The following is a 57,671-nucleotide window of genomic DNA, read 5'->3' as shown; positions in this document are numbered from 1 at the left end:
TGGGCCAGCGGCTTGCGGGCGTTCGAGAACGCGTCATTGTCATTGAGGATGACTGACTCGCCTACTGCCTCGACCACTGCCTTCTTGTAGATGAAGGCGGTGCGGATGAAGTCCTCATCCTCAAGGGCGGGCAACTGCTCCGGTGAACGGACGAAGTCCCACACACCGGGAGCGGCCTCGTTCAGTGCGGCGGTCAACGTGGCCAGGGCTTCGTCGCGGTCCTTGCCGAACTTCGCTGAGTTCTCGATTTCTTCGAGGGAGACGACGTCGGCGCCAAGCCCGTTGATGGCTGCAACGATCTTCGCTTCCTGGCGTTCAAGGTTCTCAGCATTCGCCGCACCGCGAGCATCGCAGCCTCCACGCACCGTGACCGGATTACCTGCCCGGTCCTCGTAGTAGGTGCACCCGGTGAGCTGGTCACCGGTGGTGGTGAAGTAGTTGAGTACGTTGAATGATGCGACCTTGACGTTGCCGCCAACGCTCGCGGGCGACTCGGGACGGGACCCAACAAACGCGACGGGCTGCACTTCGGCCGAGTTGGCAGCCGTGAGCGCGGTCAGCGGCTGGAACTTCCAGGAGCTGTTGCGGAAGTCTAAGATCACGGGCGAGGTGAAGGTCGCAGACGAGTTGACCCGGACCGGCTGCTCCGGCGTGAGGTAGGGCAGCGGTTGGTCCATCGCCGTGCCGCGGAGGAAGTTGGTGGTAGCGCCGTCGTCGAGCTTCACGGCCCGTGCGGCGTTGTCTGCTGTGACAGCCGTGTTCTCGGGGGTGCCCGGGGGGGCGACCTCCGTAGGCTGGACCAGGGGAGTGTCCCCGGCAGCGAGCGTGATCTCGCCATACTGGTTCAGCATGTAGTTGTCGGAAACGGTGAAGGCGCCGGGCGGTTGGACGAGCATGCCCTCCAGAGCTTCACGTGCGGCGTCCGTGGCGGGGTAGGCGACGGACGCCGGCTTGACTGCTTCGGCAGCTTCCGTGAGCTTGGACATGCCACCGGCCGGCACGGTGATCTGCGACAGAGTGAAGTACTCGCCCGCGGTGCCCGTTACCTCGACGGAATCACCGACGGCAACGTCGCCGACGGTGTCGGGTGAGTAGATAAAGATTCCATCCGAGGCGGAATGGTCCGCTCCCAGATCTCCGCCTGTTCCGGCGGTCTGGATGTAGTAGCCCTCAAAACCACCGCTGGGGTACGCGGCGGTGACCACACCTCGCGTAGTGACAATTTGGCCGAGGTAGGGAGTAGCTGTGGAGGTGCCCTGAATCTGGTCGATGGGGATGACCTCGCCGGGCACCGGCAGTTCCGGTTCGGGTTCTGGTTCGGGTTCGCTTCCGGCAGTCCCACCAGCGGCGTTGGTGGGTGTAACGGCGTCCAGAGCAGTGAAATCCGCACGGTTGTTGTCGGTATCGATGCCATCAGCGCGGTTCATCGAGAGCGTCGTGGCACCGGCCGGGCCTTCCTCAGCAAGCGACTCATAGGTGTTGGAGGTGCCGTAACCGAGCAGGTCAACAACACCGGCGGCGCCGACCACGGAACCGACTGGCAGCGGGTTCACGGCCGTAGCCTGATTGGCCAGGATGATAGTGCCGCCCGCCCCAGCGGGATTCAATGCGCCGCTGGCCTGGTCAGGTGCCGGAAGAGCAGCGCCGTTCCCGGCGTTACTGCCGCCTTGTACAAGGAAGTGGGCGTTCGCAGGGATGGTGCCCTTCAGCGGTACGACGCCGGACGGTGCAGCTGCCCCCGTCGCCGACCGGTACTGCAGCGACCAGCCGTCGAGGCTCACAGGAGCGTCAGTGGTGTTGAGCAGCTCAACGAACTTGTGGGTGAATGGTGCGTTGGCACTGCCCCCGTTGACGAATGCCTCATTGATAACGACGCCGGCGCCTGCCTGGGCTTCGACGGATTCTTCTGCGCTGGCTGGCGAGAACGCCAACGGCGAGGCTAGCAAGCCCACCGAAAGCGCTGAACACAGCGCGCCCCTCCACGAATTATTCATTCGTACTGTTTCTCCTTGACTTTGGCCGGATTACGGCCGCGAGTGATGCCCGCGTTCGGCATGGTGCTTCGGCGGAACTGGCCACGAAAGTGACAATAGGATCTGCCGGTGACATTCCGGTCGCGGCAAGCCAACCACGCTGTAGTGAACAGGCGGTTACCCTGCGGGGAACAGATCAGCCGGGTAGAGACCATCTACGGCATTTCCCATCGTCGGCCCGGTGGTGACGGACTTCAGCGCCGCTCCCGCTCACCTGATAGTGATGTGGGACACAGCGGACGCTTTGCACATTCAAACACGAGTGCTTGCTGGTGGAAACTATCTGCGGGAGTCGCGGAGTGTCTCCGGCGCCGGTGCGCCCCCGGCGTTGCCAACCAGGCACACGACCGTCCGTCCGCCGTCGTCGTTCCATTCCGACTCAACCGGATAAAAGTACTGAAGCTCCAGAGATGAGGCGTCGTAGTCGACGCCCACGAATGAGAGGAACTCGGTGCGGCAGAACTCCTGTGCCTGCGCGTCGGCTTCGCCGACACCGGGGTAGTCGCCCTCCGGCAGTTCCTTGGTGGCGAAGACCTCGAACGCGTGCGGTTCCGTGCACGGGAGCAGTTGGATGGCGGGGTTTGCTGCAGTGCCGGAGTCGGTCATGCATTCGCCCGCGTGCAGGTCATTGGCAGCGACGTCCGACGTTGTGACCTGTGCGGCTTCCGTGCGTTCCGCTGACGCCGGGCCGGTAGGTGGCGCGCCGTCGTCGTTCCCTATGGCACAACCGGTGAGAGCTGCCGCCATGATGACCAGGGCAGCGGGCGGGAGCAGGTGCTTCGCGGCGGCGATCGTCATGGAGAAGCTCCTCATCGTTGCGGGCGTCAGGATCGGCACTTTCCGGAGCCTACCGGATCCTATTGCGGAGGTCCGGGCACGCGGGCGCCCGGGGCGCCGGCACAGCGATCGGTGCCGATGGCGGGCACGCGAGCAGGCAGGTGGGGGAGCGGTTAAAGCAGTTGCACCCCGCCTGTGACAACGGGGTGCAACTGGTGAGCCGGCCAGCTCAATGCGGAAGGTAAGGGATTCGAACCCTTGAGACGGGGTTACCGCCCACTGGTTTTCAAGACCAGCTCCTTCGGCCGCTCGGACAACCTTCCTCAGGGGAATAGTGTTTCATGCAGAGCAGGCAGCACAAAACTACCGCCAATTGCGCGGAGCTAAGTCAACATGGCAGGTCAGGAAGGAACCGATGAAAGCCGTAGTACTGCGTAGGTTCGGTGAACCGCAAGTCCTGGAGGTGGCCGAGGTTGAACCACCCCGTCCCCAGGCAGAAGAGGTACTGATCGATGTTGTCTCGGCCGGGCTGAACCGGGCGGACGTGCAGCAGCGGAAGGGCGTGTACCCGCCTCCTCCGGGAGCTTCCGAGTACCCCGGTCTTGAGGTGTCGGGAAGGATTGCCGACGCCGGTGGGTCACATTTCCAGCGGGGTGACGCCGTCGTCGCGCTCCTTGCCGGCGGCGGCTACGCCGAACAGGTAACCGTGCCTGCCGGGCAGGTACTGCCAGCGCCCGATGGCGTGGATCTGGTGGCCGCCGCGGGCCTGCCCGAAGTAGCGGCAACGGTGTACTCGAACCTGGTACTGACGGCTGGGATGGCCGGCGGTGAGACGCTGCTCATCCATGGTGCGTCGGGCGGAATCGGCACCATGGCCATCCAGCTTGCGCGTGCGCTGGGGGTCCGCACCATTGTCACTGCTGGAACGTCCCAGAAGCTCGACTACGCCCGTAGCCTCGGTGCCGAAGTGTGCATCAACTATCGGGAGCAGGACTTCGTCGCTGAGGTGGATGCGGTGACGGGTGGACGGGGTGCGGACGTGATTCTCGACGTCGTCGGCGCCAAGTACCTCAGCCGCAACGTGGAGGCGCTTGCGACAGGCGGCCGCCTCGTTGTCATCGGTGTGCAGGGTGGTGCCAAGGCAGAACTCAACCTCGGTGTTCTCATGGCGAAGCGCGCGTCAGTCACCGGCACAACATTGCGCTCGCGGCCTGTCGAGGAGAAGTCAGGGATTATGGCCGGGGTTTACAAGCACATCTGGCCGCTGATCACAGAGGGAACCATCTCGATACCTGTCGACCGGACGTTCCCACTCTCCGACGTCGTGCAGGCGCACGAGTACTTTGATTCCGGTCAGCACACCGGCAAGATCCTCTTGACGCTGCAGTCCGTTTCAAAACAATAAGTCTGCTTGGTAGATTCCTGACGGTGTGACAAGCTAGCATCCACCGAAATTCCAAGGAGGAATCATGGCCAAGCACAGGGCAGACGGCGAGCCGGACAGGGCGGCGCAGGGCAAGGACGACGAGTCAGGGCTTGAGCGCGCTGCCGAGGGCTGGGCGGAGAACCTCGCAGACCAGGTGAACGACGGCGTCAAGAGCAATCCTCAGGACACCGCTGACGAGGGAGCCGATCCGCGGACAGATACGCACTCCAGCCTCAGCGAAGGTTCCAACTCCCGCGACGGTAGGGACGAACCCTCGCACTGATACCGCGAGCCGTTCACCTCATCGTTCCCGCCGCTCAGCGAAGTTTCTTCAGCGCGGGCAGAAAGTTGTGACGCAGCACTCGCTCCCCTGCTACGTTCAGTGAGTTAAGCCACTCACATACAAGGGAGCACCATGAGTGAGAACAACCCCGGGCGCGAGCAGGCGGGGGCACGCCGCGTCGAACGAGATGAGGACACTGATGTCCTCCAGCACGATCCGAACCTGCCGCCGACCGCGGTGCATGTGGATACCGAAGAACGCGGCTGGACACCGCTGAAAATTGCGATCTGGGTAGGCATCGCGCTACTCGGTGGCGTCAGCTGGACCATGCTCGCGATCGTCCGCGGCGAGACGGTCAACGCAATGTGGTTCGTGTTCGCGGCTGTCTGCACCTACCTGATCGCGTACCGGTTCTACTCGAAGTTCATCGAGCGGAAACTGCTGCAACCCAATGACCGCCGGGCCACCCCCGCTGAGTACAAGGCTGACGGCAAGGATTACGCCGCTACAGACCGCCGGGTTCTCTACGGCCACCACTTCGCCGCGATCGCCGGCGCGGGCCCGCTCGTAGGCCCGGTCCTTGCTGCGCAGATGGGCTACCTGCCAGGAACAATCTGGATCATCATCGGCGTCATCCTCGCCGGCGCCGTCCAGGACTACCTCGTGATGTTCTTCTCCATGCGACGGGGCGGGCGCTCGCTCGGTCAGATGGCGCGCGAGGAGCTCGGCGTGATCGGCGGTACTGCAGCCCTGATCGCGACCCTCACCATCATGATCATCATCGTGGCGATCCTCGCACTCGTCGTGGTCAACGCCCTCGGTGAAAGCCCGTGGGGCGTCTTCTCCGTATCGATGACCATCCCGATTGCACTCTTCATGGGCGTGTACCTGCGCTACATCCGTCCCGGTAAGGTCACGGAAGTCTCGCTCATCGGTTTCGCGCTGCTCATGCTTGCCATCATCGCGGGCGGCTGGATTGCTGAGACCGACTGGGGCGTAGCGATCTTCACCCTCGATCGCGTCACCATCGCCTGGGGCATCATCATCTACGGGTTCATTGCGGCTGTTCTGCCGGTGTGGCTGCTCCTTGCACCCCGCGACTACCTCTCGACGTTCATGAAAATCGGCACCATCGTCATGCTGGCGGTCGCCATCGTCATTGTGAGGCCGGAAATCGACGTCCCCGCCTTCAGTGAATTCGCGAGCCGTGCCGACGGCCCCGTGGTCCCGGGCACGCTGTTCCCGTTCCTGTTTGTGACGATTGCCTGTGGAGCGCTTTCCGGCTTCCATGCGCTGATCTCCTCCGGCACCACTCCGAAGATGATCGAGAAGGAACGCCAGACCCGTTTCATCGGTTACGGCGGCATGCTCATGGAATCCTTCGTGGCGATCATGGCCCTTGTGGCGGCGCTGTCGATCGACCGGGGCATTTATTTCGCGATGAACTCGTCCGCAGCGGCAACCGGGGGCACCATCGAAGGCGCCGTGGCGTTCGTGAACGGGTTGGGTCTAACGGGAGTGAATCTCACCCCCGAAGCCTTGAGCACCCTGGCCACGAACGTGGGCGAGGAGTCGATCGTCTCGCGTACCGGCGGTGCGCCGACGCTCGCCGTCGGCATTGCCCAGATCATGCAGGGACTTGTCGGCGGTGCAGGCATGATGGCGTTCTGGTACCACTTCGCCATCATGTTCGAGGCTTTGTTCATCCTGACAGCGGTCGACGCCGGTACCCGCGTTGCGCGGTTCATGCTGCAGGACAGCATCGGCAACTTCGTGCCGAAGTTCAAGGACACCTCCTGGCGGGTGGGTGCCTGGGTTTGTACGGCCATCATGGTGGCAGGCTGGGGCGCGATCCTGATCATGGGCGTCACCGACCCGCTTGGCGGAATCAACACTTTGTTCCCGCTCTTCGGCATCGCGAACCAGCTGCTCGCGGCGATCGCGCTCGCGGTCTGCATGGCGATCTGTGCGAAGAAGGGCGCGTTCAAGTACCTGTGGATCCCCGCCCTGCCGCTGGCCTTCGCGTCAGTGGTCACCATCACGGCGTCGTTCCTCAAGATCTTCTCTCCGGTTCCGGCCGTGGGCTACTGGGCTAACCACTTTGCCTTCCGGAACGCGCTGGCCGCCGGCGAGGAGAGCTTCGGCAATGCACCGACGGTCGCCGCCATGGAAGCTGTCGTCCGCAACACCTTCATCCAGGGAACGCTGTCTATCGTCTTCGTGGTGCTGTCGATCATCGTCATTGCGACGGCGATCATCGCCACCGTCAAGGCCTACCGAACCGGCGGCGGACCGAGCGCTGAGGACCCCGCCGTGCCGTCCCGCACCTACGCTCCGGCGGGCCTGATCGCTACTCCGGCCGAGAAGGAGCTCGAAGCGCAGTGGGCCGCTCTTCCGCATGACCGGAAACCGGCACGGGCAGGTCACTGATGAGCGTCAAGGAGCTGATCTGGCTTTTCAAAGGTGTGATGGGCGAGAACGCGTACCAGCAGTACCTCGACCACCATGCCGCGACCCACAGCAACGAGCCTCCCATGACGGAGCGGCAGTTCTGGCGCGACAAGACTGATCGCCAGGACGCCAATCCGGAGGGCCGCTGCTGCTAGGGCGGAAATCTGCGCATCTGAGGCGGGTCCAACTGTGTTGGGCCCGCCTCGGCTGTGCGACCCTTCCCTAGCGCCGGGCAAGCCCCCGTGGTTTGCTAGAGGGATGACCGAGAACCTTCCAGAGCATCTGCGCGAAGACGTCGGAGCACCCAGCCCCGGTGCTGAATCCGAGGACCAGCATCTGCGCCAGGATGTGAATCTACCCCAGGAAGAGAACGACGGCGGCCCCGAATTCTCCGAAGGACACTTCACCTCCGGGCAGCTCAACGCCGGGCAACAGGTCCCGGGCATGAGCCCGGCCGGCGAGTACAAGAGGGGCCGTGAGGAAGAGCTTGCCCACCAGGACGAGGCTGACTGACGCTCCTCAAGGCACGTGAGAGCATAAACCTATGACCGAACAGCAGCCTGAGCACATCAGTGTCACTCCTGAACAAGCGGCCAAGCACAACCAGGAAAGCCCGGTTCTCCTCGGCAAACTTGATGCCGGACGCGGGCTCCCCGAACAAAACGACGGCCGCGGATCCCGCGGTGAAAGCAGCCAGCCTACAAAGCTGCACGAGCTGGTGGACGAGCCCGCCAAGGTCATGCGCATCGGCACCATGCTCAAGCAGTTGCTTGAGGAAGTCCGCAGCGCCCCGCTGGACGACGCCGGGCGCAGCCGCCTCGCCGAGATCCACGAGCGGTCGGTGCGTGAACTTGAGGACGGGCTCGCGCCCGAGCTGGTCGAGGAACTGCACCGGATCAACCTGCCCTTCACCGACGACTCCGTCCCCACCGATGCTGAACTTCGTGTCGCACAGGCCCAGCTGGTGGGCTGGCTCGAAGGCCTCTTCCACGGTATTCAGACAGCCCTGGCCGCCCAGCAGATGGTCAACCAGCAACTCGCGGCGCAGCTCCAGCTCCGGCAGTTGCCGCCCGGCACGGTCATAGCGCCCGGCGTCGTCGTGGGTGAAGACGGTGAGCCGCGGCGTGCGCCCGGCCCGAGGCCGGCGAACCCGCCGCAGAAGCCCGACACCCATGGCCCGGGCCAGTATCTGTAAGCGCCGGTAGGCGCAGGTGGCACTTTTTGCGGCGGCCCGCCAGGGCCGCAGGGATGATGCTGAGCTCGGCACGGGAGTGTGGCGCCGTGCCCACGACCGCTTCCGGCGCGGACTCGACCGCTATCACCAGATCCTGGAAGGCGTGGAGGACGACGACGTCTACAACGACCTCGCCGGTCTCGCCAACGAACTGGCAGAGTTGCTGCCGCGTGTCCGCCAGTGCTGTGTAGTGGCGCACTCCCGGCATCCCAGCGAGGGTCTGGACATACCCGGTGCGCTCCTTCAGGTGCACCGGGCACTGTCCCGCGCGGGCAACGCGCTCGCAACCACAGCCGAGGCCGCAGCTATGGCCCGTCTTGACGGGGAGCGCTGGGGGATTGCATCGGCCGGGCTCGAGAACGTCCGGCGACGGGCGGACGTCGTTGCCGAGGATGTGGCGGAAGCTGAACGTTTGCTGTCAGGAACCAGTTCGTAGGAATACCTGCCGGCAGGCGTGAGTTAGCACAGTTCGAAGAAGCAATCAGTCATCGAAAGGAACCCATGAGCACCTCACCGAACCTGACTTTCAACGACGGCCGCACCATTCCCCAACTGGGCTATGGCGTCTGGCAGGTCGACGACGCAACGGCGGAGGACGTCGTCGGGCGCGCCTTCAAGGCGGGCTACCGCCACATCGATACCGCAAAGATCTACGGCAACGAAGCAGGTGTGGGCAGGGCGATTGAAGCATCCGGACTGAACCCGGATGAGCTGTTTATCACCACTAAACTGTGGAATGCAGACCAGGGCTACGAGAGCACCCTCGAGGCCTTCGAGGGTTCCATGCAGCGGCTCGGCCTGGAAACGCTGGATCTCTACCTGATCCACTGGCTCCAGCCCAAGCAGGGCAAGTACGTGGACACCTGGAAGGCGCTCGTCGAGCTGCAGAAGCGCGGACGGGTGCGCTCCATCGGCGTATCCAACTTCACCGTCGAAGCGCTGCAGGAAATCATCGACGAGACCGGGGTCGTGCCCGCAATCAACCAGGTGGAGACCCACCCTTACCTGAATCAGGCCGAACTGCGCGCCTTCGAAGCGGAAAAGGGGATCCTGCATGAGTCCTGGTCACCGCTTGGATCAGGGAAGGGCCTGCTCGAAGACCCGGTGCTCGCCGACATCGCCGAGAAGCGGGGAGCTACCCCCGCTCAGGTTGTGCTCGCGTGGCACCTCGCGCTGGGTCTGGTTGTCATTCCCAAGTCGGTGACCGAGTCCCGCATCATCGAGAACTGGGGTGCACTGGATGTTTCGCTGACTGAGGAAGACATCGAAGCGATCAACGGACTCGACAAGGGCGAGGCAGGCCGCATCGGTGCCAACCCGGCGACGGCGGACTTCGCCTGATCGGCACGTCCCGCGCCAGTCGCGGCTGATTCATTCCGGAAGTGCAGGCATTGCGCGCGTTGCCGTCAACGCATGCAGTGCCTGCACTTTTGTGTGAAGAATGGTCCTCATGCACACAGAAACAGTGGACCTCCTGATTGGCACCTATCCCGCCGACGGCACTGAGCCCGGCTCTGGGGAAGGCATCTGGCGGGTTGCCCTCGACCGGCGGAGTGGGAGCCTGACCGGCGAACGTCTGCTGGCGACGACGACGGCGCCCTCCTTCCTCGCGCTGCATCCCTCCCGCCCTGTGCTGTATGCGGTGCGGGAAGCGGAACAGGGGAGCGTCAGCGCCTTCGCCGTCGAGGATGACAGCCTGAATCTTCTGGGTGCAGTTGCGACGGGCGGGTCCTTCCCGTGTCACCTCCGGGTCACGGAAGGACGGTTGTGGGTCGCCAACTACGGCGACGGCGCCGTCACCCGGCTGGACCTGAACGAGCAGGGTGAGCCGGTTGAAGACCCGGCGGTATACCGGAACACCGGATCCGGACCCAACCCGGAGCGGCAGGACGGCCCGCACGCGCACTACATTCACGACGCCGGCCACGGGCAGCTGTGGGTGAGTGACCTGGGCACCGACGAAGTGCGCAGGTTCACTGCGTCCGGTCCCAACGGGGTCGTGGTGCAGCTCGCGGCGGGCACAGGGCCACGCCACATGACAACGCTGCCGGGAGGCGCCGTCGTCGTCGTTGGTGAACTGGACTCACGACTGCACGTGCTTCGTACCGACGGGAGCGATTTGCCCCTCAGTCCAGTTCCGGCCCTCGCCGCCTCCGTGCCGGCCGGGCAGCCAAGCCAGCCCTCTCATGTGGACGTCGGAGCGTCCACCGGGACACGGAACCTGTTGTACGCCGCAACCCGCGGCCCCGACGTCCTCGCGGTTTTCACCGTCTCGGGGGAGCAAACGCTGACGCATCTCTCGGATTCACCGGTGGGAGGGTCATGGCCCCGGCACTTCGCGGTCGTGCCTGCCGAGGATGACGCGGCCGACTTCGTGGTTGTGGCGAACCAGGGCTCGTCCACCCTCGACGTGCTGTGCGTCCAGGCTTCCGGCCAGGTCGACCAGGTGCATTCGCTGAACCTTCCCGCCCCTGCCTGCGTCATCCCGGCACGCTGAGCACGGCGTCTGACAGGATGGAGCGCACACCCGCCCACGGCTGGAGGACCGATGGTTGAGAACGATCTGGACGGCGCTTTCACACGCATCAGGGACGTCATGCGCTCCGACGCCGAGTCCGACGAAGCGAACTGGTTGGATTTCAACCGTCGGCTCGACGCGCATTTTCCTACTTTGTATCGGCTCTTCGAGTCCTTGTACGGGGACCGAAACGATTGGCAGGAGCAGCTCACACAGCTCGTGCTCCTCGCCGCGCGTTCATGGGTCGCGCGGCCTCCCGAGCTGAAAGAAGTCGACGACGACCAGGAGCATGACATCGCCTGGTACCTCTCCAACAAGGCGCTGGGAGGCGTCTGCTACGTCGACAGGTACGCGGAGAATCTCGAGGGGTTACGAAGCCGCATCCCCTACTTCAAGGAACTCGGGCTCACCTATCTGCACCTGATGCCGTTGTTCCTTGCCCCGGAGCCGAATTCAGACGGCGGCTACGCAGTCTCGAGCTATCGAGAGGTCCATCCCGGGCTGGGAACAATGGTTCAGCTTCGCGAACTGGCCGCAGAGCTGCGCAGCGCAGGCATCAAACTGGTCGGCGACTTCATCTTCAACCACACGTCCAATGAACACCTTTGGGCACGCAAGGCGGCGGAGGGAGACTCCCGTTTCAGCGGCTACTACTGGATCTTCCCTGACCGCACCATGCCGGATGCCTTCGAGTCCCACGCCCGGGAAATCTTCCCCGACGACCACCCGGGATCGTTCGTCCAGCTCGACGACGGACGCTGGGTGTGGGCTACCTTTCACAGCTTCCAGTGGGACCTGAACTACTCGAACCCCGAGGTCTTCCGTGCAATGGCGGAGGAAATGCTCTTCCTCGCCAACCAGGGCATCAGTGTCCTCCGCATGGACGCGGTGGCCTTCATCTGGAAGCAGGTGGGTACGTCCTGCGAGAACCTCCCTCAAGCGCATCTGCTCCTGCAGGCCTTCAACGCGGTGTGCAGACTCGCCGCGCCCTCGCTCCTCTTCAAGTCCGAGGCGATCGTCCATCCGGATCAGGTCGCCGAATACATTGATCCGGGGGAGTGTCAGTTCTCCTACAACCCCCTACAGATGGCGTTGATCTGGGAAGCCATGGCCACGCGTGACGTTTCGCTCCTTTCGCAGGCGCTGGAACGCAGGCATAACCTCCCGGAGGGAACATCCTGGATCAACTACGTGCGGAGCCACGATGACATCGGGTGGACGTTCGCCGACGAAGACGCTGCCGAGCTGGGCATCAACGGGTTCGAGCACCGCCGCTTCCTCAACTCCTTCTATGTCAATCGCTTTCCGGGCAGCTTCGCTCACGGGGTTCCGTTCCAAGACAACCCGAGGACCGGCGACTGCCGGATCTCGGGAACGACGGCGTCACTGCTCGGGTTGGAAACGGAACCGGAGGCAGCGGTGCAGCGTATCCTCCTGGCCCACTCGATCATCCTGAGCACGGGCGGTGTTCCGCTGATTTATCTGGGCGACGAGGTTGCGCAGGGGAACGATTACGGCTATGCCGCTGAGCCGGGTCATGAAGCCGACAGCAGATGGGTGCACCGCCCGCACTATCCCGCGGACAGCTATGCGAAGCGTAGGGATCCTTCCACGCCGCAGGGCGCCGTTTACTCCGGTTTGACCGAACTCATCTCCATCCGGGCAGCGACCCCCGAGTTTGAAGGAACCTGTCTGGTGGATTTCCGGACCGGGAACCGGCACGTCCTCGGATATCAGCGTCCCGGCGAAGGCACAGCGGTGCTGGTGCTCGCCAACTTCGGTGACAGTCCGCAGGCCGTGGCGCCGGCTGTCTTATCGGGGTTCAACCGGACGGCGGCCAATCTGCTGACGCACGAGCAGGAGAACATGGACGCCGGTATCGAGCTTGCTCCGCGCAGCTTCGTCTGGCTGCGGGTCGCTTACGCGAACAGATAAGGCCTGTCGGAGCGAGCACTTCGACAGTATGCTTACTATTCTGACGTGCAGCCGACAGCGAGGTGACCATGCGAGCAATGGTGTACCGCGGCCCCTATAAGGTCCGTGTAGAAGAAAAAGACATCCCTGCGATCGAACATCCGAACGATGCGATCATCCGGGTAACCAGAGCCGCGATCTGCGGATCGGACCTGCATTTGTACCACGGGATGATGCCGGACACCCGGGTAGGAACCACCTTTGGCCACGAGTTCATCGGTGTGGTCGAAAAGGTAGGTGGTTCGGTGCAGACGCTGAGCCCGGGCGACCGCGTGATGGTGCCCTTCAACGTCTACTGCGGGTCGTGCTACTTCTGCGCCCGCGGCCTCTACTCGAACTGCCACAACGTCAACCCGAATGCCACCGCGGTGGGAGGCATCTACGGCTACTCCCACACGTGCGGCGGGTACGACGGCGGCCAGGCCGAGTATGTGCGCGTCCCCTTTGCGGACGTCGGACCGTCGTTGATTCCTGACTGGCTGGAGGATGAGGACGCCCTCCTCATGACCGATGCCCTCGCCACGGGCTATTTCGGCGCTCAGCTGGGTGACATCGTGGAGGGGGACACAGTCGTCGTCTTCGGGGCAGGTCCGGTGGGACTGTATGCGGCAAAGTCCGCATGGCTGATGGGGGCGGGCAGAGTCATTGTGATTGACCAGCTTGAGTACCGGCTGGAAAAGGCCCGCACCTTCGCGCACGCTGAGACCTACAACTACAACGAATACGACGACATCGTGGTCGAGATGAAGAAGGCGACCGATTATCTGGGGGCCGACGTCGTGATCGACGCGGTGGGCGCCGAAGCCGACGGCAACTTCCTCCAGCAGGTGACCGGGACCAAGCTCAAGCTTCAGGGCGGATCACCCATCGCCCTGAACTGGGCCATCGATTCGGTCCGCAAGGGTGGCACCGTTTCTGTGGTCGGCGCGTACGGACCTATCTTCAGTGCCGTGAAATTCGGCGACGCCGTCAACAAGGGGCTGACCCTGCGAATGAATCAGTGCCCGGTCAAGCGCCAGTGGCCGCGCCTCCTGGAACACATTCGCAACGGCTACCTGAAGCCTAACGACATCGTTACTCACCGCATACCACTGGAGCACATCGCCGAGGGATATCACATCTTCTCGGCCAAGCTGGACAACTGCATCAAGCCCCTGATCGTTCCGAACGCAAGCTAGGAGAGCGCCGTGCACTCAACGCCATACGTTGCCAACAAGCCAAGGAACACCGAAACCCGTGACGAGCTCCGCGCCCGCATCCCGGGTTGGGGCGCAGACCTGGATCCGGCGGACCGCCCGTCCTATCCGCGGGAGAAGCTGGCCCCCTTCCATACGGGCGCGCACTGGGATTTCCCTGAGCAGCAGCCCGGGGCCGAGAACCGCGAGCATTCCATCGAACACGACATCGTTCCGCCCGTGTTCGGAACCTCCGTTCCGCTCAAGGGCGTTTCCGGTGCAATTCGCCGTCATGCGTATGCGTCCTATAGTGAGGGCCGTGCGGCTCACTGGCTGTTGCTCATCCTCGGCGACAGGGTGGACGCCTGGGAAAGCCACCTGCGTTCATTTGCGTCCGCGCGACCCGATAACCCTGTGACGGAAACCGGCGTTCTGGCTGAGAAGAGCGCGCACGGCGTCGCGTCACGTTTCGGTGTGAAGCGCTCCGATATCAACCATCAGTGGCTGGACCCGTTGATCGTGGGAGGTCCATGGGTAGCCGCCGGTGGGGTAGCGTTCGCGATCACAAGGAAGCTGGTGCGGCGCGGCCGCTAGCGGCCCTACGAGTGCGCGGATCCGGGCTCGTTCAGCTTCCGGTTCATTTCCGCCCCGGCAGCGTCCGGTGTGACATTGCCGCTCATCCCCATCGCCCGGGACTTGAGGGAGCCACCAAGCACGTTACCTTCGCCCTCCATCAATCCTTTGAACCCCTGCTCTGCCACCAGTGCCGGGTCATCCTTCTTCGAAGTTCCCAACCGCGTGTCCATGAGATCTGCACGTTCGAAGAACTCGGTGTCGGTGGGGCCGGGAAGCAGAGTGGTCACGGTGACGCCTGTATCCTTCAGCTCGTTACGCAGTGCCTGGCCGAACGACTGAACGAACGCCTTGGATGCGCCGTAGACAGCCTGGAACGGCGACGGCATACGTGCAACCACGGATGAGGTAAACAGAATCCTGCCATGGTTGCGGGCCACCATGTCCGTAGCCACCCGCTTGGCGAGCGCGACCGTCGACACAACGTTGAGGTCGATCAGGCGCAGCTCATCCTCCAGCCGGTTCTCCAGAAACGGTCCGCCGGCGCCGATGCCGGCATTCAGCGCCGCAGCCTCCAGCGGCCGCTTCAGGGCGGTCAGACTGGAGTAAAGGCGGTCGACGCCCTCGCGCTCTGACAGATCGATGCGCTCGGCGTACACCTGCCCGCCAAGGTCTTGCAAGGAGTTCGCCGCGGTGGTGATTTCCGCGTCCTCGGCGACCAGCAGGGCATCGAAGCCGTTGGAAAGGAACTGTTTCGCCAGTTCGTAGCCGATACCGCTCGAAGCGCCGGTGATGAGTGCAAGCGGGCGATCTGTTTCCATGACCGAATCCTCCCAGGAAAGGTAAGCGTGCTGCCTATTCTCGTACGGGGAGGAGCGGAGCGAAAGGGCGGAGACGGGAAACAAGCCCGGCACAGGGCACAAAAAGAGCCTCCTGCCAGAATCGAACTGGCGACCTTCTCATTACAAGTGAGAGTGTAATTCCTTATAGGAACAGGTATTGGCCGCCGTTGGGTGACGAAAAAGTGACACCTAAGTCCAGCCGGTAGCAGTTAATGCATGATTCAACCGCCGTGCACTGTCGTGAAGATCCTCCTCGAATAGGCCAGCATAAGTATCTAGCGTCAGGGTCGCGGAAGCGTGACCGGCGATCCGTTGGACAACCTTCACATTCGCCCCCGAGCTTATAGCGAGACTTACCGCGGTATGTCGCAGATCGTGGAAAGTTGGCCGGGGAAAGTTAGGGTCCGTTGCCCGAGCCCGCTCGATCGCACGACTGTAGTGCCGACGCGTCCAAGTACTATTTCGAAGGACCGACCCCCGAGCGCCGCTGAATAGTCGCTCATGAGGAGCCAGTTGCTCCAGAAGAGTGCCTAGGCGAGCGGCGACTATTGCGGGAATCGGGACAGTGCGAGTCTCTCCGCCTTTCGTAGGCCCCAGAATTAGCTGCCCGCCCACCTCCGAGAACGCCTTAGTGACGCTCAAAGACGGGTTCTTTCCTAGCTGGACGTCATCTCCAGTAAGCGCCGTGATCTCGCCCCACCGAAGCCCGCATACCCCAGCCAACATGATGAACAGTGAATGTTCTCCTGCAGCTACCGCAAGTGCAACAAGCTGGGGCATCGATAGGTAGACGTGGTCCCGTGCTTTCGACTTGGCCGGGATGTAGTCGGTCCTTCCGAGTGGGTCCTTCGTGGGGTTGGAAGCCAGGAGGCGCCGTTTGACAGCGAATCCCATTAGCCGGCCGAATAACAGGCCCACCTCACGCCTGGTGGTAACGCCCGCAGGTTTGCCGTCCCGTCCTGTGAGGCGGCGGATCCATTCCGCCGTATGGTCATAGTTCACGTTAGTGAGCGAGGTCATTCCCCAGCGCGGCTGAACGTAGTTCTCATAGAAGCGGCGATAGTTGTCGACCGTTTTGGCGCTCGCAGGCTTCCGTCCGTCTGCTCCGACCGTCCGTATTCGTTCTATCCATTCTCCATAGAGATGGTCTACGGACGTTTTGCTGGCTTGCTTTGGGTCTATGTAGGTGCCACCACGGAGCGACTGAAGTACCGTCTGCAGATGTTGCTCCGCTTCTCGTCGCGTGGAGAAGCGCTTCCGCCGGCGCGCCCCGTCTGCCGCCGTCCAGTCTGCCTGCCAACGTTTGACACCGCTCGCGAGCTTATTGATCGCCAAAATGCCTCCTCGCCACTTCAAGCTCATCAAGAACTTCCGCGCTCAGAGTGTGATACTCCGGTGCTATTCGCGCTCGTCTTCCCTTGCCGAGCAGAATTCCTTTCGAACGAGCACGTTGGAGCCGAGCAGACCATGTATGTGCACTCTCGCCCGTCCATTCAGCCAGTCGCTGGATCGGTTCTGTCGACGATCCTCGGTTGAGGGAAACGTAAGCCATGGATAGGTGAACGTAGTCTCGGCTCGACTTGGCTCGCGCTGGCAGCGGGTCCAAGCGCTGCCGAACTTTGAGAGCGAGGAGTTCCTCGTGCCGTCCGCGCATCAGTGCTGCTGCGTGTGCTAACGGCACGGACCTCAGTACTGCGGTTGTTACACCGCTGACGGCGTCGTCCGGGTCGTATCCGGCATCCTCCTCACCGGAGAAGTGCCAGTACTCTTCGTCATCGAAATGAATGTCTATCTGCTCGGGTGCGCGGAACTCACCTTCCGGGCCGCCTACAGACCAGCCGATTCCGACGTGCATTCCGCGGACATGATAGTGGCACCACTGCGTAGTGACTGTTTCCCCACCAGAACTAGGACTCGTGGATTCTTCAGGTCCCCATAAATAGATGGCTTCCGAGGGAAGAAGATCTGGCATCGGTTCCGGCAAGTTTGCTCCCGAGATGAAGTTCGTGAGGCTTCAACTTAGCAGACTTTGGTTGCCAAGCTGAATGCGGTACTCTGCCATAGATGGCTTTCCTAGTCATCTATGGTTTCGGCAAGAAAGGATCGTCTATGGTCTCTGCTGTAGTACCCGCCCCATCCGTGTCTCCGGAGAATCGTTCCGTGAGGGAGCCGCAGTTTCTGTCTCGTCGAGAGGCGGCGCAGTACCTCAACGTCTCCGAAAAGTGGCTTGCCCAGTCGGGTAAGGCAGTGGGGCCTCGTTTCTATAAATTCGGGAGTAGGTGCAGATATCGCACCGAAGAACTGGACGATTGGGTGCGTCAACAAAGGGTGGTCCTCCCTAGGGTTGCCTGAAGCGCACGATCAGCTGTCGATAGTTGCAGTGCAGCCTGATTTGGATGACACCTCCTGAGGGCGGAACCGGCTCTTGATGCAGCGGCTGCTTCTCCGGGGCCCATCAATCCGGTCTCGCCCTCTTGGGAATGGCGAGCAGCAGCGTGGTACCTGAACCGACATCGTCGGGCTCATGCTTCCCGAACAGCGACTACAACGTTCGAAGTCGAGAGCTACCTCGCCATGATCGAAGCGGCGGGTTTGAAGCCGAAGGTGGTTCGTACGTTGGTTGCAACAACTCATACGGCTAACCGTCGAGGTATCACGACGGTCAACCGGGGAACGATTGCCCAGATGGTCGGCATTGACGTCAAGACGGTAACGGAACACTGGAAACTCGCTCGTGCAGTCGGGCTAATGTCCAGTCGGCGGCGGTTCAACCGGTCCAGCGTCCATGCCCTCTTGTCCTCGCAAGACGAGTCGCCCCACCTTGTTGATCGAGCGACCCCACTCACGCCGCACCTGTGGACAGAGAGGGAGCTGGAATGGTGGAGCGAAGCGACGCCAGAGACGGTCGGCGCGATGCTTCGGTGCACGGAAGAAAACCGGTTCTAGAAATCTCCCTATAAGAAGAGAGCGAAGTGATTCTTCTACCGATCAACTCTCCGTCCTTCGCATAGACCTAGGTGACCGCCAGTCACCTTCTGTCAATCACAGTTCCACCCTCCCCGTGCCCGGGCGCAAGCACCGGGCACAACGAACACGCTTGAGGAATTTAAGTGCATTCTGATGACTCTGCGCCTGCGGCGCTTCCTGCTGAGCAAGAGCTCCATAATGAGTCCTCTGCCCGCGACAAGCGCCGAAGCCATGACGGTCGCCCTAGAACATGTTCAGCGGACGATTGTGAAGAGAACGTTCATGCAGTGACCCTATGCAGGCGCCATTACGATAGGCGCCGGAATGGAGGGGACGGGCGCCTGCCTGTGAAGCAGACTCTTCATGAGCGCTTCTTGTCCAAAGTCACGGTTGTCGCTAGCGGTTGCTGGATTTGGCGCGGGGGTCGCCAGCAGGAGCGAAGGTGGAATAGTTACCCCAACTTTTCACACCCTGAGGGCACATATGCCCACCGTTACTCATGGCTCGCGTACCGTGGACCGATTCCTTCCGGCATGCACGTGGATCACGTCTGTAACGTCACGCTCTGCGTGAATCCGCAGCACCTGCAGTTGTGCACTCATGCCCAGAACATGTTGCTGCAGCGCATCCGCTTGGGTGATGGTGATATCCGTATCTGGGAGTATGCACTAAGTCTTGGCTTACGAGTGCAGTTATCTGATCCCGACCCTTGGGGAGAGCTACTTGCGAACGTAGCACTACCTAAGGGCGCAATAGTCGAGCACGGAATGCAAGTATCAGTAGCGGACGATCCTCCCAAAACTGAGACTTCCCAACCCGTTCAAGCAGGGAGGCGCTAAGACTGGCGGGGAGTGATGTAGATGGCGGAGGGGTAGTACCCCCCCCCCCCCCCTCGGGCGCTTCGGCACCGATAGAGGTTGAGACGCTCGCTACAGATGGGAATAGGATGCGCAGATGGCAGACTCTCTCAGCCGCGAGCAGCGAAGCGCTCATATGTCGAAGATCCGGTCCAAAGACACTAAGCCCGAGGTCCGCGTACGCAAGATGTTGCATGCTGCTGGGTTCAGATACCGCTTGCATGACGCGCGCCTGCCTGGGAAACCTGACTTAGTTTTCCCGTCGAGAAGGAAGGTCATCTTCGTTCACGGGTGTTTCTGGCATGGTCATGCATGTCCTGTTGGCTCTCGACTCCCAAAAACCAATACAGAATTCTGGTCTGAGAAACGGCGTCGTAATCAGGACCGGGACGCGCGCCAACTGAATGAACTCAGCCGGCTGGGTTGGGAGGTTCTGGTGCTATGGGAGTGCCGCATAGCTGAAACCGGCCTGTTGGATTATGTGTCGGAGTTCCTCGGTGAAGCGGCCGTTGACTCGACTATGGGCTCGTCTCGGCACGGAGGTCATGAAAGATAGGCTCGGGAAACAACTCATTGAAGTGTTTCGCGCTGATCTTGAACAGCGGCCCTCTCTCAGAGTGCTCTGACGAGATTAGATGGTCCATAGTGATTGCGCCCGAGGAGAGCAGCGGGGCTACCTGCTGGAGGATCGGACGCGTTGTCTGGGTCACGGACAGGAACCTAATTTCTTCCCTGCCCGCGCTCTTACGAGACTGCGCTTTCACCCAAAAGGTATCGGCATGCTTGCTTGCTAAGGCATCGATTAACGAGCCCAAGCGCCAGGTAGCTGGCCGAGTGAACCCTTTCTTGTCGGATGTTTCGTGAAGGTACCCGCCTATGTCGTCTACTACGAATTGAAGTCCTTGTGAGTTACGGATGCGCGCGCTCACCGTGCAGTTGAGGTTGAGCCTCCCGTTCCTCTCATACCCGAATGTTTCAAGTATTTGTCTTGAACTTTTCAGCTGACTTATGTCCCAATCGGCTACTTTGGCGAATAGCGTAAGGTTTCGCGAGATTTTTCCCCGTGTGGATTTTATCTCGACACCCTTATAGTCGGGGGTTCTGCTGGAGTTGGCTTCGATACCGAGCTCTGTTTCCAGAAGGTGCCCGACCGCCGTGTCACCCTCTCGATGTACGGGGATGAAGTCCCTAGAGGCGATCTCACGCATCATACCCAGCAACTCCTCGAACACGCTCTCACGTTCGTTGAGGAGCGGTTTGAGAACGTCAGCATACGAAGGCGAACGTTCGACGGCATCCGCTAGCCGGACCTGGCTGGAGTTGAGCACCCACAACCAGTCATCGCGCCAAAGGATCACAAGTATGTCGTCGGGCGAGCAACGACCTTTTAGATCGTAGAACCAAATACGGGGATCGCCGTCCTTGGTGACGGGTCGGTACATAGATGCTTTGGTTTCAACGACTCTGCCCTCGACCGTGACGATCTTGGTCCGTCTGAAGATTCGGTGATCCAGTCCTTGAGGTTGCGCGTCGAAGTCATGAACGTCTTGCCTGCTGAGGAAAGCGCGAAACTCGGCCGTTGCGTCGATGATTGACTTCTTCAGCGCTGTACCGGTGGGCTGTAGTAATTCGAAGTCGAAACCGTACCGAGTCAGGAAGGACAGGTTCTCCAGCTCAAAATCGTTCAGCGCCCTCACTCGGCGGTTCCCCCACTAATTCCGTGATCCGTTTCCCTACCGCTAAGGATAGCCAAGGCGAAACAGCGTTGCCCACTTGAGAATATTGGGGCACTTCGACTCGCCTGCGATGAGCGCCTGTGGTTTCCTTGCCGAGGAATTCGAATGCAGAGGGGAATCCTTGAAAACGCGCCATTTCCCGAACGGTGAAAATACGGGGTTCCGAGGGGTGAACGTAATCGTCCGGCAACGTCACAACGGTCCGTGCGGGTTTCTGCCATCCCAAAACGCGCTGAGAGTGCTTCTTCGTGGCCAAACGCATCACTAGATTGATCAGGTCTTCGTTAGTAGCTGCTAACAAGACGCCATCTGGGGACCTCGCGGGCAGCTCTGCGTCGATCAATTGAGTCTTCACGTAGAGGATGGCGTCGGACTCTGGCATTGCGGCTGCTCGGCTAATTACCCTTTGGTCCAGGCCCGACTGGGCCAGATATTGATACAGGCGGAACCGCTCAGTAGTACGAACGGTGTGCCGACGAGGCACATGGTTGTGTTCATCTTTGCCCGGGCGAAGTCGCAGGTTCCATTCCCTGCTACGCATTTCCCGAACGTACGCCGCGTTCCTTTTGGAGTTGGGCTTGGGGGAGTGGGGAGACAGGTCCGAGATCGCGCTCTCCACGGTCAGGACGTCGTCGCTAGTTACCGTAGGGACGGGAGCGAGGTCGGGCAACGGGTGCGTTATGCGGTCAAGGAAGTCTGACTTCCACAACTCGGACGTGGAGGTGAGACCACGCTGACCCGCGACGTCGGACCTAATGCCAATGATCATCAACCGGGGGCGATGCTGAGGCGCGCCGTAGTGCATAGCGTTAACGTGCACGCCCTGAACCACATACCCGGGGTCAATTTCCGCTAACGCGATTTGCAACTGGGTGAACGATGACGACTCTTCTGAAGTGAACTTTTGGTGCATGCCCACGACGTTCTCTATGACCACAGCCTTGGGCTTGGTCCGCGCCACAAACTCAAGGTACTCCCATGGAAGCTTGTTCCGGATGTCGTCAGGGTTGCGCCTTCCCGCCAGAGAGAACCCTTGGCATGGAGGTCCTCCTACAACCAAATCAATACCTTCGGTAGCCAGTTCGTGCATCGTCGCTTCTTCATCGAGAAGTGACCTCAGCTCACGCACCAGTACGCGCTGCTTGACCTGAGAACGGACGTCGGAGGAGACATATCGATTCCATGCGACGACGTCTGAGGCGTCCCCGACAAAATTATGGAAGAACGTCCTAGCAGCCATGTCAGACTTCTCCACGGCAACAACGAGCTCACCCCCTGCTCGTTCGATCCCGAGCGAGAGCCCGCCACAGCCGGCGAAAAGGTCTACGTATTTCATCACTAGGCTATTCTGCCGTAAGCCTCCCCCAATTTCCAGGACCCGGCTCAACTGCGGGTCAGCTCAACGGCGCTACGCCGAAGGAAGCGAGCGGTTCCTCACCCTTGAGGTTGCTCAAGTATGACGTTCAACTGCATCTCAATAGGCGAAGGTCCTGACCCTTCCCAGTTTCCGATGTTGCCGGCAATGTGCCTACTGATTGAACGACAGCATCCCAAGTCCCAGTTTTCCCGGCGACGTTGGGACGCGAATCCGTGCCCCCAACTCCTAGAGGAAGAACCCCGTTGATCCACCTGATCTGGCTTCTGTTGGCCTCATCCCTCACGAGGGTCCGTGCGTTGATCTCGAAGGTACGGCGTCGGAAGGGTTCGTCATCTCGTCATTCCGCCACCCACGACTGCGAGCGCCCTTGGTCTACATGCTGAAGCCCACGGCAGCTCATAGTAGGAGCTGTAGCCTGAGTGAATGCAGCCAGACTTCGAGAAGATGACTGCCAAGGAACTACTGCACTTCCATGGGCAAATATTGGTTGAGTTGAAGAGAAGGCAGCTGGTGCGAACAAGAAACGCACCACTTGGCGACATCGCGGAGCACCTTGCACATGCTGCGCTCGGTGGAACCATCGTCCCTAATTCAACGAGAAGCTATGACATCATCACGGCAGAAGGCAGTCGGGTGCAGGTCAAAGCGCGCGCGATCAGCGGCGTCGGTACGCAGGTCCTATCGGCACTGAGATCGTTCGACTTCGACTTTCTCGCAGTGCTGGTGTTCAAAGCCGATAGCTACGAGCTGCACGCGGCTCGCTTAGTGCCGAGGGAGGAAGTTGAAGGCAAGGGGCGGTTCAGCAGTCACGTCAACGGATGGCTAATCCCGGTCGCTTTAGCGATGACACTTGGTACTGACTTCACTTCTGAGATCGAGTACGAATATTCAAAACTCCGCTGATCTCCAAGGGGGAACGGACGGACTGATCTAGGGGATCGCGGGAAGATGAGAGCGGAAAGGTTCAGTCAGCTGAAGATGCTATCTGCCCTCGCGATTCGCCGAGAGCTTCCTGTCTTTCGGCCGTATTCATCCGTTGTTCAATTCTCACTCCGGCGGCTGCTTCTGGCGAGCGGCATCATTCCAACTGACCTTGCCCTCGCGCGCGTATAGCAACGACGGACCAATCGTGACCTACTAAGCCGACTCGCCGTCATCTGAATGAACCCAGCTAGTCTCTGTGGTGAGGACAGTGATGCCGTGCTCCATTAGCGGCATCATGTCAGGGACTGCATCGAGGAGAGCGGCTCTTGTTTCAGGGTCAGGGACGCCATCCGTCACACGTTCCCGCACGTCAGCCTCAGAAGCCGGTTCAATCTCTAGTTTCGAGATGGCCCATTCGGTTTTCATTCGCCGCTTTTTATGACTCAACGTGTTCGCGCGCTTCTCTTCGAGCTCGAAGCGTTGCTGCTCAACTCGATTCTCCAACCACAGCTCACGCTCCTCCCGGCGCGCCATAGTGAAGAGAACGGACAATAGTTTCTGATTGCGCTTCCTCGCGACGAACGCCGTCGCAGCTCCTGCACCAGCCGCAAATGCCGGTGCCATTTCGATGAGGTCTATCCACCAGGGGCTTCCATAATGGGAGCGTCGCACCTGAATTACGGAGGAATTTTCGGCCGTCCCCAGCAGCAGGTTGCCGGACGATTCTCGTGGAGGCCCTTCGAATCGGTTGGCGTGAAGCCGCGCCCCCACCAGAGACGCGAGACGCGCGATCGCTGCCACGGAGGAAGTGATGTCCGCAAAGAACTGAGGATCTACGTGTTCAGGGAGGGCGACCTGAATGCGAACTAGGCCCACTTCTAGGGGCTCGCCCACTACACCTGCGTGGAGATAGATACTCAGCTGATCCCCAGCGGGGTTGACCGTATCTACACTCATCTTGATGCCCTCAAGAACTGCGCTAGTCAGGTCCGCATGCATGAGAAACGCATCGCTTAAGTCCGCATTGGTGAGGTCCGCTGCAGTGAGCGTTGCCTCGGAGAAGCGAGCGCCGGTCAGAGTCGCTTCCCGAAGTTTCGCGGTGTGAAGGTTTGCATGAGACAAATCCGCGCGAGCCAAGTTGGCGAAACTGAGATCAGTAGAGGTCATTTTTGCCCATGTGAATATCGCGTCGGTGAAGTTACCTTTGTAGAAGTTGGCTTCGGTTAGGACAGCGTGGTCAAAGTTCGCTCCGGTGAAGTTGGCTCGCGTGAGGTCGGCTTGGGCGAGATTTGCCTCGGCCAAGACCGCCCGGGCAGCATCGGCGCTGGTGAAGTCCACGCCGCTGAGGTTCGCTCCGCTTAGGTCCACATCCGTGAGGTCCGCTCCGGCAAGGTCGGCGTCCCGAAGGTTCGCGTCGGTGAGGTCCGCTCCGCTTAGGTCTGCTCCTCGAAGGTCCGGTCGTCGAGACGACATCGACCGTCGATATTTATTCCAATTGTGATTGGAGGAGAGGAGAGCTTCCAGCGCCATGTGGTCCACAACAACGACATTAGTCAATAAATCTGATTATGCAGCTGTTACTCACCAATACCTCTCTCCAAGCCGTGAAGATGGATCGTCCAAGGACCATTGCTTGCCGGGAGCGCAGCAAACCCAAGGTCTTCGTCAACGGTTTACGCGCACTGGCGTCAGATGGAGCGCTCCGCGCAACGGTGATGGCGCCACAAACGAAACAGTCAGCCTGCCTTATGTTTTTCAAGGCATGTCTTACCCGACGCGGCAGTTACGATACAAGCCCTCTCGGAGCTTCATGATGCTTTGCTACCCTGACAGATACTCGATTACGGCCATGATGGCGGCATTTCTCATCTGCCTGGATCGCACCCTGCCAACGTAGAAGAGCGCTTGAAAGTCGGCTTCGGAGGCACCGAGTACGTCACCAATCGTGGTCAAGTTGAGCTCACGTAGCTTCGACTTCTGGAAATAGGTGAGATCCAGATTATTTACGCCGGCAGCAAGACGGGCATCCAGCGCCACGTTGCTATCTGACTGCAGGGATTCGATCCCCAACTGTTCTATTGGCTTGTATGACGGATGATTCGCACCGAATTCTTGCATGCGCTTGATGCTCAGACTTGATCTGACGGCAGATCCATACTGGACGGGTTCCGCGTCCTGGGCGAAGTTGCAGCCTAGATTAACAATGTATCTGGTGCCGACTTCGCTGCGAGTCGCACGGATCCCGGAGACACCCTCAAGGAGAATTCCGCTGTAACAAAGGAGACGAAGCGCTTCCCGCACGGCCTGCGGAGCATCCCGGTGAATCCATATAGCCGACGATGTTTCGGATGTTCCCTGATTTCGTGCGTAGAGGACGGGCAGAACGTCGCGTTCTATGAAGTTCCGGCCCCAATCGATGAGATCCCTATGCCCCGGATACCGTTCCGCCAGATTGGAGTGTTCGGCCCAGATCTCCTCCCGATAGTAGTTCCTGATGGTTTCCTGGACTCGAGCTCGATTGATAGGCGTGCTGGCAGCGAAAGTCTTGAGAAGAATTCGCGGATTTCCTGTGGCCGCAAATGCAAGAACGTCGAACGCCTCCCCGTATTGCTCGATGGAGCGCCTTAGGGTCACGTCCTGTTTCAGAACTATCTCCCGCATGGACGAGGCATATTTTGAGTCTGTGAGAGAGCGTTCGACGTCCAGAGCGGTCGCATCGTGGGTCGGCTGAAAAGACTCACCGTAGGAGGTGACCCCCGGGTACACCGCCGCCTTTACTGCCAATCTTGGACTTCGAAGGTCGCGCATGAGAGTGAAAAACTGTCGTTGTTGGTCCGGGATGAATACGTGCGCTGCCTCGTCAACCAAAAGGGCAATGCGCCTCAGTCCCAGCTCCTCGCAGAGGTCGTCGATGGCGTCCCTGAGTACGTCGGGGTCAGGGATTAGGCGTCCAGATGGAACGGGTTCTCCGTTCTTCCAGAACTCTTCATACTCGGTTTGGACCACATCGTCGATGGCGAGGCCAGCGGGGAACCTTGAAGGGGGAGCCATCAAGGCTGCAAGGGCACTCTCAGGGGGAAGTGATAGGCCGTACGTGACCAGGGCCCGCCTGATGGCTGACGAGATTTTGGAAATCATCCAGGGAATGAAGCCGTCTTCTGTCTGACGAATCAGACCCGCGCGCGCAAAGGTGACGTAGACAGGAAGGATTCTATCTACGTCGAAATCTCTCTTCAGTTCTGCTTCGGCCACTCGCAGAAGGAAGGATTTCCCAACTCCTCGACTTCCTCGCAGAAGTACAGGTGATCTTGACTTCAAGCGATCGACAACTGCTCGATCACCGGACGTCTCTACAAAGTAGCCGAGGACTTCGTCGAGTTGGAGGTCCTCGGTTCGGTAGAAGAGGTCCCCGCTACTGTTAGTCATTAGCCAATCCTAGAGATACGCGTATGGGATTAAGATGTCCGAATCGATTGATGAGCACTTCGCTCAATGCCGAGTCGGTATGGGCGTTGAGGTCCGCACCGTAGCGGATATAGAGCAGGAACAGAACAGCTGTTCCGCACGATGATGCGTGGGTGCACCAGCCGCTGACTGCCTCGCTGCTGTAGTCCAATGCCTCGGGCAATGAATCGGACACTTTCGCTTTGCCATGAATGAATTGGGAGCAGTATCTGTAAGTGCGCGCAGCATCTCCAGCATATTTGCGTGCATCATCTCTGCACTGAGGGGCGAATTCGTCAACAAACTGCTTCGACAGCAGACCAGTCTCTTCATCTAGCGCCCTAGACCACGAAAAGTCGCTCTTGTCGGATTTCCATCGCCTTCGCTCGAATTCATGAACGGAGAAATGGACCGCTGCGAAGCTCAACTCGAGAAAAAGACGAAGGCTGGCAAAGGCTTGGCGGTATAGACCTAAAGCTGCACAAAATTCGGCAAGCGCCAGCTCGCGTCGCGCTGCACGAAGTTGATCGACCTCGGGACCCGTGATCAGATCCACCCACAGTCTGAGGTCATCGTCGACTTGGTGCACCGCGCCCAAGGCAGCCCGATGATCAGCAACAGCCGACTCAGAACACCGAGACGCCGCCGCTTGGAGGTCTTGCAGATACTGACGCATGTCGACTGACGCAGCCGAGTCCAGGGGCTCGTTCATCGAAGTCTCCCTCTGCTCGAATGGCGGGCGGTCCCTCACAGGCTAGCAAGAGAGAAACCGCGCTTCGATCGCCCATTGCGGCAAAGGCCCCGATCCTGCTGGATTCTGTCGTGCGGCGGGATGATGAGTACTTAGATTATGTCGTCAGCGGGGCAAGGGCGTCCCGCGTCCAACTGGACAACGCGCGAGGCGCGCCTCAGGAGGGACACAAGCTGGCGATCACCACACTCGACCGCTTGAGACGCTCCACCGGGAACATGCTGGCGTTGGTCGATCAACTCAAAAGCAAGAGCATACGTCTCCGCTTTCTGAGTCTAGGCGGGGGTTACATGGACACCAGCAAGCCTTGGGCGGCATGGCGTTTGCTGTCATTGCCGTGCCGGCGCGGATGGAGCTTGAGATAAGGCGCGAGTGGATCACTGACAGTCTGAGCAAGCGACACGCAGCAGGAAAGTTCAACGATCGACGAATGAAGAACGCCGCCCGTCTGATTCAGTCGGGCGAGCCAGCGGCTCAGATGGCCCCTGATTTAGGGATGTCTCGGGCAGCGCGCTTCATCGACGCGTGACTGCCCTTCAAGCAACGGCGTTTGGATCCGTGCGCAAGCTCCTTGCCGCACTGCTCAGGCACCAGCCCTAACGGCACCCGTGGGCTTCTATGCGTCAGGGGAGTATGCCGTCCTCACCTATCCCAGCACCTATTTCGGTAGGCGCTTCATTATGGGGCTGGAACACCAACTTCCCCGCTGAACCTCCAGAATCGAAGGCTATTTGAATGCGTCTGCCAATTCGTCCTCAACCTTTTGATTCGCAAGCCGATAAGCGGCGATATCGAGGGGCATCGGTGACTCAAGCGCATCAAGCCCGAGCACGACTGCGGAGTAAGCGATGTGGAAGTAGTCGCAGGCGGCGCTCTCGAATTCTCCCTGTTCAGCGAAGTGCTGAGCCATCCGGTAATCGTCGAAGCTTCCATAGGCTTTTCGAAGGAAGTCCTGGAGCGAAATCTCGACCACCTCTCCATCCCAACTCATGAATCCCAGAAGAATCTCGGTTATCTCAGACTCATTCGAAACTACGACTTCCATCTGTGGAAGGAAGGAAGGGTCGCCCTCAACTAACGCTTTGTGCATGACTGTGAGTAGATCATCAGGGGCGTATATGCGCGTGCTTATAGTAGATTCCATACTTACGCCCGAGAGGAAATCGAGAAGGGCAGACTTCCACGCTGCACACCAATGGAGGTGAAGTTCTATATTCTGTATGAACCGATTCCACGCGAGGTGATTTTTTCGCGATACCGTTTGATAAAAGGTTGTTCCTTGACCTGAATCAACTGCAGCTATCGCTGCAAGGACGGCCTCAGGCGGTCTAAGAGTGGAGACCTTAAGTGTGCCGGAGTTGTGCCAATCCGCGACTCGCCACTCCCCACCTAGGAAGTAGTGGGAGAACTTATCAGGATACGAGATCGCAATCGAGTCATAATGCAAGTCGTTCTGGACAGCTACGCTTACCGCCATCTCGGCTGGATACCGGCAATCTTCATCGTAAGCATCTTGAACTGAACGATGCATCGATTCCACATCTACATAGTTCATCTCGGGTAAGGCAAAGTACAAGCCGAAGGGGTAGATAATCTCAGTGTCATCTCCCGCGTAATCTACGTCCATTAGGACGTAGTCGTGGATACCCATCTTGCTGAGATTCTGCTGCATGCCTTTCAAACCTGTTTGCCGGCCATCTTCGTCGCTGAATAGGAAGATCGTGTGCTCAGGACATACTTCCACTCCCGATTGTGGAGGAAGAGCAGTCACGAGCTTCGCCTGCACCGGTTTCCCTTGGTGGTCCACATTCAACTCGTAGCCCGATAACTGGAAACGCCCGGAATGAAATAGTTCAGAGAATGGAAGCAACAACTCGTGCCATTCCGTTGAGACGGCGATACATCTCAGTTGGTCCAGACGAACGCCCTCATTCTTGCCCAGCAGGCCGGCATACTTGAACAGCTCGTGAACGCACTGCCTTGCAGCTGCGTTGCTTCGCTTAAGCTCGATCACAACTAGCAAGCCGTGCCGGTCTTGAGCCAGTATGTCGATGAACCCTTTAGATCCTACGTTGTTGGGTAGATGGTACTCAGTCTCGAGGAGTTTGAGTCCAGGCTCGATGATATCGAGATCAGCGGCCAAGAAGTCGCGGATCACGGCTTCGTTGTAGGTCATCGGTAGCTCCTTCGCTATGTAGCTTTCGTGCCCTAGATCGACAGCGATAAATCGCCTGGGGCGCCGATCAACATCAGCGGCTTCTCAAAGATGAGCTTCCGAAAGGATGCTGTTCATCACTGATGAGACCTGAAACAACCTCAACACCGATGGAGTCCGCATACGCATCGTTCAGTCAGTGCGAGTCACGGATTGTCCGGTGCAACTTCAATCCCCACGAGAACACTGTAGTCACACGCAGCCAGGTTCGCGCTAACAGCGGTGACCAAGTGACGCTTGAAAGGAAATCTTTGTGATGTGAGGTGACCTAGCGCTGTGTCGTTGTCAATTCCAAGGTGACGAAAAAGTGACGATAAGGCAAAGATCAGCAAGGAATACCCGAGCATGCAGAGGAGATTGTATTTGTCAAGCGCTTTCAGCCCGAACAACGCAGAGATGGCCCTACTTCCCTGAATCTGAAGGGTGTAGGGGCTTCCTATGGAGAGCCTCCTGCCAGAGTCGAACTGGCGACCTTCTCATTACGAGTGAGACGCTCTACCGACTGAGCTAAGGAGGCTAGTTGTTGGGCGCCAGGCTGAAACCTGGCCCGTTCAACAAGGAATAACTGTATAAGAGCGTAAGCTCACCGGTCAAAATCAGCAGCGGGCGCCGTCGTCGGGAACCGTGCCGTCGATGAGGAAGTCGTCAACGAGCGACTCGATGCACTCCCCGGAGCGGCCGTAGGCGGTGTGCCCCTGGCCTTCCCAGGTCACGTGGACGGCGGATTCCAACTGATCGGCGAGGGCTAGTGACCACTCGTAGGGGGTGGCCGGATCCCCGGTGGTTCCGATGACCACCATCGGCGGCGCGCCCGGCGCGCTGGCCGGCGCAGGTTCATTGACGGGCTCGTATTCCCAGTTCTCGCAGGCCAGAGCGCCATAGCTCAGGTACTCACCGAACACCTCCGACGACGCCTCCAGCGCCTCGGCCTCCGCTGCCATGGTCTCTGGGTCGGCAGACATTGGATAGTCCAGGCAGGTCACCGCGGTGAACGCATCGGAGGCATTGGTCAGGTATTCCCCGGTCGGCTGCCGTTCAGCGCTCAGGTCGGCGAACCGGAGGAACTCCGTGGGATCGCCCTGGAGTGCACGGTCGATCGCTCCCGTGAGCGCAGGCCAGCTTCCGCTGTCGTACAGGGGAAGGACGAAGCCCTGGAAGAACGTTCCGATGGTCACCAGCCGGCCGTCCGACGCAGTCATCGGACTGGCCTCAACCGACTCGAAGAGGTCATCGACGACGGAAACGCCCTCCTCGACATCACCGGGGAGCGGGCAGTCGCTCTGCGACTGGCAGTCTGCGATGTAATTACGAAGAGCCTCATCGAACGCCGCGACCTGACCGGCCGTGATCTCGGCAGAGCTCAGCGAAGGGTCCACAGCGCCGTCGAGCACCAAGCGCCCAACCTTCTCCGGGAACAGGCCGGCGTAGGCAGCGCCGAGCTGGGTGCCGTAGGAGAACCCGAGGTAGTTCAGCTTCTCGTCGCCGACGAGGGCGCGCAGAATGTCCATGTCCTTCGCGGCGCTCACGGTGTCAATGTAGCCAAGCAGCTCGCCCGACCGTTCGGCACACAGCTCGGCGTACTCGGCGGAATCTTCCTCGATGAGCGCGATCGCTTCCTCATCGGTCGCGTCCGGGGGAATCGTTTCTGTCCGGGCTTCCTCGCGTTCCTCATCCGTAAGGCATTCCACTGCCGACGATCGGTTGATGCCGCGCGGGTCGAATCCAATCACGTCGTAAGACTGGCGCAGCCGATCGCTGAGGAGGAACTCCGCGGAATCACGGACTGTGTTGTAGCCGGAGACGCCGGGACCGCCCGGGTTCATCAGGAGCGAGCCCTGAGGCTCGCCCGAGGCGTCAAGACGGATAGCCGCAATGTCGATCGACTGCCGACCCGGGTCGCTGTAATCCAGCGGCACCTTGACGGTGGCGCAGGCAAACTCACCCTCGCACTCCTCCCAGGTGATCTCCTGGGTGTAGAACTCCTGCAGGTTCTCCGGAACCTCGCCGATCACCTCTGGCGGCGCCGTCACCGCGCCGGTGTCCGGACCCGCCGTGCAGCCGGAGAGAACCAGACCGACGACGACGGCGGCCGCACCTGCCAGCGAACGCAGCGGTGAGCGGCGCACGGGTTTGGAGTGGTTCACGCGGAAAGTTCCTTCTCTGGCAGCAGGCTGACGGCCATCGCTTCGATGGCCAGCAGGGGGGCGATATTGGTTCCAACGATCCGGGTGCGCACTTTGTTGATGGCTTCAATACGGGCGAGCGTCTGCTCCGGTGTCCCGTGTTCCGCGTAGCGTTCAAGTTCGGGCCGCAGCGGCTCGTTCACAAGGTGTCCGCCGGCGCCGAGCTGAAGCATCAGGACGTCACGGTAGAACGAGGTGAGGTCGGTGAGGGCGCGATCGAAGTAGTCATTCTTGGAACGCTTGGCACGTCGGTTCTGGTCATCCTCCAACCGCTTGACCTGGGCACGGATGGCGGGAGGAAGAGTGCCCGATTCGGGTGCTCCGAGCGAGGTCAGCAGAGCGGCCTTTTCCTCAGCATCGCGCTGCTCAAAGGAGCTCTGCGCTTCAGCCTCAGCCAGCTTCACCAGGTCGGCGGCGGCGCGCATCGCGCCGGCAATGTTGCGCAGGTTGAGAGGCAACCGAACGATCTGGTTGCGCCGTTCCCGGGCATCGGAATCGGTAGCGAGCCGTTTTGCCACCCCAATGTGGCTTTGCGCGGCCCGGGCAGCTGCTTCGGCGATGATCGGGTCGATTCCATCGCGCTGCACCAGCAGGTCGGTGACGGCATCGACCGGCGGCACCCGCAGGCTGACGGAGCGGCAGCGGGAACGGATGGTCACAAGGACATCGCCGGGGCTGGGCGCACAGAGCAGCCAGATGGTGCGTGGCGGGGGCTCCTCAATGGCCTTCAGCAAGACGTTGGTACTGCGTTCCTGCATGCGGTCCGCGTCCTCCACGATGATGACGCGCCACCGGCCGGTGGACGGTTTATCCTGGGCCTTCTTCACCAGCTCACGAGCCTCGTCGATGCTGATGGTGACTTTCTCCGTGGTCACGTTGGTGACGTCCGCGTGCGAGCCGGCCAACGCCGTCGTGCATCCTTTGCACTCACCGCAGCCGCGTTCGGCCAGTAATGGGCGGTCACATAGCAGGGCAGCGGCGAACGCCCGTGCGGCATTTGATCGGCCGGAACCGGGAGGACCGGTGAACAGCCAGGCGTGGCTGGGCTGCTCGGCTGCTGCGGCGCGGCGGAGCTGTTCAACTGCAGCTGCCTGACCGGTCAGGAATGTCCAGACGCTCATGCGAGCCGTTCCCGTACGGACTGTGCGATGACTTCCGCGATCGAATCAACCGGGTCGGATGCATTCAGCACCAGGTACTGTCCAGGGTTGGCTGAGGCCTGCTGGCGGAACGCGGTCCGGATCTGCTCATGGAAGGAGTCCGGCTCGGATTCCATCCGGTCCTCCTCGGCTGCACTGGAGGTTCGGCGCCCGCGTCCTTCGACGTGGTCAACGTCCAGCAGCACCGTGAGGTCCGGGCGCAGTCCCTCGACAGCCCACATGTTGATATCCAGCACGCTGTCCGCACCCAGGCCCCGGCCCACGCCCTGATAAGCGACCGAGGAGTCGATGTACCGGTCACACACCACCACCTCGCCGCGCTGCAGGGCCGGCAGGATGACCTGATGCACATGGGCGGCGCGGGCAGCGGCGAAAATCAGGGCCTCAGTGCGGGCGTCAATATGGCCGTGCCCGTGTTCGAGTACGAGGGAACGAAGCTTTTCACCGATCTCCGTGCCGCCGGGCTCGCGGGTACGGATGACCGCATGGCCGTCCGCCTCAAGCGCTTCGGCAAGCCGCGTGGCCTGGGTGGACTTGCCCGCGCTGTCTCCGCCTTCGAACGCGATGAACATGCCAGCGGTGCGGCGGGGAGTCTGAGATGTCACTGGTTCAGCCTACCGACTTGCCCTGACGAACCGCGTTTCAACGGATGGTTCTGTGGATCACCGGGATCGAGCGGGCGCCCACAACCGCTGATCGCGCCAGAATCCGTAATAAGCGCCCGGTCGATGCAGGGACCGGGCGCCCGGACCAACTAACCTGATCGAATGACCCAGCACGCGAACCTTGCCCCGGATACGCTCACTGTGGCCGCAGGCCGCCCGCGGCGTGAGCACGATTCTCCTGTCAACCCGCCGATCGTGCTGTCGTCGACTTTCCACGAAACTGTTGCCCCCACGGGCAGCGACCGTATCTATGCGCGCATGTCCAACCCCACCTGGGATCCCTTCGAGGAGGCCCTTGCGGAGCTCGAGGGTGCTGCGCTGCCGGCACTGGCCTTCGCGTCGGGGCTGGGAGCTGCCGCGGCGGCCCTTTCGCTTGTTCCCACCGGGGGAGTAGTTGTCATCCCGCGCCACGCGTACGGTGGCTCCGTTTCGCTGGCGCTCGCCGAGGAGGCCCGCGGGCGGCTCACCGTTCGGCAGGTGGATGTCGCGGACACCGAGCAGGTGCTCGGTCAGCTTGAAGGCGCCGACATGCTGTGGCTCGAAAGCCCCACCAATCCGATGCTCGAGGTCGCCGAGACCGCTGTCCTCGCCGACGCCGCCCATGCCGTGGGCGCCCTCGTCGTCGTCGACAACACTTTCAACACACCGCTGGTGTGCCGACCGCTGGATTACGGAGCCGACGTCGTTCTGCACTCGGTCACGAAGTATCTTGCCGGCCATTCCGACGTCGTGCTCGGTGCACTGGTCACCTCCAACCCTGAGCTGCGTGACCAGCTGACGTCCTACCGCACGCTCCACGGGGCGATCGCCGGGCCGTTCGAGGTATGGCTCGCGCTGCGCGGACTGCGCACCCTTGCACTGCGGATGGAGCGCAGCCAGGCCAACGCGATGGAACTTGCGCGGCGCCTTGCCGGGCATCCCGCGGTCGAGCGGGTCCGCTATCCGGGACTTCCCACCGATCCGGGCCATAAGCGCGCCACCGCACAGCTCAAGGGCTACGGCGGCATCATCAGCATCGAGCCGGCTGGCGGACGGGAAGCCGCGGACGCCCTCGTGGAAGCGGTCCGCCTGTGGCTGCCCGCCACCTCCCTCGGTGGCGTGGAATCGCTGATTGAACGACGACGACGCCAGCCCGGGGAGCCGAAGACGGTTCCGGAAGCGCTGGTCAGATTGTCCGTCGGTATCGAGAACATCGAGGATCTCTGGGCGGATCTGGAAGCAGCACTCTCCTCCGCGCCGGATAACCGCTAGGCTGATTCCGTGGAAATCGTGCTGTTGACCGAGTTTTGGCTGTTCCGGGGTCTTGCCTTCCTCGCGCTCGGTATCGAACTGTGGGCGCTGGTCGACTGCGCGCAGCGCAAGCCGGCATCCTTCGAAGCCACGTTCAAGCGCACCAAGAGTTTCTGGTTGGGCATGACCGCAGGCGCTGCAGGCATCGGAGCGCTCACAGCCCTGTTCGGCGCCGCCGGACTGTTCGGGCTGCTGCAACTCGTTGCCATCATCGCGGCCTGCGTCTACCTTGCAGACGTGAAGCCGGCGGTCAGCGAAGTCCAGGGTAGCGGGCCGTACGGGCCCTGGTAAGCCTCGGCCTTCTTAGCGGGGCGCTACCGCATCCCAGGCGACTGTCACTTCTCCCAACCGCCACCTCGCCGGGCCGTCAAGAAGCGGCCAACCGGCGTCGCGCATGGACGTGCACATACGCAGCCAGCGTTGCCGGTTTCCGAATGATCGCAGCGGCGCTGCATCATGCCAGGCGCGATCCAGCGTCTGCAGGTAGTCGAATACCCGCTCCCCGGGAACGTTGCGGTGGATCAGCGCCTTGGGCAGCCTCTCGGCCACATCGGAGGGCACCTCGAAACCTCCGAACCGGAGGGAAATACTCAGTGACAGTGGTCCCTCCGGGGTGATCGCCACCCACGTCGACCGTCGTCCGATCTCGTCGCAGGTCCCGTCGATGAACAGCCCGTCTGAGGATAACCGGCCGCGCACACGGTTCCAGTGCGCCAGATACTCTTCCTCACCGTACTGACGCAGTACGTTGAATGCGCGTACGACGACGGGACGCCGTCCGCCCAGCGGAACCTCGAATCCGCCCTGCACAAAGCTTAGGCCCGGGCGTGCAAGCGGAAGAGCTGCGCGGACGCGCTCAAGGTCGATCTCAACACCGACCACCTCAACATCGCCCCGGAGCGCCCGCAGGCGGGAGAAAAGTTCGACGGCGGTCACCGGCGTAGCGCCGTACCCGAGGTCCACCACCAGGGGATCATCAGCCCCGCGGATGCGCCACGCCTGGGGTCCGGTCAACCACCGGTCCATGCGCCGGAGACGATTGGGATTCGTGGTGCCGCGGGTGATCGCTCCAACCGGCTGTCCGGGCTTTCGTTCTGGCACCGTTCAAGGTTACGGGTAATGAAAGGTCCATCGGCTGCACTTCGTGTGCCCCTCATGCCCAAATACGGCAGACTTGAGCCATGACTTCTTACAAAGTGATCCTGCTGCGCCATGGCCAGAGCGAGTGGAATGAAAAGAACCTTTTCACAGGCTGGGTGGACGTGGCACTGACGGAACTGGGCCGCAAGGAAGCTGTGCGGGGCGGTGAGCTGCTGGTGGAACACGACATCCTGCCGGACATCGTCTACACCTCACGCCAGAAGCGCGCAATCATCACTGCGAACCTCGCCCTCGAAGCGGCAGATCGCAGCTGGATCGACGTCAAGCGCGACTGGCGCCTCAACGAGCGTCACTACGGAGCGCTGCAGGGTAAGGACAAGGCCCAGACGCTTGCCGAGTTCGGTGAGGAGCAGTTCATGGAGTGGCGCCGCTCCTATGACACGCCGCCGCCGCCCCTCGACGATTCCAGCGAGTATTCCCAGGCCAATGACCCCCGCTATGCGGACCTGGGCGAGAACGTGCCGCGCACCGAGTGCCTGAAGGACGTACTCGAGCGCTTCCTGCCCTACTGGGAGTCGGACATCAGCACGGACATCAAGTCCGGCAAGACCGTTTTGATTGCAGCCCACGGTAATTCGCTTCGTGCTCTCGTCAAGCATCTTGACGGCATCAGCGACGCGGATATCGCCTCGCTGAATATCCCGACGGGCATTCCTCTCGTGTACGAACTGGACGAAAACCTGAAGCCGGTCAAGGCCGGCGGTACCTACCTCGATGCCGACGCCGCCGCTGCCGCCATCGAGGCGGTCGCGAATCAGGGCAAGGCCAAGCACTGACTTCCTGCCGGTAGTGCTTCCACCCTGCACCGGGTGGAATCAAACCTTCACAACGACGACGGCCCGCCTCCTGGGGAAGGAAGCGGGCCGTCGTCGTTTGTCCGGCAGGTGGGTCAGTTGAGCGGAGCGCTGGGCTGCCACTCACCGGTGACGAGGTAGGTGACCTTCCGGGCAACAGAGACGCCGTGGTCGGCGAACCGCTCGAAGTAGCGGCTGGCCAGCGTGACATCCACGGTGGTGGGCGCCGAGGCGTTCCAGTCCGCTGCGGCAACCGCCTTGAACACCCCCGCATGAAGTTCGTTGACCCGCGCGTTGTGGGCGTAGATTTCGTTGCTCAGCTCAAGATTGCGGGTTTCGAGCAGCTCGGTCACCTTGCTGGCGATTGCGATGTCCAGCTGCGCCAGCTCGTTGAAGGTGGGCCGGATGCTTTCGGGGATGACATTCTCCGGGAAGCGAAGGCGGGCGAGCTGCGCGATGTGGCGGGCCAGATCGCCCATGCGCTCGAGCGATGCGCTCATCCGCAGCGCTCCCACGATCATGCGCAGGTCACTTGCGACCGGGCCCTGAAGCGCAAGCACGTCGATGGCACGCTCGTCGAGGTCGTTCTGCAGGAAGTCGATGCGTGCATCCGCGGCGATAACCTCCTGGGCCAACTCGGTATCAGCTCCCTCGAACGCCGTCGTGGCCTTCTGCATGGCCTCGGAAACCAGCTTCGAGATCTCGATGAGTTCTTCGCCGATCTGGTGAAGCTCCGCCTGAAAAACCTTACGCACGTGGGCGTCCTTTCCCTTTGAGGTACTGAACGGGCGCAGATGCGCAGTCCTGTCCAGCACGTTTTCAGCTGCCTCTTAACTGTTACGCACCTTTAGGTGAACGTTAGTTGAACCACTGGGCCAATGCCACCGGATCAGCAGGGTGCGGTGTAACCACGGCCTAAGCTAGATCCGTGGATCCTGTACTGCTGAGCCTCGTCGCCGGGCTGGTTGGCCTCGCTATCGGCGTGGCCGGCGTCCTCGCCTTTCGGGCGAGCGAGGCGCAGCGCCGTGCGCGCCTGGATTCCGACGAACCAATTCTTCCCAAGGGCGCCGCCGATGTGCTGTCCGTCGTAGGGCGTGCCTACGTCATCGTGGACGCGATCGACGGCGTTGTCCGCGCCAGTCCCGCCGCCTACGCTTTCGGGCTGGTTCGGGGCCACACCATCGTGCACAGCGAGCTGCTCGAGCTCACTGCGCGCGTGCGGAGGGACGGCGTCATCGAGGAGCGCCAGCTGGAGCTGCCGCGCGGGCCGCTGGGTCAGGGAACCATCATCGTCCAGGCCCGCGTCGCCGCACTGGGCGAGGAGTACATCCTGATCCTGGCAGATGACCGCACGGAAATAACCCGCACCGAAGAGATTCGCAACGACTTCGTCGCGAATGTGTCCCACGAACTGAAAACCCCGGTGGGTGCCATCTCCCTCCTCGCCGAGGCGCTGGAGGATGCCGCGTCGGACGAGGTGGCTGTGCGCAGGTTCGCCCAGCGGATGCACAAGGAATCCGGCCGCCTGTCGGCACTTGTCCAGGACATCATCGAACTGTCCCGGCTGCAGGGAACGGATGTGGTCCGCCGCGGAAAGCCGGTCAACATCAACGCCGTGCTCGCGGAAGCAGTGGACCGCAACAAGCTCCCGGCGGAAAGCAAGCAGATCGAGATCGTGGTCGGCGGCACAATCGATGCGCCGGTTTTCGGAGACCCGGACCTTCTCATGACCGCCTTCCGCAATCTGATCGACAATGCCATCCGCTACTCGCCGGAGGGAACCAGGGTCGGTGTGGGTCTCCGCTCGCGGGACGGGCTGGCGCAGATTTCCGTGACCGACCAGGGCCTGGGCATCACGCCCGAGGAGCAGGAGCGGATCTTCGAGCGCTTCTACCGCATCGACGCGGCGCGCTCACGCCAGACCGGGGGAACCGGCCTCGGACTCAGCATTGTCAAGCACGTCGTTTCCAATCACGGCGGTGAAGTGACCGTCTGGTCCCAGCACGGTCAGGGCAGCACGTTCACGGTGCGTCTGCCGGAGATGGAAACCACGGACGACGACGCCGGCCTGGCACCCGCTGCCGGCACCGCCGGAGGCGCGCCCACCGGAAGCAAGAAGCACGAGAGTGTGCAGAGCACCAAGGGCAGGACTGCCCAGAATCAAGGAGTTGAAGCGTGAGCCGCATCCTGATCGTTGAGGACGAAGAGTCCTTCAGCGACCCCCTGTCCTATCTGCTCGGCAAGGAGGGCTTCGACGCCGTCGTCGTCGACAACGGACTTGATGCGCTGACCGAGTTCGACCGTGCCGGAGCCGACCTCGTGCTCCTCGACCTGCAGCTACCGGGCTTGTCCGGAACCGAAGTGTGCCGTCAGTTGCGCCAGCGTTCGAGTGTGCCGGTCATCATGCTGACGGCGAAGGATTCGGAAATCGACAAGGTCGTGGGCCTGGAACTGGGTGCCGATGATTACGTCACCAAGCCCTACTCCTCACGCGAACTTGTGGCACGGGTCCGCGCCGTTCTGCGCAGGCAGGGTGAACCGGAGGAGCTGATCTCCAGCACGGTGGCAGCCGGACCTGTGCGCATGGACGTGGAGCGGCACGTTGTCAGCGTCAACGGCAACCAGGTTTCCCTGCCGTTGAAGGAGTTCGAGCTCCTCGAGATGCTGCTGCGCAATTCCGGCCGGGTGCTGACGCGCGGCCAGCTCATCGACCGGGTGTGGGGGTCGGACTACGTCGGTGATACCAAGACGCTCGACGTCCACGTCAAGCGGCTCCGTGGGAAGATCGAGCCCGATCCGTCTGCGCCCCGGCACCTGGTGACCGTGCGCGGACTCGGGTACAAGTACGAGCCCTAACCCCAGAGGGAAGAGCGGGAACACAAAAGGCGCCGGTCATTTCCTGACCGGCGCCTTTTTCGTGGGTTTTAGTGCTCTTCTTCGGCGGCCGCTTCGCCGGCTTCCTCGGAAGGAGAGGGTTCCGGAGTAAATCCTCCGGGAACGTATTCGCGGTACTCCTCGAGGGTTCCGTCCAGAACCGGTACACCGAACGTGGCGGTCTCGGAGTTCACACTGAATTCGAGGTCAACCAGCGACCCGGGAACTTCACTGACGCCTTCAAGGGTGCCGTCGTCGTCGACCTCGTCCTCGAAGACGTACTTGTCGTTGGCTTCGATCGTGATCTGCGAGCTTTCGTTCTCGCCGTCGATCGTGACCTGGACCGGGGAGTCGGAGTCGTTGATCATGGTTCCGAGCAGTGTGCCCGGCTCGCCCTCACCGGAGGTGATGATCAGGATATTGCGCAGCTTGACCGGACCAACTGACTCGACGATTCCGTCGGAAGCCGCGTACTGGATAGTCGTGGCCTGTTCATTCACTGCTGAACAGCCGGTTGCTCCAAGGACAGCCAGCACAGCGGCACCGGCAGTGGTTGCCAGCTGTACTCGTTTCTTCGGGGCACTCTTCACGGCACAAACTCCTGTGGGTAGCTGGTCACGCGGACCGACGGATAACGCTAGGGAACAGCCTATCGGCAATGAGGGCGATTCTTGGACTTCGTTGAGCCTCCCTGACCGAACACAGTGCGTTGACATGCACCTAATTCGCCCCGCGTCAAGAGCGGAATGATAGCCAATTGATCGTCGATCCGCCCGCTGACCTGCGAAAACGCGTAATCGGCGTGTCGGTTTCGTGATAAACTGATCTGCGGGAAAGGGGATTATCCACATGGTTTTTGAGGTTGGCGAAACAGTTGTTTACCCTCACCACGGCGCTGCGAAGATCGAAGAGATCAAGATGCGCGTTATCAAGGGCGAAGAGAAGATGTATCTCAAGCTCAAAGTGGCTCAGGGTGATCTGACCATTGAAGTTCCAGCGGAAAACGTTGACCTCGTCGGGGTACGCGATGTTGTAGGCAAGGAAGGCCTTGAGCACGTTTTCGACGTACTCAGGGCGGAATTCACCGAAGAGCCCACCAACTGGTCGCGCCGCTACAAGGCAAACCTGGAGAAGCTCGCATCCGGTGATGTCATCAAGGTTGCCGAAGTGGTTCGGGACCTCTGGCGTCGGGATCACGATCGCGGATTGTCTGCAGGGGAGAAGCGGATGCTGGCCAAGGCCCGCCAGATCCTCATCTCGGAGCTTGCTCTGGCAGAGAAGACTGACGAAGAGAAGGCAGCCACAGTACTCGACGAAGTACTGGCTTCCTAGGAAGAAAAAGGACCGCGTTATCGCGGTCCTTTTCCTTTTCCGGTGCCTCTGCAGCGGACGTTTGCAGTTGATGCTTGCAGTGCGCAAGCGCCTCTGTTCCTTCGCGTAGGGTGAAGCTGTGTCTGAAGATCCCTCACGCGTTGGCGTGATCGTTGTCGCCGCAGGAGCGGGGGAGCGCCTCGGTCGAGGCATCCCCAAAGCGCTGGTTCAATGTGCCGGTCGCACGCTCCTTGAGCATGCGCTCCATGGCGTCCTGACCTCTGCAGTTGCTGCACACGTCACGGTGGTCGTGCCACGCGGGGACAGCCAGTTGCGCTCAATCGTTGCCGCTCAGACCCACCCCCAGGTCACCATGACAGCGGTCGACGGCGGCTCCAACCGGCCCGAATCGGTGCGAGCGGGACTGAACGCCCTGCCTCCCGATATCGACATCGTCCTCGTCCATGATGCGGCGCGGGCGCTCACGCCGCCCCACGTCTTCCGTGCGGTGGCGGCATGCGTGCGGAAAGGATCGGCCGCCGTCGTTCCCGGAATTCCGGTATCCGACACCATCAAGGTGGTGGAGGGAGATACGGTGACGTCTACTCCCGAGCGCGCCTTGCTCCGGGCAGTCCAGACGCCGCAGGGCTTCAACGCAGCAACACTCCGTACGGCACATGCAGATCCTTCGGCTGCCGCTTCAGCGACCGATGACGCGATGCTGGTTGAGATGCTGGGAATTCCGGTAACCCTGGCGCAGGGCGACCCTCTGGCGTTCAAGGTGACCACACCCCTTGACCTGACGCTCGCCGAAGCCATCCTCCAAGCACCCCAGTACGCCAAGGAGCAACAGTGACTACGAGTCTTCCCCGCACGGGTATCGGTGTGGACGTTCACGCATTCAGCCCGGAGGACCAACCGCAGCCCCTGTGGCTGGCCGGACTGGAATGGCCGGGCGAGCGCGGCCTCGCCGGGCACTCCGACGGTGATGCCGTTGCGCATGCGGCGGCAGACGCCCTCTTCTCGGCCTCCGGAACGGGCGACCTGGGAAGCAACTTCGGCACGGACCGGCCTGAGTACGCAGGCGCTTCCGGAATCACCCTGCTTGCGGAGGCTGCGCACATCGTGCGGACAGCGGGTTTCGAGGTCGGCAACGTTGCCGTCCAGCTGGTGGGAAACCGTCCCAGGTTCTCGCCGCGGCGGGCTGAGGCAGAGGCCGTCTTGTCAGAAGCTGTCGGTGCGCCGGTCACGGTATCGGCCACCACCACTGACGGACTGGGTTTCACAGGGCGGGGTGAGGGAATCGCGGCGATCGCGACCGCCGTCGTCGTGCGGGTGAACGGAGCAGACGCTGCCGGTGCGTGACCGCTGATTCGGTAGTCTGGATCGGTGAGCCTGAGATTCTATGACACCGCAACAACAGAAGTCCGTGAGTTCACGCCCCTGACCCCAGGGGCCGCGCGGGTCTACTACTGCGGGGCAACCGTCCAGGGAATGCCGCACGTCGGTCACGTTCGGTCAGCCATTGCGTTCGATCAACTCACGCGCTGGCTCAGGGTGCGCGGCTATGCCGTCACCGTGGTCCGCAACGTCACCGACATCGACGACAAGATTCTCGCCAAGTCGAAGGCTTCCTTCGAGGAAGCGCCGGCGGATCCGGACGGGGTGCCCAACGAGGAGTGGTGGGCTCTGGCCTATCGCTACGAACAGGAATTCCTCAAGGCCTACGACACCCTCGGCGTCCAGCGGCCCACCTACGAGCCGCGGGCCACCGGGCACATCCCGGAGATGCACCAGCTCATCCAGCGGCTCATTGACCGCGGCCATGCCTACCCGGCGGCGGACGATTCCGGGGATGTCTACTTCGACGTGCGGTCCTGGCCCGCCTACGGCAGCCTGACCCGCCAGAGTGTGGATGACATGCAGGCGGCACCGGATGTGGAAGCGCAGTTCAGCAACCGCAAGCGGGACCCCCGCGACTTCGCCCTCTGGAAAGGCTGGAAAGAGGGGGAGCCGACGACGGCGGCCTGGCCCAGCCCGTGGGGAACCGGTCGCCCGGGATGGCACCTTGAATGCTCCGCGATGGTCACCAAGTATCTCGGCGCCGAGTTCGATATCCATGGCGGCGGGCTCGACCTGCGCTTTCCACACCATGAGAACGAGATGGCCCAGTCTCAGGCTGCAGGTCACCCATTTGCCCGATTCTGGATGCACAACGGGATGGTGACCTACCAGGGCGAAAAAATGTCCAAGTCCGTTGGCAACACGATCAGCCCAGCCGAGATGCTGCAGCTCGCAACCCCACGGGTTGTCCGGTACTACCTTGGGCAGGCCCACTATCGTTCTGTGCTGGACTACCGGCCAACGTCGCTGCAGGAAGCCGCCGCCGCCGTCGAACGCATTGACGGGTTCCTCGCGAAGTCCGGCCACGCAGGTCGCCAAGCAAGCTGGCAGGACCTCCCCGCCGCCTTCGCTGAGGCGATGGATGACGACCTGAACGTTCCCCGCGCGCTGGCTGTTCTTCACGACACCGTACGAGCCGGCAATTCTGCGCTTGCCGACAAGGACGACCGCGCCGTTGCCGACGCCGCCGCCGCAGTCACGGCCATGACCGCCGCGCTCGGACTCGACGACGTCGGTGCCGCCCAGGGCACTGAGGACAGTCCGGAACACGCCGCTCTCGACGCGCTTATCAGGTCGCAATTGGCTGAGCGGGCAGCAGCCCGGGCCGGCAAGGACTGGGCCCGTGCGGACGCCATCCGGGACGCATTGTCCGGCGCCGGCGTCGTGGTCGAAGACTCTGCCGACGGCGCGCGCTGGAGTCTCGCGCGGGACTGACTGTCCGAGGGTTTCAGTCAGGGAAAGGGAAGGGCGCCCGCCCGCGTAAACTGGGAACACGCAAGTCCTCTACCTGAAGGTGTTTCCCCATGGCCAACCACGGACGTCCTGGTGCTATCCGCAAGACCAAGAAGGGCCCCACCACAGGCACCGGCGGACACGGACGGAAAGCCCTTGAGGGCAAGGGGCCAACGCCGAAGGCTGAGGACCGCCCGTATCACAAGGCGTACAAGAGCAAGCAGCTCGCAGAACGTTCCGCTGCCAAGCGGCTGGCGGGCAAGGCTGCCGCCGGGCGTGCAAGGTCCAAACCCGGTGAGGAATACGTCACCGGTCGCAACGCGGTAGTCGAGGCACTCCGCGCCGGCATCCCGGCCAAAGCGCTGCATGTGGCGATCAGGATTGACGTGGATGATCGGGTCCGTGAATCCCTGAAGCTCGCGACTGAGCGCGGGATCCCCCTGATGGAAACGGGCAAGCCGGAGCTGGACCGCCTGGCCGACGGCTCCGTTCACCAGGGACTGATGCTGCAGATTCCGCCCTACGAGTACGCGGACGGGCTGGACCTTGCCAGGGAAGCGATCGCCAAGTGGAAGAAGGGGCACATTGCCCACGCTCCGCTCTTCGTCGCACTGGACGGGATCACCGACCCTCGAAATCTTGGCGCCATCATCCGGTCGGTGTCGGCCTTCAGCGGCCACGGCGTCATCGTGCCCGAGCGCCGCTCGGTCGGCGTCACAGCCTCCGCGTGGAAGACCAGCGCCGGTGCGGCTGTGCGTGTTCCCGTGGCCCGCGTCGGCAACCTGAACTCCACGCTCAAATCCTTCAAGGATCTGGGAATCTTCGTTCTGGGTCTCGACGGCGACGGCGACATCTCGCTGCCGGCGCTCACCCTCGGTTCCGAACCGGTCTGTCTGGTCGTCGGATCGGAGGGTAAGGGCCTCTCCCGGCTCGTGCGGGAGAACTGCGACCAGATTGTCTCCATCCCGATCGACTCGGCCATGGAGTCGCTGAACGCGTCGATGGCCGTTGGTATCAGCCTCTACGAGATCTCGCGCCAGCGAGCCGCAGAAGCGCGTTAGGAAACGAATCTCCTTCATGAGCCTGACCACCGAGATCGCCCAACGTTCCCAAGCGTTCCCACTGGGAGTTCGTCGGTGTTCCGGCAGCCAGCCGGAGCTCTTCAATGTCGCTGTCTACGCACCTGATCTGGACGCGGTGACGCTGCACTTCCAGGACGCCAACGGTGAGTGGAACTCCGCCGCTCTGCCTGAGCTGACTGACGGAGTCCACCATGGGCTGGTGAAGGGTCTGGGCGGGTCCTTGCGGTATGCGTTCTGGCCTACCGGGGTGGCACTGCCTGCGGGGCCGGGCACCTCCCAGTTGCTTCTTGACCCCTACGGCCGCGCCATTGATACGCTGCAGGCGGGCGAGCGGGCCATTTACTTCTCGGTTGTGGTGGACCACGAGTTCAACTGGGGTTCATCCCGCCGCCCGGACACCCGCTGGCGCGACACCGTGATTTACGAGGCTCACGTCAAGGGACTGACCCAACTGCATCCCGACGTGCCTGAGGAACTGCGGGGCACATATGCCGGGCTCGCCCACCCCGCCATGATCAAGCATCTCCTTGATCTTGGAATCACCGCGGTCGAGCTCCTGCCGATCCATTTCCATATTGACGAGCCGCATCTCGCTCCGCTCGGATTGAATAACTATTGGGGCTACAACACGCTCGGCTTCTTCGCGCCCCACCCCGAGTACGCTACGAAGGCTGCCCGCCGGGCCGGCCCGAAAGCCGTCCAGGACGAGCTGAAAGGCATGGTGCGGCTCCTCCATGAGGCAGGGATCGAAGTGATCCTCGACGTGGTCTACAACCACACCGCCGAAGGCCCGCAGGGCGGACCTGCGCTGTGCTGGCGTGGTCTGAGCGAGCTGAAGTACTACCGCCACCACGACGACGGCCGGTATCTCGACACCACCGGTTGCGGAAACACGGTCAACTTCACCGAACCCCGTGTCATCCAGTTCGCGTTGGACTCGCTGCGGTATTGGGTGGACGAGTTCGGCATTGACGGGTTCCGCTTCGACCTTGCCGTGGCGCTTTGCAGGGATGAAGCCCATCACTTCACGCCGAGGCACCCGCTTTTGATCGCCATCGCTGCCGACACGGTCCTGAGCGGAGTGAAGCTGATCGCCGAGCCCTGGGACGTTGGCTACAACGGCTGGCAGACCGGCAATTTCCCGCAGGGTTGGGCCGACTGGAACGACCGCTTCAGGGACACTGCGCGCGACTTCTGGCTGGGCGACCAGGCCGCCCTGGCTGATGGTCGCCGCGCGGGAACTGTCGCCCGGCTTGCAAGCTGCCTGGCAGGCTCGGCCGATGTGTTCGCCCGTTCCGGGCGTACAGCCGTGTCGTCAATCAACTTCGTCACAGCCCATGACGGTTTCACGCTAGCCGACCTCACGGCCTATAACCGGAAGCACAACGAGGCCAACGGCGAAGCCAACCGTGATGGTCACAATGACAACCGCAGTTACAACCACGGTGTTGAAGGCCCCACGGAGGAGGAGAGGATCCTTGGGGCTCGGGCGCTCTCCGCCCGCAACCTGATGGCCACTCAACTCCTCGCGCTTGGTGTCCCCATGATCACGGCCGGTGACGAATTCGGCCGCACGCAGCTCGGCAACAACAACGCCTACTGCCAGGACAACGAGATTGCGTGGGTGCACTGGAACCAGGACGACGCCGCGCACACCATGCTCACCGCCACCCGAGAGCTGCTGCGCATCCGGCGGGAGTTCCTCAGCGAGCAGCCCGCCGGATATCCGGCACGGGAGGACACCTCCTACCTCCTGTGGTTCAACCCGCACGGGGAGCCAATGGCGCAGGAGGAGTGGTCAAACCCGGAGTGCCGCACAGTTCAGCTGCTGCTGGGATCACCCGACGGCACCCTTGACGGCCTGATCGTTGTCAACGGCCACCTTGAGGACCGCCCGGTGATCCTTCCGACGGTGACGGCCCTCAAGAAGCTTGGCGCCGGCGAGTGCGGCAACCAGTCGTTCGAGCTCCGGTTCAGCACCGACTCCGCCAACGCAAAACGCCGCGGTGCCCGTCTCCTCGCGGGAGAAACAGACACCGCGGCGTCGAACTCGATTAGCGTTTACCGCGCCCAGGAACGCGCCTAGGCGTTCACCACGAGGCCCAGCTCGGCCTTGGACGCGAGGCTCTCGTGCTGCGGGAGTACCCGGACGGTGTATCCGAAGGACCCTGAGTGATCGATGACGATCTCGCCGCTGAACAGGAACCGGCCGCGGCCGAGGTCCTCTGATACCCGAAGTTCGGCCACGGCAACTTCGCTCAGGTCGTCGTTCTCGGATGCGCGCCCGTGAACCACTTCCACGCTCACGTCATCCGGTCCAAGGCTTCCCAGCGAAACGTAGGCGTTGACCGTCAGCGAGTCTCCGATCTGCGGCTCCTCCGTGACGCCGAGGGAGTCGACGTGCTCAACCTGCACCGCAGACCAGCCGTCCTTGATCTTTGACCGCCATGAAGCCATGTGCCGGGCCGAACTGTAGCCGTCCTGCACGGCGAGCCGTCCGGAGCGGCACGCGGGCTGGTATAGCTGCCCCACGTAGTCCTGCAGCATCCGTTCGGCAGACACTGCCGGTCCTAGTTTGGCCATGGTGTGCTTGATCATCGCGACCCACTGATGAGGGACGCCGTCGTTTGATGAAGCGGACGGACCGGCCGCCCCGGCGGACGGGTGTGCGGTGCTGTAGAAGCGGGGTGCCACCTGTTCCTCGATGAGGTCGTAGAGTGCCGCCGCCTCGATGTCGTCCCGCTCATCAGCCGACGCACCGTTGTTGGCCGTCGGGATGGCCCAGCCGTTGTCGCCGTCGTACATCTCATCCCACCAGCCGTCCAGCACGGAGAGATTGAGCCCACCATTGATGGCCGACTTCATACCCGACGTGCCACAGGCCTCAAGCGGTCTGAGCGGATTGTTCAGCCACACATCGCACCCCGGGAAGAGCGTGCGGGCCATCGCGATGTCGTAATTCGGCAGGAAGACAATGCGGTGGCGGACTTCGGGATCGTCCGTGAACCGAACCAGATCCTGAATCATGCGCTTGCCCTGCTCATCGGCCGGGTGTGACTTGCCGGCGATCACCAACTGAATGGGATTCGTCGGGTGCAACAGGAGTGCCTTGAGACGGTCAGGATCGCGAAGCATCAAGGTCAGGCGCTTGTAGGTGGGCACGCGGCGGGCGAATCCGATGGTGAGCACGCCCGGGTCGAGGACATTATCCGTCCATGCGAGCTCGGCGTCGGCCGCACCGCGCTTCTTCCATGAGGCCCGTAGCCGGGAGCGGACGTCGTCGATCAGGTTGGAACGCATGATGCGACGCAAACGCCAGATATCCGCATCCTCGACGTCATACACCCGCGCCCACTGCGGGTCGAGGACGGACTCCGCGCCGAAGCTCTCCCGAGCGAAGTCGGCGATCAGCGGGTCAACCCAGGTGGGAACATGCACGCCGTTCGTGACCGACGTGATGGGGACCTCGCGCGAGTCAAATCCCGGCCAGAGCCCTGCGAACATCTCCCGGGAGACCTCGCCATGCAGCTTTGCGACGCCGTTGGCGCGCTGGGCCAACCGCAGCCCCATGACTGCCATGTTGAACTTCGACGCGTCTCCGCCCTCGTAGTTCTCCGCGCCGAGTTCGAGGACGCGCTCGATGGGAACGGACGGCGCCAGGCCGGCATCAAAGAAATGCTGAATCTGTGCGCGTTCGAAGCGGTCAATTCCGGCAGGAACCGGCGTGTGAGTGGTGAACACCGTGGAGGCGCGGCCCGCGGTAAGGGCTTCCTCCCAGGACATCGGCTGCTCGTTGGAGGAGTCCATCAGCTCGCGAATGCGCTCGATGCCCAGGAACCCGGCGTGGCCTTCGTTGGTGTGGAACACCTCCGGCGCCGGAGATCCCATGAGCCGTTGGAAAATGCGTAGTGCCTTCACTCCGCCCATGCCCAACAGGAGTTCCTGTTGGAGACGCTGATCCCCGCCGCCGCCGTACAGGCGGTCGGTGACGTTGCGGGCGGCCTCGTCATTGCCTGGAACGTTCGAGTCCAGGAGCAGCAGGGGGACACGCCCGACGTCGGCACGCCAGATATGCGCACGCAGCTCGCGACCATTGGGTAGGGGGAGGACGACCGATGCGGCGGTTCCATCCTCTTCACGAAGGAGGGTAAGGGGGAGGCCGTCCGGATCGAGGACGGGATACGTCTCCTGCTGCCACGCGTCACGGGAAAGGGATTGCTTGAAGTAGCCGGCCTGATATAGCAGACCGACGCCGACGAGGGGGACACCGAGGTCAGATGCTGCCTTGAGATGATCACCGGCCAGGATCCCCAGTCCGCCCGAATACTGGGGAAGCACAGCGCTGATTCCGTATTCAGGTGAGAAGTATGCGATGGACTTTGGTGCGTCTTCACCGAGGGACTGATACCAGCGGGGCTCGGTGAGGTAGCGGTCAAGGTCTTCACCCAGATCCTGAATCCGGGCCACCAGTTCCTGGTTCGCTGCAATCTGCTGCAACTGTTCGCGGGTGACGGACCCGAGGAACTGAACAGGATCATGGCCGCTGGCTTCCCATGCCTCAGGATTGATGTCGTGGAAGAGGCGCGCAGTCGGCAGATGCCAAGACCAGCGCAGGTTGCCGGCCAACTTGCCCAGGGGAGCAATGCTCGACGGAAGAACGGTACGGACAGTAAACCTACGGATTGCCTTCACGATGGGTACGTTAGCGCACATTCCGGAGCCGGAGCACGTCCTGCGCCCTCATGTGCGTAAACGCTTGCAATGTGACACGCAACACTCCTGCTGTTTAGGAAGTCGCCTTAGCAATCTCGCCCAATAATGGATAACGTCTAGCTGTGACCACTTCAAGCGAGGCGACACGAACAAGGGCAGGCGCATCCATGGGCGAAGATTTGCGGTTTGGACGAATACCCATCACCAAGGTGTCCCCGGTGGTTGAGGGAGGGCTGTTTCCCTCGAAGGCCATTCCGGGTTCCGACGTCGTCGTAGGAGCGACCGTATTCCGTGAGGGACACGACCAGCTCGGTGTGTCAGCGGTGCTGCTCGACCCCGCAGGGGCAGAGGTGCAGCGCACTCGACTCACTCCCCTTGGGATGGGCACAGACCGTTACGAGGGTCTTCTGCGGCCAACCGGCGTCGGACTCCACTCCTTCCGGATCGAGGGCTGGAGCGACCTCTACGAGACCTGGCACCACAACGCCACCGTCAAGATCGATGCCGGCGTCGACGTCGAGCTGATGCTCGAAGAGGGCGCTGTGCTCTTCTCTGAAGAGTCCTCATCCCGGCCGGACGCGGAGCGGAGACTATTCCTCGCGGCCGCAGAGCGGTTGCGCAACCGGGAACTGCCGATCGACGAACGCCTTGCCGCCGGGCACTCCGCCGACATCCGCGCAGCGATTGAGCGCGAGCCCCTGCGGGCGCTCGTAACACCCTCGCGGGCATACCCCATCCTGGTCGAGCGGGAGGCCGCGGGCCGGGGCTCCTGGTACGAGTTCTTCCCGCGTTCAGAGGGCGCCAGGTACGATCCGTCAAACGCGCGGTGGACCTCAGGCAACTTCATCACCGCGGCGGAGAGGCTGCCCGCCGTCGCGCGTATGGGGTTCGACGTCGTCTACCTTCCGCCGATTCATCCGATCGGCACGACCCACCGCAAGGGACCTAACAACACCCTGAACGCCGGGCCTGGCGACCCCGGGTCGCCCTGGGCGATCGGCGCACCCGAGGGCGGCCACGATGCGATTCACCCGGATTTGGGCTCCTTCGACGATTTTGATGCCTTCGTGCGCCGAGCCAACGAGTTGAACTTGGAAGTAGCGCTGGACCTTGCGCTACAGGCTTCTCCTGATCACCCCTGGGTCACCGAGCATCCGGAATGGTTCACGACCCGGGTGGACGGTTCCATCGCTTACGCCGAAAACCCGCCGAAGAAGTATCAGGACATCTATCCGATCAACTTCGACAACGACCCCGAGGGCATCTACAACGAAGTACTCCGGATCGTCCTGCTGTGGGTAAGCCACGGAGTACGCATCTTTCGTGTGGATAACCCACACACCAAGCCCGTGCAGTTCTGGGAATGGCTGATCGCGAAGGTGAACAGCAAGCACCCGGACGTCGTATTCCTGGCCGAGGCATTCACCCGGCCGTCCATGATGCATGCTCTGGGTCGCGCGGGATTCCAGCAGTCCTACACCTACTTCACCTGGCGCAACACCAAGACCGAGTTGGAGGAGTACTTCACCGAGGTGAGCCGGGAGACAGCCGCGTTCTTCCGACCCAACTTCTTCGTGAACACTCCGGACATCCTGACCGAGTACCTGCAGTACGGCGGGCCGGCTGCGTTCAAGATCAGGGCGGTGCTCGCCTCCATGGCCAGTCCGCTGTGGGGCGTCTATTCGGGCTATGAGCTGTATGAACACGTCGCCCGTCCAGGTGCCGAAGAGTACATCGACAATGAGAAGTTCGAGTACCGACCGCGTGACTACGAAGCCGCTGAGGCGCAGGGCCGAAGCCTCGCGCCCTTCCTGACAAGGCTGAACGAGATTCGCCGCTCTCATCCGGCTCTGGGTGATCTTGAGAACCTCACGGTTCACAGCAGCACCGACGACGCCACAGTCGTCTTCTCCAAGCACAAGGAAGGCCTCGGAGACGACGGTCAGGGGAAAGACACGTTGATCGTCGTCGTCAATGTCGACCCCCATAGTGCCCGCGAGTGCACCGCTTCGCTCGACCTGAGTGCTCTGGGGCTGGGGGAAGGCGATTGGAATGAGGACGGCACCTTCTGGGTGGATGACCTCATCACCGGTCAGAGTTGGCAGTGGGGAGCCCACAACTATGTCAGGCTGGATGCCCACGTGGAGCCAGCACATATCCTTTCCGTCAGGAGGACGCGTTAGTGGCGAACCCGTTTCAGCTACATGCCCCGGGCCTTGCCCATGATCCGCACTGGTACCGCAAGGCCGTGTTCTATGAAGTCCTGGTGCGCGGCTTCGCCGACGCCAACGGGGACGGGTCAGGCGACTTCACGGGCCTGATCGACAAGCTCGACTACCTGCAGTGGTTGGGTGTCGACTGCCTTTGGCTGCCGCCGTTCTTCAAGTCTCCGCTTCGTGACGGCGGGTATGACATCGCGGACTACTACGATGTGCTGGACGAGTTCGGAAGCCTGAGCGACTTCAAGCGCCTTGTGGCTGAGGCCCACGCACGCGGCGTGCGCGTCATTATCGACCTTCCCCTGAACCATACGTCGGACAAGCATCAGTGGTTCGAGGAGTCGCGGACTGATCCGGACGGGCCGTACGGCGACTTCTACGTCTGGAGTGATACGGACGAGAAGTACCAGGACGCCCGCATCATCTTCGTGGACACTGAGGAATCCAACTGGACGTTCGATCCGGTGCGCCGGCAGTTCTTCTGGCATCGGTTCTTCAGTCACCAACCGGACCTGAACTTCGAGAACCCGAAGGTCATCGAGGCGCTCTTCGATGTCGTGCGATTCTGGCTGGATCAGGGAATCGATGGGTTCCGCGCAGACGCGATCCCGTACCTCTTCGAAGAAGACGGCACGAATTGCGAAAATCTGCCTGCAACGCACAAGTTCCTGAAAGACCTGCGGGCCATGGTTGACGAGAACTACCCTGGGCGCGTGATCATCGCCGAGGCCAACCAGATGCCCGACGAGGTGGTTGAGTACTTCGGCGATGAAGAGGGCGCCGAGTGCCACATGTGTTTCCACTTCCCGATCATGCCGCGGCTCTTCTATGCCCTTCGGGATCAGAAGGCTGCACCGATCATTGAGACGATGGCGGAAACTCCGGACATTCCGGCTGGCGCTCAGTGGGGCACTTTCCTCAGGAACCATGACGAACTCACCCTCGAGATGGTCACCAACGAGGAGCGCGAAGCCATGCTGGGGTGGTATGCCCCCGATTCCCGTATGCGCGCCAACATCGGCATCCGGCGACGGCTTTCGCCGTTGCTGGACAACTCCAGGGCCGAGGTCGAGCTCATTCACGCCTTGCTCCTGTCCCTGCCGGGAAGTCCCTTCCTGTACTACGGGGATGAGATTGGAATGGGCGACAACATCTGGCTTGAGGACCGAGATGCCTCACGTACACCGATGCAGTGGAACCCGGACAGGAATGCCGGGTTTTCCACGGCTGATCCGGGAAAGCTTTACCTTCCGGTCGTGCAGTCGCTTGTGTACCACTACAATCACGTGAACGTTGAGGCGCAGCTTGCGAGCTCGAGCTCGCTGTTGCACTGGATGCGTCAGATGCTTGCCGTACGCCGGTCGCATCCTGCTTTCGGCCTCGGTTCCTACCGGAACGTGCCCACCGAAGCCGAGCCGGTTCTCGCCTTCATCCGAGAGGTCGCGCCGGGTAACGCAGAGGGCGAGCAGCCTGAGGTCATCCTGTGCGTCTTCAACCTGTCCCAGCATCCGGTTGCCGCCCGCCTCCACCTGCCTGAGTATTCAGGCAGGGGGTTGCGTGACCTCTTCGGCGGCACTCCCTTCCCGGCATTCGCTGAGGATGGCGACCTCACGCTGACGCTGGGCAGCCATGACTTCTACTGGTTGCGCCTGCGCTCGGCAAGCTCCAATGTCGCGTCTCCAAATACCGAAGCCATCCCCGTAATCCCTATTTCGGAGGCAGTAAAGTAATGGGCACATCGACGTCACCTCTTCCCGACCTCCTCACAGCCTGGATGCCTGGTCAGCGTTGGTTCCCGTCGAAGGGCAGGGATATTTCCCTGAGCCGCGCTGGCGGAATCCGGTTGGAGGATCCTGCAGGCAAGGTGGGCCTTGAGGTCCACATCGTCGCGGTGGAGTCGGGACGAAGGCTCGACGTCGTCAACGTGCCGCTTACCTTCCGGGCGGAGCCTCTCGATGGAGCTGAAGCCGCGCTTATCGGTGAAACAGAGCATGCGGAACTTGGACGCCGGTATGTCTATGACGGCACCCACGACCCGGTGTTCATCTCAGCGTGGCTGGACTTGATCCGCTCTGAAGCCGGGACAGGCGACGGTCGGACCACCGCGACAGCACTCGGCGGCTTCGCGTCCACTGACGGAGTATCGCCGTCGGACGACATCTCTGTCTTGGGCGGCGAGCAGTCGAATACTTCGGTTGTCATCTCCTCGGGCAAGACGCCGATGATCCTGAAGTTCTTCCGGGTTCTCGCAGCAGGTGAGAGCCCGGACGTACTGGTGAGCGCGAAACTCACCGACGCCGGCTCCACGGATGTTCCACAGACATTCGGGTGGGTCATGGGTAGCTGGCAGGACGGACGGTCCGACGGGGAGTGGGTCACCGGCCACCTCAGTGTCCTTCGGGAATTCCTGCCTGGCAGCAAGGATGCCTGGCGGCAAGCCATCACTGCGCTGGAAGGAGGGCAACCGTTCACCACGGAAGCCGGTGAACTGGGCCGTGTCATTGCCCGGATTCACACCCAGCTGGCCGGGGCCTTCGGAAGCCGACCGGCAACACAGGTGGAAGCAGGTGAGTTCCGTGAGTCGCTTGCCAGTCGCATCGAATGGGCCTGGCGCGAGGCGGGGTCAGCAGTGGGACCGTTCGATGATCAAATCCGGGCGATCATTGACGAGGTCAAGGGACTCCAGGATCTGCCGGAACTGCAGCGCATACATGCGGATCTCCACCTTGGACAGATCCTCGCGACGCACGACGGAACCTGGCTGGTCCTGGACTTCGAAGGCGAACCGCTGCGCCCTGCAGCTGAACGCAGCGTGCCGGATGTCCCGGTCCGAGACGTCGTCGGGCTGGTTCGCTCGCTTGAATATGCAGCTGGAGTCGGCGTCCATGAGGGCGCGGTGGAGTCGTCCTCCGCTGAGCTGTGGGCCACGGAATCCGTGGCCGCGTTCCTCGACGGCTATTCCGAAGAGGCCGGAACAACAGTGAACCGAGCGAGCACCCTGTACCGCGCGCTGTGGCTCGACAAGGCGCTCTATGAGGTGGTGTACGAATTGAGAAACAGGCCGGATTGGTTGGACGTTCCCGTCTCCGCAGTCCGAAGGATGCTCCAGGGCGGTATCTCCGCCGAGGAACAGGCAGACGGCCGCAACATCCCTGAAAAGGAGAGTGAGACGGCAGTGGACCAGAACAAGACAACAGCAGAGGCTCCCCTCGGAGGGCCGATCCCGGTGAATCCGGAGGTCCTTCAGCAGGTTTCCGATGGTCGGTATTACCAGCCCCATGCAGTCCTGGGAGCGCACCTCGATCAGCACGGGCATGTAACTGTCCGTACCCTTCGCAAGCTTGCGGAGAAAGTCACCGTGGTGACCGGCTCCGGGCGGGTGGAGCTCAGTCACGAACACAACGGTGTGTGGGTCGGCATCCTGGAGCCGGAGCGCCCCGGGCATGTCCCGGACTATCGTCTGGAGGTCGTGTACGACGGCGTTCCCCAGTTGGTGGATGATGCCTACCGCTTCCTGCCAACCCTTGGCGAGATCGACATTCACCTCATCGCGGAGGGCAGGCATGAAACCCTGTGGACCGCGCTCGGCGCACACGTTCGCCGCTATTCATCTGCCCTCGGGGACATCTCGGGAGTGAGCTTCGCGGTGTGGGCACCGAATGCACAGTCTGTGCGCGTCAAGGCGGACTTCAATGGCTGGAACGGGTCAGTCCATGCGATGCGTTCTCTTGGTAGTTCCGGGATTTGGGAACTCTTTGTCCCGGGAGCTGAAGCCGGTGCCTGCTACAAGTTCGAGATCCTCGGTCAGGACGGTCAGTGGCGGGAAAAGGCTGATCCGATGGCAAGGGGTACCGAGGTGCCTCCGCTTACCGGGTCCCGGGTGGTGGAGTCCCGTTACACCTTCCAGGATGACGCGTGGATCGAGGAACGCAGTTCGAAGGATCCCCACAACGGTCCGATGAGCGTTTACGAGGTCCATCTCGGGTCCTGGCGCCTTGGACTCGACTACAAGCAGCTTGCAGAAGAGCTGGTCGAGTACGTGCAGTGGCAGGGGTTCACGCATGTTGAGTTCATGCCGGTCGCCGAACACCCCTTCGGCGGTTCATGGGGATACCAGGTCACGTCGTATTTCGCGCCGACAGCGAGGTTCGGCCACCCGGACGACTTCAAGTACCTCGTGGACAAGCTTCACCAGGCGGGTATCGGCGTCATCATGGACTGGGTGCCGGCGCACTTCCCCAAGGACGAATGGGCACTCGCTCGCTTCGATGGAAACACCCTCTACGAGCACGGCAATCCCCAGCTGGGTGAGCACCCCGACTGGGGTACGTTGATCTTCGACTTCGGTCGGCGGGAAGTGCGCAACTTCCTCGTTGCCAACGCTTTGTACTGGCTGGAGGAGTTCCACATCGACGGACTGCGTGTCGACGCAGTCGCCTCGATGCTGTATCTCGACTACTCGCGCCAGGAGGGCCAGTGGCAGCCCAACCGGTTCGGCGGCCGCGAGAACCTCGAGGCGATCTCGTTCCTGCAGGAAGTGAATGCCACCGCCTACAAGCGTGTGCCAGGCATTGTGATGATCGCCGAGGAATCAACAGCGTTCGACGGCGTCACCCGGCCCACGTCGCAGGGTGGACTTGGTTTTGGCATCAAGTGGAACATGGGCTGGATGCATGATTCGCTCCAGTACATCGCCGAGGATCCAATCAACCGCATGCACCACCATGGGAAGGCAACTTTCTCCATGGTGTACGCCTACACCGAGAACTTCCTGCTTCCGATCAGTCATGACGAGGTTGTGCATGGCAAGGGTTCCTTGCTCAGGAAGATGCCCGGTGACAGGTGGCAGCAGTTGGCCAACGTGCGCGCATATCTTGCCTTCCAATGGGCGCATCCCGGCAAGCAGCTGATCTTCATGGGCACGGAGTTCGCTCAGGAGTCGGAATGGTCGGAGCAGCACGGCCTTGATTGGTGGCTCTCGGACACCATCCCCCATAAGGGAGTGCAGCAGCTTGTACGTTCTCTGAACGAGATCTACCGCAATACGCCTGCCCTCTATGTGCGCGATAACGATCCGGCTGGCTTCCAGTGGATCGACGAGAACGACGGCGCTCACAACACGCTGTCTTTCGTGCGTTGGGACACCCAGGGTAACCCGTTGGTCTGCATCGCCAATTTCTCCGGCGCTCCACACGAGAATTACCGCGTCGGTATGCCGTGGGCGGGTGAGTGGGCCGAGGCCCTCAACACAGATGCCGAAGCCTATGGCGGCTCGGGCGTCATCAACTCGGGCGCGGTTCAGGCGGTGGAGGGAGCCCAAAACGGACTTCCGGCCTACGCGAATCTGCGGGTGCCGCCGCTCGGCGTCGTGTACCTCACGCCTGCGCAAAGCTAGGTCTCGCGGACGCTCAGGACCGATTTTTCAGGCACCCGATGGACGGATTTACATCCCGACCATCGGGTGCTAGTGTTTATATCCGCGCCGACGAAGACCTCGGGTTCGGCCCAACATCCACATCCTGAAGATTCAGATCAGTTCTGAACGCCAGGAAGCGTGTTTGAAGGGTGGATTTGACGGGGTGGGGTTTGGTGGGTAAGTTAGAAAAGTTGCTCCGGAGCGATGATGCGGCCTTGAGGGTTGTGTTTGGTGCCGGGTGCTTCTGTTGTTTGAGAACTCAATAGTGTGCCATGTTTGTTGATACCGATTGTTTTTTGATTGGTTGATTTACTGGTCATTCACCTCCGTGGGTGGCTGGTTTTTTGGCTGGTTTCGAATTTTGTGCAGCATGGATCCTTCTTTTTCCG

At 61.6% G+C, this 57,671-nt stretch carries 49 protein-coding genes and 3 tRNA genes (1 of these 52 running past the window's edge); 31 read left to right on the top strand and 21 right to left on the bottom strand.

The window, feature by feature from the left end; all coding sequences use genetic code 11:
* From AC5RU3_RS07415 to AC5RU3_RS07405, 3 genes are all read right to left on the bottom strand, one after another.
* On the bottom strand, positions 1-1,994 hold the 5' portion of the coding sequence (locus AC5RU3_RS07415; protein WP_493965174.1) for an ExeM/NucH family extracellular endonuclease. Its footprint begins 2,485 nt before the window's first position; the window shows 1,994 of its 4,479 coding nt (coding positions 1-1,994); its start codon is at positions 1,992-1,994; its stop codon lies off the left edge, out of view.
* A 318-nt stretch (positions 1,995-2,312) separates the two neighbouring features.
* The gene (locus AC5RU3_RS07410; RefSeq protein WP_493965173.1) at positions 2,313-2,831 is read right to left on the bottom strand and encodes a septum formation family protein; all 519 of its coding nucleotides are present in this window, start codon (positions 2,829-2,831) and stop codon (positions 2,313-2,315) included.
* Positions 2,832-3,045: 214 nt separating this feature from the next.
* Positions 3,046-3,133, bottom strand: a tRNA-Ser gene (locus tag AC5RU3_RS07405).
* A 92-nt stretch (positions 3,134-3,225) separates the two neighbouring features.
* Here AC5RU3_RS07405 and AC5RU3_RS07400 point away from each other — a divergent pair.
* The 12 genes from AC5RU3_RS07400 (at position 3,226) to AC5RU3_RS07345 (ending at position 14,465) form a co-directional block, all read left to right on the top strand.
* Positions 3,226-4,215, top strand: a complete 990-nt coding sequence (locus tag AC5RU3_RS07400; protein ID WP_493965172.1) for an NAD(P)H-quinone oxidoreductase — start codon at positions 3,226-3,228, stop codon at positions 4,213-4,215.
* Between the two features lie 64 nt (positions 4,216-4,279).
* Positions 4,280-4,519 (top strand): hypothetical protein, encoded by a 240-nt coding sequence (locus tag AC5RU3_RS07395; protein WP_493965171.1) that lies wholly within the window; start codon positions 4,280-4,282, stop codon positions 4,517-4,519.
* Between the two features lie 132 nt (positions 4,520-4,651).
* Positions 4,652-6,949, top strand: a complete 2,298-nt coding sequence (locus AC5RU3_RS07390) for a carbon starvation CstA family protein (RefSeq protein ID WP_493965170.1) — start codon at positions 4,652-4,654, stop codon at positions 6,947-6,949.
* Positions 6,949-7,125 (top strand): YbdD/YjiX family protein, encoded by a 177-nt coding sequence (locus AC5RU3_RS07385; protein ID WP_309069940.1) that lies wholly within the window; start codon positions 6,949-6,951, stop codon positions 7,123-7,125. Before AC5RU3_RS07390 ends, AC5RU3_RS07385 begins: the two co-directional genes overlap by 1 nt.
* Positions 7,126-7,228: 103 nt before the next feature.
* Positions 7,229-7,483 carry a hypothetical protein gene (locus tag AC5RU3_RS07380; protein ID WP_309123814.1) on the top strand — a complete coding sequence of 85 codons (255 nt, stop codon included), beginning with the start codon at positions 7,229-7,231 and terminating at the stop codon, positions 7,481-7,483.
* A 31-nt stretch (positions 7,484-7,514) separates the two neighbouring features.
* A complete protein-coding gene (locus AC5RU3_RS07375) occupies positions 7,515-8,165 on the top strand; it encodes a bacterial proteasome activator family protein (protein WP_309069942.1) in 651 nt (216 codons plus the stop codon).
* Between the two features lie 16 nt (positions 8,166-8,181).
* Positions 8,182-8,640 (top strand): hypothetical protein, encoded by a 459-nt coding sequence (locus AC5RU3_RS07370; RefSeq protein WP_493965169.1) that lies wholly within the window; start codon positions 8,182-8,184, stop codon positions 8,638-8,640.
* A gap of 65 nt (positions 8,641-8,705) precedes the next feature.
* Positions 8,706-9,545, top strand: a complete 840-nt coding sequence (locus AC5RU3_RS07365) for an aldo/keto reductase (protein WP_493965168.1) — start codon at positions 8,706-8,708, stop codon at positions 9,543-9,545.
* Between the two features lie 109 nt (positions 9,546-9,654).
* Positions 9,655-10,701: a lactonase family protein gene (locus AC5RU3_RS07360; RefSeq protein ID WP_309123813.1), complete on the top strand. Its 1,047-nt coding sequence runs from the start codon at positions 9,655-9,657 to the stop codon at positions 10,699-10,701.
* A gap of 99 nt (positions 10,702-10,800) precedes the next feature.
* Complete coding sequence (locus AC5RU3_RS07355; RefSeq protein ID WP_493965609.1) at positions 10,801-12,657, top strand: amylosucrase; 1,857 nt, start codon at positions 10,801-10,803, stop codon at positions 12,655-12,657.
* A 68-nt stretch (positions 12,658-12,725) separates the two neighbouring features.
* Positions 12,726-13,874 (top strand): zinc-dependent alcohol dehydrogenase, encoded by a 1,149-nt coding sequence (locus AC5RU3_RS07350; RefSeq protein ID WP_309069946.1) that lies wholly within the window; start codon positions 12,726-12,728, stop codon positions 13,872-13,874.
* Positions 13,875-13,883: 9 nt separating this feature from the next.
* Positions 13,884-14,465 carry a hypothetical protein gene (locus AC5RU3_RS07345; protein ID WP_309069947.1) on the top strand — a complete coding sequence of 194 codons (582 nt, stop codon included), beginning with the start codon at positions 13,884-13,886 and terminating at the stop codon, positions 14,463-14,465.
* A gap of 5 nt (positions 14,466-14,470) precedes the next feature.
* Here AC5RU3_RS07345 and AC5RU3_RS07340 read toward each other — a convergent pair whose 3' ends face one another.
* The 3 genes from AC5RU3_RS07340 to AC5RU3_RS07330 form a co-directional block, all read right to left on the bottom strand.
* A complete protein-coding gene (locus tag AC5RU3_RS07340; RefSeq protein WP_309069948.1) occupies positions 14,471-15,265 on the bottom strand; it encodes an SDR family NAD(P)-dependent oxidoreductase in 795 nt (264 codons plus the stop codon).
* A 106-nt stretch (positions 15,266-15,371) separates the two neighbouring features.
* Positions 15,372-15,448, bottom strand: a tRNA-Thr gene (locus AC5RU3_RS07335).
* Positions 15,449-15,475: 27 nt separating this feature from the next.
* Positions 15,476-16,066: a site-specific integrase gene (locus tag AC5RU3_RS07330; protein WP_493965608.1), complete on the bottom strand. Its 591-nt coding sequence runs from the start codon at positions 16,064-16,066 to the stop codon at positions 15,476-15,478.
* Positions 16,067-18,396: 2,330 nt separating this feature from the next.
* Here AC5RU3_RS07330 and AC5RU3_RS07325 point away from each other — a divergent pair.
* On the top strand, positions 18,397-19,092 hold the full coding sequence (locus AC5RU3_RS07325; RefSeq protein ID WP_493965167.1) for an HNH endonuclease signature motif containing protein: 696 nt from the start codon (positions 18,397-18,399) through the stop codon (positions 19,090-19,092).
* A gap of 115 nt (positions 19,093-19,207) precedes the next feature.
* On the top strand, positions 19,208-19,666 hold the full coding sequence (locus AC5RU3_RS07320; protein WP_493965166.1) for a very short patch repair endonuclease: 459 nt from the start codon (positions 19,208-19,210) through the stop codon (positions 19,664-19,666).
* Here the strand turns inward: AC5RU3_RS07320 and AC5RU3_RS07315 are convergent.
* On the bottom strand, positions 19,629-20,807 hold the full coding sequence (locus tag AC5RU3_RS07315) for an MvaI/BcnI family restriction endonuclease (RefSeq protein ID WP_493965165.1): 1,179 nt from the start codon (positions 20,805-20,807) through the stop codon (positions 19,629-19,631). The two genes, AC5RU3_RS07320 and AC5RU3_RS07315, sit on opposite strands and share 38 nt — an antisense overlap.
* Positions 20,785-22,182 carry a DNA cytosine methyltransferase gene (locus AC5RU3_RS07310; protein WP_493965607.1) on the bottom strand — a complete coding sequence of 466 codons (1,398 nt, stop codon included), beginning with the start codon at positions 22,180-22,182 and terminating at the stop codon, positions 20,785-20,787. The genes AC5RU3_RS07315 and AC5RU3_RS07310 overlap by 23 nt, the downstream gene beginning before the upstream one ends.
* Positions 22,183-22,647: 465 nt before the next feature.
* Between AC5RU3_RS07310 and AC5RU3_RS07305 the strand changes: the two genes are divergently transcribed.
* A complete protein-coding gene (locus AC5RU3_RS07305) occupies positions 22,648-23,127 on the top strand; it encodes a DUF6998 domain-containing protein (protein ID WP_493965164.1) in 480 nt (159 codons plus the stop codon).
* Positions 23,128-23,361: 234 nt separating this feature from the next.
* On the opposite strand, the gene AC5RU3_RS07300 is transcribed toward AC5RU3_RS07305, so the two are convergent.
* The 3 genes from AC5RU3_RS07300 to AC5RU3_RS07290 all read right to left on the bottom strand — a co-directional run bounded on the left by AC5RU3_RS07300 (position 23,362) and on the right by AC5RU3_RS07290 (position 27,304).
* Positions 23,362-24,678, bottom strand: coding sequence for a pentapeptide repeat-containing protein (locus tag AC5RU3_RS07300; protein WP_493965606.1), 1,317 nt, complete (start codon positions 24,676-24,678; stop codon positions 23,362-23,364).
* Positions 24,679-24,969: 291 nt separating this feature from the next.
* Entirely contained in the window at positions 24,970-26,574 is a 1,605-nt protein-coding gene (locus AC5RU3_RS07295; RefSeq protein WP_493965163.1) for a hypothetical protein, read from the bottom strand.
* Positions 26,567-27,304, bottom strand: a complete 738-nt coding sequence (locus AC5RU3_RS07290) for a hypothetical protein (RefSeq protein ID WP_493965162.1) — start codon at positions 27,302-27,304, stop codon at positions 26,567-26,569. Before AC5RU3_RS07290 ends, AC5RU3_RS07295 begins: the two co-directional genes overlap by 8 nt.
* Before the next feature lie 20 nt (positions 27,305-27,324).
* Between AC5RU3_RS07290 and AC5RU3_RS07285 the strand changes: the two genes are divergently transcribed.
* Both AC5RU3_RS07285 and AC5RU3_RS07280 read left to right on the top strand, forming a co-directional pair.
* Positions 27,325-27,708 (top strand): recombinase family protein, encoded by a 384-nt coding sequence (locus tag AC5RU3_RS07285; protein ID WP_493965161.1) that lies wholly within the window; start codon positions 27,325-27,327, stop codon positions 27,706-27,708.
* Positions 27,660-27,872 (top strand): hypothetical protein, encoded by a 213-nt coding sequence (locus AC5RU3_RS07280; protein ID WP_493965623.1) that lies wholly within the window; start codon positions 27,660-27,662, stop codon positions 27,870-27,872. The genes AC5RU3_RS07285 and AC5RU3_RS07280 overlap by 49 nt, the downstream gene beginning before the upstream one ends.
* Before the next feature lie 198 nt (positions 27,873-28,070).
* Here AC5RU3_RS07280 and AC5RU3_RS07275 read toward each other — a convergent pair whose 3' ends face one another.
* From AC5RU3_RS07275 to tmk, 5 genes are all read right to left on the bottom strand, one after another.
* Positions 28,071-29,519, bottom strand: a complete 1,449-nt coding sequence (locus AC5RU3_RS07275; RefSeq protein ID WP_493965160.1) for an endonuclease NucS domain-containing protein — start codon at positions 29,517-29,519, stop codon at positions 28,071-28,073.
* Positions 29,520-30,002: 483 nt separating this feature from the next.
* Positions 30,003-30,075, bottom strand: a tRNA-Thr gene (locus tag AC5RU3_RS07270).
* A 79-nt stretch (positions 30,076-30,154) separates the two neighbouring features.
* Entirely contained in the window at positions 30,155-31,702 is a 1,548-nt protein-coding gene (locus AC5RU3_RS07265) for an alpha/beta hydrolase (protein ID WP_493965159.1), read from the bottom strand.
* Positions 31,699-32,862: a DNA polymerase III subunit delta' gene (locus AC5RU3_RS07260; protein WP_309069950.1), complete on the bottom strand. Its 1,164-nt coding sequence runs from the start codon at positions 32,860-32,862 to the stop codon at positions 31,699-31,701. Before AC5RU3_RS07260 ends, AC5RU3_RS07265 begins: the two co-directional genes overlap by 4 nt.
* Complete coding sequence (tmk, locus tag AC5RU3_RS07255; protein ID WP_309123817.1) at positions 32,859-33,473, bottom strand: dTMP kinase; 615 nt, start codon at positions 33,471-33,473, stop codon at positions 32,859-32,861. The genes AC5RU3_RS07260 and tmk overlap by 4 nt, the downstream gene beginning before the upstream one ends.
* A 195-nt stretch (positions 33,474-33,668) precedes the next feature.
* Here tmk and AC5RU3_RS07250 point away from each other — a divergent pair, with 195 nt between their 5' ends.
* Both AC5RU3_RS07250 and AC5RU3_RS07245 read left to right on the top strand, forming a co-directional pair.
* A complete protein-coding gene (locus AC5RU3_RS07250; protein ID WP_309071189.1) occupies positions 33,669-34,817 on the top strand; it encodes a trans-sulfuration enzyme family protein in 1,149 nt (382 codons plus the stop codon).
* Positions 34,818-34,826: 9 nt separating this feature from the next.
* Positions 34,827-35,147 carry a DUF2516 family protein gene (locus AC5RU3_RS07245; protein ID WP_309071190.1) on the top strand — a complete coding sequence of 107 codons (321 nt, stop codon included), beginning with the start codon at positions 34,827-34,829 and terminating at the stop codon, positions 35,145-35,147.
* 12 nt (positions 35,148-35,159) lie between these two features.
* Here AC5RU3_RS07245 and AC5RU3_RS07240 read toward each other — a convergent pair whose 3' ends face one another.
* Entirely contained in the window at positions 35,160-35,882 is a 723-nt protein-coding gene (locus AC5RU3_RS07240; protein ID WP_309123816.1) for a class I SAM-dependent methyltransferase, read from the bottom strand.
* Between the two features lie 155 nt (positions 35,883-36,037).
* On the opposite strand from AC5RU3_RS07240, the gene AC5RU3_RS07235 reads away from it, so the two are divergent.
* Positions 36,038-36,793, top strand: a complete 756-nt coding sequence (locus AC5RU3_RS07235; RefSeq protein WP_309071191.1) for a phosphoglyceromutase — start codon at positions 36,038-36,040, stop codon at positions 36,791-36,793.
* A 113-nt stretch (positions 36,794-36,906) separates the two neighbouring features.
* Here the strand turns inward: AC5RU3_RS07235 and phoU are convergent, their stop codons facing one another.
* Positions 36,907-37,566, bottom strand: coding sequence for a phosphate signaling complex protein PhoU (gene phoU / locus AC5RU3_RS07230; RefSeq protein ID WP_309071192.1), 660 nt, complete (start codon positions 37,564-37,566; stop codon positions 36,907-36,909).
* Positions 37,567-37,739: 173 nt separating this feature from the next.
* Here phoU and AC5RU3_RS07225 point away from each other — a divergent pair, with 173 nt between their 5' ends.
* Both AC5RU3_RS07225 and AC5RU3_RS07220 read left to right on the top strand, forming a co-directional pair.
* On the top strand, positions 37,740-38,990 hold the full coding sequence (locus AC5RU3_RS07225) for a sensor histidine kinase (protein WP_493965158.1): 1,251 nt from the start codon (positions 37,740-37,742) through the stop codon (positions 38,988-38,990).
* Complete coding sequence (locus AC5RU3_RS07220; protein WP_309071194.1) at positions 38,987-39,667, top strand: response regulator transcription factor; 681 nt, start codon at positions 38,987-38,989, stop codon at positions 39,665-39,667. The genes AC5RU3_RS07225 and AC5RU3_RS07220 overlap by 4 nt, the downstream gene beginning before the upstream one ends.
* Positions 39,668-39,735: 68 nt before the next feature.
* Here the strand turns inward: AC5RU3_RS07220 and AC5RU3_RS07215 are convergent, their stop codons facing one another.
* A complete protein-coding gene (locus tag AC5RU3_RS07215; protein ID WP_309071195.1) occupies positions 39,736-40,275 on the bottom strand; it encodes a hypothetical protein in 540 nt (179 codons plus the stop codon).
* Positions 40,276-40,534: 259 nt separating this feature from the next.
* Between AC5RU3_RS07215 and AC5RU3_RS07210 the strand changes: the two genes are divergently transcribed.
* From AC5RU3_RS07210 to glgX, 6 genes are all read left to right on the top strand, one after another.
* Entirely contained in the window at positions 40,535-41,017 is a 483-nt protein-coding gene (locus tag AC5RU3_RS07210) for a CarD family transcriptional regulator (RefSeq protein WP_056546372.1), read from the top strand.
* A 118-nt stretch (positions 41,018-41,135) separates the two neighbouring features.
* Complete coding sequence (ispD, locus tag AC5RU3_RS07205) at positions 41,136-41,852, top strand: 2-C-methyl-D-erythritol 4-phosphate cytidylyltransferase (RefSeq protein ID WP_309071196.1); 717 nt, start codon at positions 41,136-41,138, stop codon at positions 41,850-41,852.
* Positions 41,849-42,361 carry a 2-C-methyl-D-erythritol 2,4-cyclodiphosphate synthase gene (gene ispF / locus AC5RU3_RS07200; protein ID WP_309071197.1) on the top strand — a complete coding sequence of 171 codons (513 nt, stop codon included), beginning with the start codon at positions 41,849-41,851 and terminating at the stop codon, positions 42,359-42,361. Before ispD ends, ispF begins: the two co-directional genes overlap by 4 nt.
* 24 nt (positions 42,362-42,385) lie before the next feature.
* Positions 42,386-43,834, top strand: a complete 1,449-nt coding sequence (gene cysS / locus AC5RU3_RS07195) for a cysteine--tRNA ligase (RefSeq protein ID WP_493965157.1) — start codon at positions 42,386-42,388, stop codon at positions 43,832-43,834.
* Between the two features lie 89 nt (positions 43,835-43,923).
* Positions 43,924-44,913, top strand: coding sequence for a 23S rRNA (guanosine(2251)-2'-O)-methyltransferase RlmB (rlmB, locus tag AC5RU3_RS07190; RefSeq protein WP_309071199.1), 990 nt, complete (start codon positions 43,924-43,926; stop codon positions 44,911-44,913).
* Between the two features lie 16 nt (positions 44,914-44,929).
* The gene (gene glgX / locus AC5RU3_RS07185; RefSeq protein ID WP_493965156.1) at positions 44,930-47,020 is read left to right on the top strand and encodes a glycogen debranching protein GlgX; all 2,091 of its coding nucleotides are present in this window, start codon (positions 44,930-44,932) and stop codon (positions 47,018-47,020) included.
* Here glgX and glgP read toward each other — a convergent pair.
* Positions 47,017-49,626, bottom strand: a complete 2,610-nt coding sequence (gene glgP, locus AC5RU3_RS07180) for an alpha-glucan family phosphorylase (RefSeq protein WP_309071201.1) — start codon at positions 49,624-49,626, stop codon at positions 47,017-47,019. The genes glgX and glgP overlap by 4 nt on opposite strands.
* Positions 49,627-49,814: 188 nt before the next feature.
* Between glgP and AC5RU3_RS07175 the strand changes: the two genes are divergently transcribed.
* The 3 genes from AC5RU3_RS07175 to glgB are packed head-to-tail and all read left to right on the top strand — an operon-like array spanning position 49,815 to position 57,261.
* The gene (locus AC5RU3_RS07175; protein ID WP_493965605.1) at positions 49,815-51,830 is read left to right on the top strand and encodes an alpha-1,4-glucan--maltose-1-phosphate maltosyltransferase; all 2,016 of its coding nucleotides are present in this window, start codon (positions 49,815-49,817) and stop codon (positions 51,828-51,830) included.
* Positions 51,830-53,596 (top strand): maltose alpha-D-glucosyltransferase, encoded by a 1,767-nt coding sequence (gene treS, locus AC5RU3_RS07170; RefSeq protein WP_309071202.1) that lies wholly within the window; start codon positions 51,830-51,832, stop codon positions 53,594-53,596. The genes AC5RU3_RS07175 and treS overlap by 1 nt, the downstream gene beginning before the upstream one ends.
* A complete protein-coding gene (glgB, locus tag AC5RU3_RS07165) occupies positions 53,596-57,261 on the top strand; it encodes a 1,4-alpha-glucan branching protein GlgB (RefSeq protein WP_493965155.1) in 3,666 nt (1,221 codons plus the stop codon). The genes treS and glgB overlap by 1 nt, the downstream gene beginning before the upstream one ends.
* 203 nt (positions 57,262-57,464) lie before the next feature.
* Here glgB and AC5RU3_RS07160 read toward each other — a convergent pair whose 3' ends face one another.
* Entirely contained in the window at positions 57,465-57,602 is a 138-nt protein-coding gene (locus AC5RU3_RS07160; RefSeq protein ID WP_458116353.1) for a hypothetical protein, read from the bottom strand.
* Positions 57,603-57,671 lie beyond the last annotated feature (69 nt).

The organism is Arthrobacter sp. MDB1-55, assembly GCF_059092925.1.
The sequence above is the reverse complement of the archived record's forward strand: the minus strand, read 5'-3'. Positions and strand labels throughout refer to the sequence as shown.

Excerpts from the sequence above, each read along its gene's own strand:
- AC5RU3_RS07330 (WP_493965608.1), bottom strand. The coding sequence starts at position 16,066 with ATGCCCCAGCTTGTTGCACTTGCGGTAGCTGCAGGAGAACATTCACTG.
- AC5RU3_RS07285 (WP_493965161.1), top strand. The coding sequence starts at position 27,325 with ATGGCGGGCGGTCCCTCACAGGCTAGCAAGAGAGAAACCGCGCTTCGA.
- AC5RU3_RS07160 (WP_458116353.1), bottom strand. The coding sequence starts at position 57,602 with ATGACCAGTAAATCAACCAATCAAAAAACAATCGGTATCAACAAACAT.
- AC5RU3_RS07290 (WP_493965162.1), bottom strand. The coding sequence starts at position 27,304 with ATGAACGAGCCCCTGGACTCGGCTGCGTCAGTCGACATGCGTCAGTAT.
- AC5RU3_RS07385 (WP_309069940.1), top strand. The coding sequence starts at position 6,949 with ATGAGCGTCAAGGAGCTGATCTGGCTTTTCAAAGGTGTGATGGGCGAG.
- AC5RU3_RS07210 (WP_056546372.1), top strand. The coding sequence starts at position 40,535 with ATGGTTTTTGAGGTTGGCGAAACAGTTGTTTACCCTCACCACGGCGCT.
- AC5RU3_RS07275 (WP_493965160.1), bottom strand. The coding sequence starts at position 29,519 with ATGACCTACAACGAAGCCGTGATCCGCGACTTCTTGGCCGCTGATCTC.
- AC5RU3_RS07175 (WP_493965605.1), top strand. The coding sequence starts at position 49,815 with ATGGGCGAAGATTTGCGGTTTGGACGAATACCCATCACCAAGGTGTCC.
- AC5RU3_RS07340 (WP_309069948.1), bottom strand. The coding sequence starts at position 15,265 with ATGGAAACAGATCGCCCGCTTGCACTCATCACCGGCGCTTCGAGCGGT.
- tmk (WP_309123817.1), bottom strand. The coding sequence starts at position 33,473 with ATGTTCATCGCGTTCGAAGGCGGAGACAGCGCGGGCAAGTCCACCCAG.
- AC5RU3_RS07305 (WP_493965164.1), top strand. The coding sequence starts at position 22,648 with ATGCAGCCAGACTTCGAGAAGATGACTGCCAAGGAACTACTGCACTTC.
- AC5RU3_RS07320 (WP_493965166.1), top strand. The coding sequence starts at position 19,208 with ATGGCAGACTCTCTCAGCCGCGAGCAGCGAAGCGCTCATATGTCGAAG.
- AC5RU3_RS07355 (WP_493965609.1), top strand. The coding sequence starts at position 10,801 with ATGCGCTCCGACGCCGAGTCCGACGAAGCGAACTGGTTGGATTTCAAC.
- glgX (WP_493965156.1), top strand. The coding sequence starts at position 44,930 with ATGAGCCTGACCACCGAGATCGCCCAACGTTCCCAAGCGTTCCCACTG.
- AC5RU3_RS07300 (WP_493965606.1), bottom strand. The coding sequence starts at position 24,678 with ATGGCGCTGGAAGCTCTCCTCTCCTCCAATCACAATTGGAATAAATAT.
- AC5RU3_RS07295 (WP_493965163.1), bottom strand. The coding sequence starts at position 26,574 with ATGACTAACAGTAGCGGGGACCTCTTCTACCGAACCGAGGACCTCCAA.
- AC5RU3_RS07375 (WP_309069942.1), top strand. The coding sequence starts at position 7,515 with ATGACCGAACAGCAGCCTGAGCACATCAGTGTCACTCCTGAACAAGCG.
- AC5RU3_RS07400 (WP_493965172.1), top strand. The coding sequence starts at position 3,226 with ATGAAAGCCGTAGTACTGCGTAGGTTCGGTGAACCGCAAGTCCTGGAG.
- AC5RU3_RS07235 (WP_309071191.1), top strand. The coding sequence starts at position 36,038 with ATGACTTCTTACAAAGTGATCCTGCTGCGCCATGGCCAGAGCGAGTGG.
- AC5RU3_RS07390 (WP_493965170.1), top strand. The coding sequence starts at position 4,652 with ATGAGTGAGAACAACCCCGGGCGCGAGCAGGCGGGGGCACGCCGCGTC.
- rlmB (WP_309071199.1), top strand. The coding sequence starts at position 43,924 with ATGGCCAACCACGGACGTCCTGGTGCTATCCGCAAGACCAAGAAGGGC.
- AC5RU3_RS07360 (WP_309123813.1), top strand. The coding sequence starts at position 9,655 with ATGCACACAGAAACAGTGGACCTCCTGATTGGCACCTATCCCGCCGAC.
- AC5RU3_RS07350 (WP_309069946.1), top strand. The coding sequence starts at position 12,726 with ATGCGAGCAATGGTGTACCGCGGCCCCTATAAGGTCCGTGTAGAAGAA.
- AC5RU3_RS07310 (WP_493965607.1), bottom strand. The coding sequence starts at position 22,182 with ATGAAATACGTAGACCTTTTCGCCGGCTGTGGCGGGCTCTCGCTCGGG.
- AC5RU3_RS07280 (WP_493965623.1), top strand. The coding sequence starts at position 27,660 with ATGGCGTTTGCTGTCATTGCCGTGCCGGCGCGGATGGAGCTTGAGATA.
- AC5RU3_RS07250 (WP_309071189.1), top strand. The coding sequence starts at position 33,669 with ATGACCCAGCACGCGAACCTTGCCCCGGATACGCTCACTGTGGCCGCA.
- AC5RU3_RS07365 (WP_493965168.1), top strand. The coding sequence starts at position 8,706 with ATGAGCACCTCACCGAACCTGACTTTCAACGACGGCCGCACCATTCCC.
- AC5RU3_RS07395 (WP_493965171.1), top strand. The coding sequence starts at position 4,280 with ATGGCCAAGCACAGGGCAGACGGCGAGCCGGACAGGGCGGCGCAGGGC.
- AC5RU3_RS07240 (WP_309123816.1), bottom strand. The coding sequence starts at position 35,882 with ATGGACCGGTGGTTGACCGGACCCCAGGCGTGGCGCATCCGCGGGGCT.
- AC5RU3_RS07380 (WP_309123814.1), top strand. The coding sequence starts at position 7,229 with ATGACCGAGAACCTTCCAGAGCATCTGCGCGAAGACGTCGGAGCACCC.
- AC5RU3_RS07260 (WP_309069950.1), bottom strand. The coding sequence starts at position 32,862 with ATGAGCGTCTGGACATTCCTGACCGGTCAGGCAGCTGCAGTTGAACAG.
- AC5RU3_RS07410 (WP_493965173.1), bottom strand. The coding sequence starts at position 2,831 with ATGACGATCGCCGCCGCGAAGCACCTGCTCCCGCCCGCTGCCCTGGTC.
- glgB (WP_493965155.1), top strand. The coding sequence starts at position 53,596 with ATGGGCACATCGACGTCACCTCTTCCCGACCTCCTCACAGCCTGGATG.